Genomic DNA, 57,671 nt, shown 5'->3' with positions numbered 1-57,671 from the left:
ACCCCCTGGCGGCGGCCGGACAATCCCTGGCCTTCGGCCTGATTCTGCTGTCAATGGCCTTGATCGCCCTGCTGCGGGGCGAGTTGCTGGATACCTGGCAGAATCAGTTGCCCAAAAATGCCCCGAACTACTTTGCCCTGAATATCCTGCCGGCCGAAAAGCAGGCGTTCAGCGATCGCCTGGTACAACTCTCGGCACCGTCGGCACCGCTGTATCCGGTGGTTCCCGGACGCCTGGTGAGCATCAATGGCGAACCTGTTAGGGAGATTGTCAGCAAGGACTCCAGTGGTGACCGGGCCGTTCAGCGTGATCTGAGCCTGACCTGGGCCGCTGATCTGCCTGCCGGCAACAGCATCACCGAAGGCCAATGGTGGTCGAGCCAGACCAACGACCCGGTGCCTGGCGTGTCCGTGGAGGCCAAGGTGGCACAAAGCCTGAAGCTGAAACTGGGTGACCGCTTGATCTTCACCGTGGCGGGAGTCAATCGGGAGGCCCGGGTCACCAGCCTGCGCAGCATCAACTGGGACAACTTCCAACCGAACTTCTTCATGATCTTCCAGCCAGGCACCTTGAAGGACCTGCCCGCCACCTACCTCACCAGCTTCTATCTGAGTCCAGGGCACGACCAGCAGATCGTCGAACTGTCCAGGGCTTTTCCGGCGGTCACCATCCTTCAAGTGGAAGCCCTGCTGGAGCAGCTGCGCAGCATCCTGGCCCAGGTCACTCTGGCGGTGGAATATGTGCTGCTGTTTGTCTTGGCGGCGGGAATGGCCGTGCTGTTTTCCGGTCTGCAAGCCACTCTGGACGAGCGCATCCGCCAGGGCGCACTGCTACGCGCCCTCGGTGCCGAACGACGGTTACTGATCAAGGCCCGACGGATCGAGTTCGGCTTGCTTGGCGCGGTCAGCGGCCTGCTGGCGGCCCTGGGCAGCGAACTGATCAGCCTGGTGCTCTACCGGTTTGCCTTCGACTTGCCCTGGCACCCCCACCCCTGGTTATTGCTGCTGCCACTGATTGGCGCGCTGCTGATAGGCGGAGCCGGAATTTTCGGCACTCGCCGGGCGTTGAACGCCAGCCCCTTGAGTGTCCTGCGCGAAGGATGAAGACGCATGGCTCGCCAGCGCCGGCTGGCGAGCCTACTTCACGTACTCGATCTGGTTGATCCACCAGCAGGTTTCACCCGCCGGGGTATGAACAATGGCTTCGTCGCCCACTTCCTTTTTCAGCAGCGCCCTGGCCATTGGCGAGTCGATGGAAATGTAGTCCTTGCGCAGATAGATCTCGTCATAACCGACGATACGAAAGCGCTTGATCTCGGCAGCCTCGTTTTCCACCTCGACCCAAGCACCGAAAAACACCCGGCCCTCCTGCTCCGGTGCGTAGGACACCACTTTCATGTCTTCCAGACGCTTGCGGATGTAGCGCACCCGACGATCGATCTCCCGCAGCAGCTTCTTGTTGTACTGATAGTCGGCATTCTCACTGCGATCACCCAGGGACGCGGCCCAGGTGACCTTCTGGGTGATGTCCGGACGTTTCTCCCGCCACAGATAATCCAGTTCCTGCTTCAGTGCGTCGTAACCATCCTGTGTGATGAGCTTGGTACTCAATTGGCTTGTCACCTTCCAGCCTTGTAGCGGCTGTTCTGTTATTTGAATTAACCGTTGAACCCGGCCGATCTCGGGCAACTGCCCTACCCGCGCATCGTTAACGCAGCACTATCAGATTTGTCCGATTTAGATTTCAGAGAGGTCGGCCAATCATAGAGCCAAACCGCCGAGGCTTACGGCCTCAGACACATTTTAAGCAACAGAATTTGCACTCGGCACGCCTGACGACTTGCAACCTACCTCCCCAAAGAACCCGCGACCAACGACCAAGACCTCCAAAAAACAAAGGGAATGCACTAAATGGGCAACATCATTATCGTCGATGACCACCCACTGATCCGCCTGGCCATCAGGTCGGTGCTGGAACCCCATCACCACACCATCGTCGCTGAAGCCGACAACGGTGCGGATGCCGTGCAGCTGGTGCGCAAACACATGCCGGACCTGTTGATCCTCGACCTGGGGATTCCCAACCTGGACGGGTTCTCGGTCATCGCCCATATCAAGTCCGCGGACCTGCATGTGAAGACCCTGGTCCTGACGTCAAGCGACTCGAAGAACTTCGCCTTGCGCTGCCTGCAGGCCGGAGCCGCGGGCTTTCTGTGCAAGACCGAGAATCTTCATGAACTGGCCAATGCAGTGAAGGCCATTCTGTCCGGGTACAGCTACTTCCCGGAGGACACCATCAATATCCTGCAGCAGAACACCAATGCCGCCAGCCAGGAGAGCGTACTAATCTCCCGCCTGACCGATCGCGAGATCACCGTCCTGAAACTGCTGGCCACCGGTCTCAACAATCAGCAGATTGCCGACGCCCTGCTGATCAGCCACAAGACCGTCAGCACCTACAAAGTGCGTTTGCTCAAGCGCTTCAACATTTCCAACCTGGTCGCCCTGGCTGAACTGGCAAAGCGCAATGCCGTTGTTTGAATAGCGAGCCCCGATCACTGCATGAGCAAGGGGCATCCGCCATAGCTGGAAATACGCCAGCCACTGCCTGCTCAATGCAACCACTATCTGAATACGGCGCAGTCAGCAGCAAGCTGCACAGCGCCGTCGGAGCCGCCAGACCACTAGCGGCGAATGATCAGCCCTTGGCGAGCGACGCGGGTCAATTGCTTGATGACTTCAGCTGCGTGCTCGGCACTGGGTGCCGGAATGACTGCCAGATCAAAGCTGTCACTGGCAAAACGTGCCAGGGACTCGCCCTCTTCGACGAACTGGATCAGAAATGCCGCCGGGCCCGCGGAACGCCGCGGCCAGCCATCGAGATAACGCAACAGGGTGGGTTGGTGCTTGCCGCCAAGAAGGATTTTCGGGTTGCGCTGGGAAAGACTCGACGTGAGCGGCGCAAGACGTACAAGGGGGCGTGGTGCATTCATCGTATGTGTCTCTGCCTCTGGTTTCTGCCGGGCAGGTGAGAGGCAACACCAAACCAGCGCTTTAGCGGTATTTCGAAGCTTGCCTGCAGCTTCTAACGATGGTCTTTCGACTCACCTGGCGCCCCGCAAGTAGCTGTTTAAATCGGCGCATGAGCAGCATCCTAGAGAAGCCGGCCGGTCAGTGTCAAGATTTCGCAGCAACGAAAAAGGCCTGCATCGGCAGGCCTTGGAATTTTTCCTAAGGGTTGATCCAGAGCGTTCGAAGGCCACCAGCGATGGATGGATCAAGCCCAAGGATTACTTGGCGATCGTTGCATCCAGCGACAGTTTGCCGGCACCTTCAAACAGCACCGCAAGAGTCCCGCCCAGCAACGCCAGGGCGAATTCATAGCCGTTGTTGGCCATGAACAGACCGTTGCCGATATGCACCGAAAAGATTGCCACCAACAAGGTGAACGACAGGCCCAGGGCAGCAGGACGCGCCAACAAGCCAATGATCAGCGCCAGCCCCGCGAAGAACTCGGTACCACCGGCCAGCAACGCCATCAGATACCCCGGCGCCAGGCCGATGCTCTCCATCCACTGAGCCGTCCCCGCCAGGCCGCCACCACCGAACCAGCCAAAGAGTTTTTGCGCACCGTGTGCAGCAAAGATGATGCCGACGAAAATCCGCAAAACGGTCAAGCCATAACCGGCGCGAGTGCTCAGTACGTTTTTGATCAGTGTGCTCATGCTGTGTAGTCCTGTGTAAGACGGGGAAGTTGGTCGCCATACTAATCAGTTTTTATCATGTTAAAAGCGGAATAATTCCGAGATAACAATCAGTATTTTCGATTATTTTCGAGACACAACTTTTCGCTCCCGAGGCTCCAGCGAGTCCCGTTCACGATCGAAGGCCAGATAGTATTTGTTGACGCTATTAACATAGCTGACCGCGCCCATACCCACCTGCTCCATGGCGATCCGCTCCACCTGGAAAAACCACTGATTGGGATTGAGCCCTCGACGCCGGGCTTCGCTGCGCATGCCCTGCACCCGTTCCGGTCCCATGTTGTAAGCGGCCAGGACAAAAGCCATTCGCTCACGTTCGTTGAGCTTGGGACTGGCAAAGAACTTGCGACGAATCATCGCCAGGTACTTGGCTCCCGCCTGCACATTGCTATCGAGGGACTGGATATTGTTGACCCCGACCCGCTGCGCCGCCGAGGGCGTGATCTGCATCAGTCCGGTGGGGCCGCTACCGCTCCTGGCGCTGGGTTGCAGAGCCGACTCCTTGAAAGCCAGAGCCGCCAGATTCAGCCAGTCCATGCCTTGTTCCCCGGCATGCTTCTGCAACACCGGGCGCAGTTTCTCCAGGCGCTGGCGATCAGCTTGGGCCAGGGGGTAATGCACCTGATACTGACGCCGATAGATGCGCAGGAACGCCACATCCTGATCCGCCGGGGTCTTGTAGCTCTTGAGAAAACGATCGATGCTGGCCCGCAGCATCGACGCATCGCGCCGCACAAACCAGTGCTCCTCGCCCGGTTCGCTGATTTTCAATTGCCGATCGAAACGCAGCTTGGGCAGGATCTTGCTCCAGCGCTCGGCAATCGGCTGCTCGACGATGGTCAGGTGAAAGATTCCCCCCTGGACCATCTCCAGCACGTCCTCCACCGCCAGACTCGGGTCCACCCACTCGACCTTGATCGGCGCCAGCTTGCGCAACGCCAGTCGCTGATTGATCTGACTCACCGCCTCGCCGGCGGCACTGCCGGTGGTCAGGGTCAGCGTCTTGCCGGACAGCTGTTCGATCCGCGTGTAGCGACGCTCGCCCTTGATGCCCACCAACAGCAACGGAACATTGCTGACAATGGGATCGCTGGAACTGACCGCATGGCCCGGCAGAGCCTCCAGCAACTCCCCGGGCGCCACCAGATCACCCTCTCCACGCTGCAAAGCGCCCAGCAACTGATCCTTGGCCTTGGGAATGATCTTGAAGCTGATCTCCTGACCATCGCGGGCATGACCATTGAGGTATTGCTCGAATGCACGCAAGCGATGGTATTCGACACCAATGGCCTGCCCCTGGACCTCACCGGAACTGTTGCGGCTCTGATTGACCAGCACCCGCAGCACGCGACTGCTGCGGATCTCTGCCAGATCTCGGACCTTGCCGGACGCCAGAGTTTCCGGCGGTCCGGCCAGACGGGCCAGCGCCGGCAAGGGCAGCAGCAACGACAGACACAGCGCGAGCAAGATCGAGGGTCGGGTCATCCGTTCTCCGCAGGACATACTGTTCAACCCTTCGTCGTTTTTTGAAGGATTGATCGACAGAAACAGAGCGCCTTGAGCGCTGGCAAGGTGCGAAAGAGCAGCGAAACGGCAGCAAAACACCTGGCCGCAGCGTGCTTCTGGCAGCAAAAGACAGCGTTAACTCGTTGTAGTTCTTGGCTTTTCTTATAAATTTGCAGCTCTGATATGCTTTCGGGCCGCAGGCGGAGATAGCACCATGCAACTCATCGATATCGGCGTCAACCTGACCAATCCCTGTTTTGCCGAAAAACACCAAGCCGTTCTCAATCGCGCCTATGAGGCCGGGGTCTGTCAATTGATCCTCACCGGAACCAGCGTCGATGGCAGTGAACAGGCCCTGGAACTGTGCCAACAACTGGATGCCGACGGGCAAAGACTGTTCGCCACTGCGGGCCTGCACCCTCACTCTGCCAGCGACTGGAATGCCGACAGTCCACGGCGCTTGCGCGCCCTGCTCAGCGAGCCACGGATCCGGGCGGTGGGCGAATGCGGGCTGGACTTCAACCGCGACTTCTCCCCTCGCCCGCAGCAGGAAAAGGTCCTGGAAGAGCACCTGGCCCTGGCGGCCGAACTGCAACTGCCGGTATTCCTCCATGAGCGCGACGCCAACCAGCGTCTGCTGGACATTCTGCGAGACTTTCGTGACCGATTGCCGGCAGCCGTGGTGCATTGCTTTACCGGCGAGCAACGAGCGCTGTTCAGCTACCTCGATCTGGACCTGCATATCGGCATCACCGGCTGGATTTGTGACGAACGCCGGGGCACCCACCTGCACCCACTGGTGCGCAATATCCCCCGGGGACGCCTGATGCTGGAAAGCGACGCCCCTTACCTGCTTCCCCGCACCCTGCGGCCGAAACCGAAAAATGGCCGTAACGAACCGGCCTACCTGACAGAAGTCCTGCGGGAAGTGGCTCTGCACCGGAACGAAACACCGCAAGACCTGGCCAGCCACAGCACGGCCTGCTCCAGAGCCTTTTTCAACTTGCCAGAAATTGCTTGACCCATATCAAGATTTTTCCGAGATCATAGCGGCACAATACTGGCACCTTGCCAATACTGTTTCGCTCAATCAGAGAAGACCTTCTATGGGTGCCTGGCTTAGCAATATCTCGCTGAAATACAAATTCTGGGCGGTCAATGCAGTCGCCTTCGTCACCACCCTGTTATTGGTGCTGTACGCGGTGCAACTTGAGCAGCAGGCCCGTAGCCAGGCCGCCCAGGCCGCAGCCCGCAGCCAGGCCCATCTGCTCAATGCCTGGCCTGCGGGACAGCCCTTGCCCACGGACGAGAACCTGCTGTCCTTCGCCCAGGGCCAGACTCCCAGCCTCAACCAACAGGCCTTGCCCGAACTGAACGGCGCCAACGGCTGGGTCGAAATCAATCACATGCCGCTTTTCGGCGACAACCCGTTGCTGGGCGCCGAGGTCATCAGCCGCGCCAATGGCCAGCAGGTTGCCGTACTGGCTCACGCACCGAGCATGGCCCAGGTCTTCAGCGATCGCTTCACCCACTATGCCGTCGCCGTCTTCATCCTGATGTTCGCCATGCTTTGCGCCTCGCAGTTGCTGATCCGCTTTCTCCTCAGCCAGCTCAACACCCTCAAGGATGTGATGCTGCACGTGGAGAAAACCGGCGACCTGTCGGCCCGGGTGCCGCTGTCCTGCAAGGACGAAGTCGGCCAGATGGCCAGCGCCTTCAATGCCATGCAGGCCGGTTACCAGCGGGTGGTGAACACCGTGGCCAGCACCGCGCGCCAGCTGGATCAGGGCGCCGCGCGCCTGGCCTCGAGCATGAACGATGTACGTCACGGCATGCTCGGCCAGCAAAGTGAAACCGATCAGGCCGCCACTGCCATCAACGAAATGTCCGCCACCGTCTTCCACATCGCCCAGCACGCCGGCGCCACCCGCGACCTGTCCCAGACCGCCGACACTTTGGCCGGCACCGGCCATGAAGTGGTCGGCCGGGTGCAGAAGTCCATTGCCGGGCTCTCCAACGGCGTGCAGCAAACCGCCGAGATGATTCAAAAACTCGCGGAGGACAGCCAGAAGATCAACGGCGTGGTCAACGTGATCCACAGCATCGCCGAACAGACCAACCTGTTGGCACTCAACGCCGCCATCGAAGCCGCCAGAGCCGGCGAAATGGGCCGCGGCTTTGCCGTGGTGGCCGACGAGGTGCGCAATCTGGCCAAACGCGTGCAGTCTTCCACCGACGAGATCACCGGCATGGTCGCGGCCTTGCAGGCAGGAACCCGGGACGCCGTGGACTTCATGCAGGAGAGCTCGTTCAAGGCCGACGACTGCGTGCAGCAGGCCCAGGAAGCCGGGGCGGCTCTGGCGGAGATCACCGGCGCCGTGGCGCAGATGCGTGAAAGCAACACGCAGATCGCCGTAGCCGCAGAACAACAAAGCCAGGTGGCCGAAGAAATGAACCGGGCGGTGGTGAGCATCCGCGACGTCACCGAAAACACCGTGCAACAGACCGTGGCCTCCGCCACCACCAGCAGTGAACTGGCGACCCTGGCCGGCGAACTGAGCAAGGCCATCGGCCAACTGAAACTCTGATCCCCTGTACATTGCCTGCTGGCTATCGCCACGATAGCCAGCCTTGATTCGCCCTCTCCCTACCCTGCCCCTATTCTTGGTTCACGAGTTTTCAAGAACTGAGGATGATCACCATGGGCAAACGTCACCCCAACCTTCCGGCCTGGCAATGGCGCGTCTACCCGCAGAGCCATCAGCACCCGACCAATCTGGTGTTGCACCTGATTGCCGTACCGCTGTTCATCGTCGGTTTTCTGCTGATCGTCTCGGGTGTGTTTTCCCTGAGCTTCCTGAGCCTGGCCATCGGCCTGATCGGCGTGCTGGCCGCCCTGGGCCTGCAACGCCACGGCCATAGCCTGGAAGCCCACGCCGTCGAGCCGTTCACTGATCGCCAGGACGCCGTGCAACGCCTGCTGGTGGAACAATTCCTGACGTTCCCGCGCTTTGTCCTGAGCGGTGCCTGGTGGCGGGCCTGGTTGCAACGCCACCGGCACTGAGGCCTCAGGCGAAGATGGTTACCGTCTGCCGGCTCAGAGCGATCAGTTGTCCTTCGGCACTCCAGAGTGCCGCCGCAGCGTGGCCGTAACCGTCGCGGGCATGTTCGGTTTCCACCCGGTACTTGCACCAGTCCAGGGTGCTGACTGACAGCAGCGGCTGCACGAACTCGATGGTCCAGGTCAGGGTGCTGCCGGCGGCCGGCTTGCTCAGGTGCGGCAACAAGGCCGGCGGCCAGGCATCCACCAGCGCCAGGATGTGCGCCTCGGTCACGGGCTCTTCCTTGACCTCCCCGCGCAAACGCACCCAGCCGCCCATGTCCCGGGAATGGTTGCCGGTAAAGGGCAGGCCGCCAATGCTCCAGCGCATCGCCAGATGGCGCATGAACTCCGGCGTCACGCCCTTGATGTAGGGCAGCTCCTGGCAGTCATCCCAGTGTTTCATCTCGGGCGCCGGCTCGGCGTCTACCGTCACTGCAGACTCGCGTGAAGCGCCAAAGCTGCCCTGCACCAGGGTCACCACCTGGCCTTGCTGCATCACCCGTCCCAATACCTGGCTGACCGCCTTGCCTTCACGCAGGACATCCACTTCAAAACTGACCGGTACGTCCGGCGCCACAGGGCCGACAAAAGTCACCGCCAAAGAACGTACCGGGCGGTCCGCCGGAACCTTGGCGCGCATCGCTTCGTACTGCAGGGCGACCACCAGGCCACCGAAACTGGCGCGACCTTGAGCCCACTCTGCCGGAATGGTCAGCGCCTGGGGCTGGCTGCGAACGGCTTCGAGCAAATCATAGAAACGCATGAAAACCTCGGGGGCAAAAAAAGACTCAGGGATCTTAACCAGCGCTTTAGAGCCGCACAGCCACTATTCCGGCCAAAGCAGCGGACAGATAAGCCGCACCACCACAATCACTTTCGCCAGCAATCGTCGTACAACCGATCCAGCACCTGGTCAGCGGCGGTTTCGGCCTTGAGCATGGTTCGACGCCAGACGGCGACACAGGGCAACAGATCCGCTTGCTGCTCGGCCTGAGCCAGCCACTGCCAGCAGTCATGCCAATCCCCCAAGGCGCCTTGGGCAGCCTTGAGACGTTTCATCGCCAGCGCCGGCAGACGATCGAGCTCGGGATAGGCATCGGCCGCGTAGCGCACACGCTTGATCAACAGCCGCAAACGATGGCGATCGTGAGCGGGGTCCTGCAGCGCCTTGCCCAGGGCTTTCCACTGCTTGGCCAGGCGCTTCTCAATCCGCACGCGCAAACCTCGGAGCAACCCCTGGCGCTGGCAAGCCCGCAGGAATCGCGGAAACGCATCCAGTACCAGGAACAGCTGGGCCAGCTGTGGCCCACCGGCCACTGCCGCATACTCCCGGCGCAACTGGGCGGTGCGCCGCTCGGCGGCAACGTGCTGGCCATGCTGGTGCAGATAAGCCGCCAGTACTTCACGATCACGCATCGGCGTTGTCAGTTGCCCGACCGCGCCGGCAGCAGCCTCCAACTGCTCGACACCGGGCAAGCCGCGCAACGGGCGCAACAGGCTGCGCAAGCGGCGCACGGTGATGCGCAAGTCGTGCAGCGCCTCGGCATCCGTGGCAGCCGCCATGCGCGCCTGACAAGCCAGCAAGCTCACTTCCAGGCTCAGGATCTGAACCACCAATCGATCAACCAAGGCAGACATCACGGGTTCCCCAATACGACGTGCAAGCCTGAATTCGGCTTATTCAGCTCAAGAATTAAAACGAGGGCCCGTGACCGGCATTGCGCCCGGTCACGGGCCCACGCTATGAGGGTTGCAGCTTCAGCGTAGCGTCTGGTGCGGATCAGCGCCCGGCACGCGACTCACGAATGTAGAAGCGCGCCTTCTCGGCTTTCTTGGTGCAACCTTCAAAGGCTTCGAATTGCTGCTGGGTCTTGGCGCCGGTCAGCAGGGACAGGGCCTTGGAATAACTCACGGTGCCCGCGAACCCTTCGGCCTTGGCCAGGTCCAGCTCATGCCAGGCGGCGTCCAGCTGAGTGCCGCAACTGTCGCGGTAGGCGGTCTTGCCCGCGCAACCGGTCAGAACCAATGCAATCAGGGGCAAACAGATCCAGGCTTTCATCAATGACACCTCGGGAAATAAGAAACAGTCGTACAGGTTAAGACGATGGCAGCTGCAAAAAGTGCCTGGCTCGACCTTTGGAAAATATAGCCGCGGGAGCATAGCGCCACTGCCCCATAGCCCCTAGGAAAAATACTGATGCATGCCGCTGGCGCATCGGCAATTGAACCCTGGGGCGCTATGGGTGCATTGTTGCAGCCTGTTTGGCGAAGGGACGAATCATGAACAAACGTGTGGCATTGGTCCTCGGCTCAGGAGGCGCGCGCGGGTATGCCCATATCGGGGTCATCGAGGAGATCGAAAGACGCGGGTATGACATTGCCTGCATCGCCGGTTGCTCGATGGGCGCGGTGGTGGGCGGCATCTACGCGGCGGGCAAGCTCGCCGAATACCGGGAATGGATCGAAAGCCTGGACTACCTCGATGTGCTGCGCCTGGTGGACGTGAGCTTCCGCCTGGGGGCGATTCGCGGCGAAAAGGTCTTCGGCCAGATCCGCAAGATCGTCGGTGACATCAACATCGAAGACCTGCGCATTCCCTACACCGCCGTGGCCACCGACCTCACCAACCAACAGGAAATCTGGTTCCAGGAGGGCTGCCTGCATCAGGCCATGCGCGCCTCGGCAGCCATACCCAGCCTGTTCACTCCAGTGATGCAAGGCAACCGCATGCTGGTGGACGGCGGCCTGCTCAACCCGCTGCCGATCGTACCGGTGGTGTCCAGTCACTGCGACCTGATCATCGCGGTCAACCTCAACTCCACCAACCAGCGCCACTACCAGTTGCCGGTGATCCAGCGCCCGCCGGCGTTCAAGAGCCGCTTCGACAGCCTGATCAATTCCCTGGGCTCGCACTTGCCATTTCGCCGCAAGCAGGCCGAGCAACTGTTGCTGCTCGAACAGGAAGCCTTCAAGAGCGAAGCGGCCGAGATCAATCCCTGGGTCGAAGGCGCCGAGCCGGAGGCCCAGCAACCGGCTGCCGCCCCGGAAACCGAAGGCGCGCCCAAGTCCGCCAGTGGTTCATTCATCATCGACAACGTCGGCCCGGCATCGCTGCTGGACCTGGTGAACCAGAGCTTCGAGGTGATGCAGACCTCACTGGCGCAGTACAAGATTGCCGGCTACCCGCCGGACATCCTGATCAACGTGCCCAAGCGCGTGTGCCGCTTCTTCGAGTTCTACAAGGCGCCGGAACTGATCGCCCTGGGTCGGGAAATCGCCAGCGACACCCTGGACCGCTACGAACTTGAACAGCGCTGAGCCTGCAAGACCTGAGCCTGGCAGCTCAGCAATCACCGCCCAACAGCCGGTAGCCCACTCCCGCCTCGGTCACGATGAAACGAGGCCGGGTCGGGTCGTCCGCCAGTTTCTGCCGCAGATGCCCGACCACGATCCGCAGGTAGTGGCTGTCCTCGGTGTGGGTCGGTCCCCAGATGTCCTTGAGCAACTGCTGCTGGGTGATCACCCGCCCGGGATGCCGCGCCAACTGCGCCAGCACGGCGTACTCCTTGCGGGTCAGCGCCACTTCAAGACCGTCCAGAAGCACCCGGCGATAGGCCAGGTCCACCGTCAGCGGCCCCACCTGCAAGGCCGCTTCCTGCACCTCGCCGGCGGGCGCCTGGCGCAACAGCGCGCGGATGCGCGCCAGGAACTCCTGGATGCCGAAGGGTTTGGTCACATAGTCATTGGCGCCGCCATCCAGGGCTTCGACCTTCTGTACTTCGCTGGCGCGCACCGAAAGCACCAGCACCGGCACCGTCGACCACTCGCGAAACTCGCGCAGGACCTGCTGGCCATCCATGTCCGGCAGCCCCAGATCGAGCACCAACAGGTCCGGTTTGTTCAGCGCCGCGTGGGCCAGGCCTTCGGCACCGGTTCCGGCTTCAATCACTTTGTATCCTTGTGACGCCAGGCTGATGCGCAGGAACTTGCGGATCTGCGGCTCGTCGTCGATGACCAGGATGGTCGCGGTCTGGCTCATGGGTTCAATTCAAGGCAAATAAGAGGCAAAAGAGTAGCGCACGCCCCGCCACATCCAAATGGCATTCGCACGCGCTGGCAGCATTGCGGATCACGGCTCGTCACACATCGTTCTCCAGCTCCGGCTGGGCCTGCAGCGGCAGGTGCAAGGTGATGCAAGTCCCCTGGCCGTCGATGCCTTCGGCGACGCTGATATGCCCGCCATGGGCGCCGACCATGCCCTGGCAGATCGCCAGCCCCAGGCCCGTGCCCTGTCCGCCACGGTCGCCGCGGGCGGAGGTGTAGAACATGTCGAAGATCTTCGCCCGCTCCTCCTCGGGAATCCCCGGCCCCTCGTCGCTGACGGCAAAGCTCAACTCACCCTCAGCGACACTGACTTTCAGTTGCAAACGCCCTTGGGGCGGCGAGAAGCGTGTGGCGTTTTCCAGGACATTGACCAGTGCCTGCTCGATCAGGGCCGCATGGACATAGAGCAGCGGCAGGTCCGGCGGCAACTCGGTGCTCACCCGCAACGGCGCCAGCACCACCCGCAGACGGTTCAGGGCGCTGCCGACTATGTCCCCCGGCGCCACCCAGTCCCGGGCCAGCTTCAACGCACCATGTCCAAGCCGGGTCATGTCCAGCAGGTTCTGGATGTAGCGATCCAGGCGCTCGGCTTCATCGCGCGTGCCTTCGAGCAATTCGCGCCGATCTTCCAGTGGGATCGCCTCCCCCAGCGCCAGCAGACTGTCGATACTGCCGCGCATCGACGTCAGCGGTGTACGCAAGTCGTGGGACACCGAGGCCAGCAAAGCACTGCGCAACTGTTCGGTTTCGCCGTGCAGGCGCGCCGCCTCCAGGTCCTCGGCCAGACGCGCCCGGGCCAGGGCCTGGGCCAGGGGCTGGCTGAGGGCCGTGAGCAGGCGCCGGCGCTGACCGCTGAATTCCTCGCCTTCCCTGGGGCACACTCCCAACAGCCCCAGGGGACCGTCGTCCACCGAGAGCGGCCACCACCACCAGCGTCCGAATGGCAGAGTCCCGGTGCCCAGGCCCGCCGGTTGATCATGCTGCCAGGCCCAGTCCGCCGCGGCCCGCTCGGCCTCGGAAAACTGCAGCGAACCACCGGTCTCGACTTTCCAGCCGCCCTGCCCGTCGCGATTGAGCAGGCAGATGCGCAACTCATCGCGACCGTGCAGGTGCTGGGCTGCGGCGCTGATCACTGCCTGCCGATCGGTAGCGGCGGTGAGCTTGCGCGACAGATCGAGCAACTCCCCGGTTTCCTCCTGGGTTTCTCGCAACGCCTGCAACTGCCGCCGCTGGCGCGCCGCCAGGTTGCCGGTGAGCGCCGCCATCAGCAGGAAGAACAACAGGGTCAGCACATCCTCTTCACGCTGGATGGCGAACGAGAAACTGGGCGGGATAAACAGAAAGTCATAAGCCAGAAACGACAGCGCGGCGCAGGCCAGGGCCGGCCCCAGGCTGCTGCGCACCGCCACCAGCAGGACTGCGGCGAGAAACACCAGCGAGATGTTCGGCAACGGCAGGACACTGGCCACACCCCAGGCCAGGGCGCTGGCCAGAACAGTCGCCAACAGCGCCAGGCCATAGTCGAACCACTGCAGGGAATGCTGGTTGCGCAAACCCGGCTGATGCGGCAGGGGATCGCTGTCCAGGACATTGATCTCCAGGCCCTCGGCGTTACGCAACAGGCGCGCCGCCAGGCCGCCGCCAAACCAGCGCCGACGCCAGCGACGACTGGACTGCCCCACCAGCAGCAAGCTGGCACGCCGTTCGGCGGCGTGCTGGATCAAGGTCTTGGCCACCTCGCCGGCCCGCAGCAGCACCACCTCCCCGCCCAGGCGCTCAGCCAGTTGCTGCGCCGCCTGCAAACGCAGGCGCGATTGCTCGTCCTGCAGCCGGCCATTGTCCACATGCACCAGGCTCCAGGGCAGGTGCCGACGCTGGGCCACGCGACTGGCATGGCGCACCAGGCGCTCGGCCTGGGCATCGCCATCAATGCCCACCAGCAAACGCCCGCGCACCGCCGGCGCCGCCTGGCCGAGCTGGCGATAGCCCAGGGCCAGGTCGTTATCCACCTGGGCCGCAGCGGTCTGCATCGCTAACTCGCGCAGGGCGGTGAGATTGGTCTGGGTAAAAAACGCATCGATGGCCGCCCGCGCCTGCTCCGGCACATAGACCTTGCCGTCCCGCAGGCGCTCCAGCAGCTCGCGTGGCGGCAGGTCAACCAGCAGCAGTTCATAGGCTTCCTGCAGCACCCAGTCGGGCAGGGTTTCACGCACCTGGACCCCGGTGATGCCGCGGACCTGATCATTCAGGCTTTCCAGGTGCTGGACATTGACCGTGGTGAACACGTCGATGCCGGCCGCCAGCAGTTCCTGAATATCCTGCCAGCGCTTGGCGTGCCGACTGCCGGGGGCATTGCTGTGGGCCAGTTCATCCACCAGCACCAGCTTGGGCTTGGCTTTGAGCAGGCCGTCCAGGTCCATTTCCTCGAGCATCACCCCGCGGTATTCCGAACGCACCAGGGGCTGCTGCGGCAAGCCGGCCAGCAGCGCCTCGGTCTCGGCGCGGCCGTGGGTTTCCACCACCCCGGCGAGCACCTTGACCCCTTGGCGCAGTTGCGTGTGGGCAGCCTGGAGCATGGCGTAGGTCTTGCCGACGCCGGGAGCGGCACCGAGAAAGACCTTGAGCCGGCCACGACCGTCGCGGGGCAGTTCAGCGAGCAGCGCATCGGCGCGACCGGAATCACTCATGGGGTATCTCTCTGCAACGAAACATTCAATTCACCAGGCACTCTAGGCGCTGCCACGGGCGCCGGCGCTTACAACTGGTCCAGGGCTTGATTCAGGGTCAGCACGTTGACCACCGGCGGCCCCACCAGGGGCCGCTGGGTATGTGCCGCCACCAGTGCCCGCAGCTTGTCCGCCGGCAGATTGCGCGCCGCCGCGACCCGCGCCAGTTGATAGTCAATTGCCTCGGGTGGCAAGTGCGGATCAAGGCCGCTGCCCGAGGTGGTGAGCAGGGCCAGAGGCACTGGACCCTGACCCGGAACCTGGAGCTTGTGGGCATCGTCGATCACCCGCGTGGCCAGGGCCGGGTTGCTCGGCGCCAGGTTGCTGGCAGAGCTGGATACCGTGGCAAAGGCCCCCGCCGAAGGGCGCGGATGGAACCAGGCATCGCCGACAAAATCCTGGGCGATCAGGGCCGAGCCCCGCACCTTGCCCTCGGCATCACGCACCAGGCTGCCGTTGGCCTGGTCCGGGAAAGCCACCTGGGCCACTCCAGTGACCACCAGCGGATAAGCCACACCGGTGATCAGAGTCATCAACACCATCAGGCTCAAGGCCGGACGCAATACGCTAGTCATTTCTCATTCCTCGATTCATTCGGTCGCATGTAGGAGCCGGCTGGCCGGCGATCAGGCCGCAAACCTTGCTGCGTCCTGCGCCGGCCAGCGACGGCCTACACCAGGTGCAGCGCAGTCAGCAGCATGTCGATCAGCTTGATCCCGACAAAGGGCACCACTATCCCGCCCACGCCGTAGATCAGCAGGTTGCGTCGCAGCAGGTGGGCGGCGCTGGCCGCTTGGACCCGCACGCCACGCAGCGCCAGGGGGATCAACACCACGATGATCAGGGCGTTGAACACGATCGCCGAGAGGATCGCGCTCTGCGGGCTGGTCAGTTGCATGATGTTGAGCACGCCCAGCTGTGGATAAATCGCCGCGAACAACGCCGGCAGAATGGCAAAGTACTTGGCCACGTCGTTGGCAATCGAGAAGGTGGTCAAGGCGCCACGGGTCACCAGCAACTCCTTGCCGATCTGCACCACGTCCAGCAGCTTGGTCGGATCGCTGTCCAGGTCGACCATGTTGGCCGCCTCGCGGGCCGCCTGGGTGCCGTCGTTCATCGCCATGCCGACATCGGCCTGGGCCAGTGCCGGGGCATCGTTGGCGCCGTCGCCGCACATGGCCACCAGACGCCCGTCGTTCTGCTCATGACGGATGCGTGCCAGTTTCTTTTCCGGCGTGGCCTCGGCCAGCACATCATCGACTCCGGCCTCCGCCGCGATGGCGGCGGCGGTCAGCGGGTTGTCGCCGGTGACCATGACGGTGCGGATCCCCAGCTTGCGCAACTCGGCGAAACGCTCGCGGATGCCGGGCTTGACCACATCCTTGAGGTGGATGGCGCCGAGCATCCGCCCTTCGCCACAGACCAGCAGCGGCGTGCCGCCGCTCTGGGCGATCTTGTCGATCTCCCGGGACAGCGCCGGGGCCAGGTCGCGGCGCTCAAGGCCGACGAAGCTCAGTACCGAATCCACCGCGCCCTTGCGATAGATCCGCCCCTGGTAGTCGACGCCGGAGAGGCGGGTTTCCGCACTGAAGGGGACGGCGGTCAACGCATCACTGGCCGGCTCGGGCTGTGGATAAAGTTCACGCAGGTACTCGACGATGGATTTGCCTTCGGCGGTGTCGTCCGCCAGGGAGGCCAGCAAGGCCGCCTCCGCCAGTTCCCGGGCGTTGACCCCGGGAGCCGGGTGGATGGCGCTGCAACGACGGTTGCCGAAGGTGATGGTGCCGGTCTTGTCCAGCAACAGCACGTGCACGTCCCCTGCCGCTTCCACCGCGCGACCGGATTTGGCGATCACGTTCAGGCGCACCAGTCGGTCCATCCCGGCGATCCCGATCGCCGACAGCAGGCCGCCAATGGTGGTGGGGATCAGGGTCACCAGCAACGCCACCAGGAACACCAGCGGCAGGCTGCCATTGGCGAAGTGAGCGAAGGGCTGCAGGGTCACCACCACCAGCAGGAAAATCAGGGTCAGGCCGATCAGCAGGATGTCCAGCGCCACTTCATTGGGCGTCTTCTGCCGCTTGGCGCCCTCCACCAGGGCGATCATGCGATCCAGGGTCGACTCTCCGGGGTTGCTGGTGATGCGCACCAGCAGCCAGTCGGAAACCAACCGGGTATTGCCGGTCACCGCCGAACGATCACCTCCGGATTCGCGGATCACCGGCGCCGACTCACCGGTAATCGCCGCCTCGTTGACCGCGGCGATGCCCTCGATCACTTCACCGTCCCCCGGGATCATTTCCCCGGCTTCGACGCGAACCACATCGCCTTTGCGCAGCTGAGCCGCCGGCACCAGCTGATAACCGCCGTCGGCGCTCCGGCGCCGGGCGCTCAAGCCCTCGCTGCCGGCCTTGAGGCTGTCGGCGCGAGCCTTGCCCCGGCCTTCGGCCAGGGCTTCGGCGAAGTTGGCAAACAGCACCGTGAACCACAGCCAGAGGGCGATCTGGGCGGCAACGAAAGTCGGCACCGCAGTGTCCGGCACGAAACACAGCACGGTGGTCAGGATCGCCGTCAACTCCACCACCAGCATCACCGGCGAGCGCTGCAACTGGCGCGGATCGAGCTTGACGAAGGCCTGGATCAGCGCCGGACGCCATAGGGCCGAGATTGCGGTACTCGACGCCTCGGCCTTGGCCGGCTTGGTCTTGGCGAGCGCATCGGCCGCCTTGTTCGAGGCAGGAACATGCATATTCATCATCAGGTCCTCAGAAGCCCAGGCTCAGGTGTTCGGCGATCGGGCCCAGCGCCAGGGTCGGCAGGAAGGTCAGGCCCCCTACCAGCAAAATGGTCACGGTCAGCAAGGCCACGAACAACGGGCCATGGGTGGGGAAGCTGTTCAGGCCGATGGGCGCGGTTTTCTTCAAGCCCAGGCTGCCGGCCAGGGCCAGCACCGGCAGGATGTAGCCGAAACGACCGATCAGCATGCCCAGTCCCAGCATCAGATTGTGGAACGGGGTATTGGCGCTGAAGCCACCGAACGCCGAACCGTTGTTGGCGCTGGCCGAGGTGTAGGCGTACAGCAACTGGCTGAAGCCGTGGGGCCCCGGGTTGCTGATGGCAGCGGCCGGGCCCGGCAGGCTGGCGGCCAAGGCGCCCAGGACCAGCACGCCAATCGGCATCACCATCAGGGTCACCACCAGCAGTTGCACTTCCTTGGCCTGGAGCTTCTTGCCCAGGTACTCCGGAGTGCGGCCGATCATCAATCCCGCCAGGAACACCGCGATCAGCACGTTCAGCAGCATGCCGTAGAGACCAGCCCCCACGCCGCCGAAGATCACTTCGCCGACCATCATGTTGATCAGCGCCACCATGCCACTGAGCGGGTTGAGGCTGTCATGCATGCCGTTTACCGAGCCATTGGAGGCTGCGGTGGTGGTCACCGACCAGAGCACCGTGGCGGTGGTGCCGAAGCGTGCCTCCTTGCCTTCCAGAGGGGCGGTCTGTTCTACCGCTGCGTTCTGCAACGCCGGGTTGGGCTGGTACTCGGCCCACAGCGAGGTGGCGCCGCCGATCAGGAACAGGGCGAACATGCAGGCGATGATGGCGCGGCTCTGGCGCAGGTCCTTGACGTAATGGCCGAAGGTAAAGACCAGGGCCACCGGAATCAGGATGATCGACACCAGCTCCAGCAGGTTGCTCCAGGCGCTGGGGTTCTCGAACGGATGGGCCGAATTGACACCGAAGAAGCCGCCGCCGTTGGTGCCCAGCTGCTTGATGGCGATCTGGCTGGCTGCCGGGCCCAGGGGGATCACCTGATCGTTGCCTTGCAGGGTCAGGGCGTCCACGTAATGGGCAAAGGTCTGAGGCACGCCTTGCCAGACCAGGAACAGGGCCAGCAGCAGGCACAGGGGCAGCAGGCCATAAAGGGTCGCGCGGGTCATGTCGACCCAGAAATTGCCCAGGGTGCGAACCGAACGCCGGCCGATGCCGCGGCACAGGGCAACCAGCACCGCCAGCCCGGTGGCCGCACTGACGAAGTTCTGCACGGTCAGGCCCACCATCTGACTGAGGTAGCTCAGGGAAGCTTCACCGCTGTAGGACTGCCAGTTGGTGTTGGTCATGAAACTGACCGCCGTATTGAACGCCAGGGTCCATTCCTGCCCAGGAAGATTCTGCGGGTTGAGCGGCAAGTGATCCTGGAACAGCAGGATGGCGAACAGCAGGACAAAGCCTGCAAGGTTGAACGCCAGCAGGGCCAGGGCGTATTTCTGCCAGCTCTGCTCCACTTGCGGGTCGACCCCGGAAACCCTGTAACAGGCACGCTCCACCGGCCCCAGGAGCGGCGTCAGCCAGGTGCGCTGGCCTTCCATGACCCGGTAGTAGAAACGTCCCAGCCAGGGCGCCGGCAACAGCACCAGGGCGAAAAAGGCCAGGATCAGCCAATAGTCATAACTGTGCATAACCGCAGCTCCTAGTTCCGGTCCGCGCGCAACAGCGCAACCAGTAGATAAACGAACAGGCCCACTGCCAGCAGCAGCGACACCGCGTCCAGAATGTTCATGGAATGTCTCCGAGGTACGGCGATTGCCGCGAATGCCGTCATTGTCCGCAGGGTCCCTGTAAAGGAACGAGAGCGACGGGGTGGGCAGCCCATAAAGAAAGCGTAAAGACTGGGTTGGCGCGCACGGTGGCAGGACGGGCCTGAGAGGCCAACAGCGGCCGCGCCCCAAAAAGAAGCGCGAGGACCGCGCGGGAGGCAGGGCATCAGCGGCGAAAAACCGGGAAATATCCTCGATACGACAGCTTTCCCGGCTTTACGACGCGGGTTGCCGGACTGGCATGGCTGCTGCAGCGGCCTGTCCCGAGCACTTTCAACCGTTCAGGGAGCCACCGATGAACACACAACTCAAACCCACCTTGGGCACGCTGCATTTATGGGGAATCGCGGTTGGCCTGGTGATTTCCGGAGAATATTTCGGCTGGAGCTATGGCTGGGGGGTAGCCGGGACCCTGGGCTTTTTGCTGACCTCCTTATTGGTCGCCACCATGTATACCTGCTTTATATTCAGTTTCACCGAACTGACCACCGCCATTCCCCATGCGGGAGGCCCGTTTGCCTATAGCCGTCGTGCCTTCGGCGAGAAAGGCGGCTTGATAGCCGGATTGGCCACCCTGATCGAGTTCGTCTTCGCCCCGCCGGCCATTGCCCTGGCGATTGGTGCCTATCTGAATGTGCAGTTTCCGGCGCTGGACCCCAAGCACGCCGCGGTGGGCGCTTACATCGTGTTCATGGGCCTGAACATTCTCGGGGTGAAACTGGCGGCCACCTTCGAACTGGTGGTCTGCGTACTGGCGGTGGCGGAGCTCCTGGTGTTCATGGGGGTGGTGGCCCCGGCCTTCAGCTTCAGCAACTTTGCCCTCAATGGCTGGGCCGGTGCCGACACCTTCGGAGCTCCGGCGATCGCCGGGATGTTCGCGGCAATTCCCTTCGCCATCTGGTTCTTCCTGGCCATCGAGGGCGCCGCCATGGCCGCCGAGGAAGCCAAGGATCCCAAGCGCACCATTCCCAAGGCCTACATCAGCGGCATTCTGACCCTGGTGCTGCTGGCCATGGGCGTCATGTTCTTCGCCGGCGGCGTGGGCGACTGGCGCACCCTGTCGAACATCAACGACCCCCTGCCCCAGGCAATGAAGGCGGTGGTCGGCGACAGTTCCGGCTGGCTGCACATGCTGGTGTGGATCGGTCTGTTTGGCCTGGTTGCCAGTTTTCACGGGATCATCCTCGGCTATTCGCGGCAGTTCTTCGCCCTGGCCCGGGCCGGTTACCTGCCCGCTTCCCTGGCCAGGCTGTCGCGCTTTCAAACACCGCACCGAGCGATCATCGCCGGCGGCCTGATCGGCATCGCCGCGATCTACAGCGACGGCCTGATCAACCTGGGGGGCATGACCCTGACGGCGGCGATGATCACCATGGCTGTGTTCGGCGCCATCGTGATGTACATCATGAGCATGCTCAGCCTGTTCAAACTACGTCGGGCCGAGCCGAACCTGCCACGCAGCTTTCGCGCTCCTGGCTATCCGCTGGTGCCGGGCATCGCCCTGGTCCTGGCCCTGGTGTGCCTGGTCGCCATGGCCTGGTTCAACGCCCTGATCGGCCTGATCTTCCTTGCTTTCATGGTGCTGGGCTTTATCTACTTCCAACTCACCGCACAGCTGCGGGCCAATGCTCCGGCGGACGCCATGCTCACCGGGCTGTAGGCATCGGTCGCCTCTGGCCGGGGCAATAGGGCATACAATGGAACCCGTGCGACGTGCTTTAACTCAAAGCATTACAGGCTGTGCCGAGGACGAACCTTCGTCCTCGGGAACTGCCGTTCAAGGAGAGTCCTATGCCCTGGTATGCCTGGTTGATTCTGGTGGTTGCTATCGGTTCGATCGTCGGCGGCTTGATGCTGCTGCGCGACACCGCCAACAAGGTGGAGTTGACCGATGAGCAGCGTAAACGCGTGGCGCAGCGCAACGCGGAAATGGATGCCAAGGAAGCACGAGATCGTTAATCCCCAGCCCCTTCACCTACGGATGAAGGGGCTATTTCGTGCCCTACTGTTCCCATTCGGCCTTGGCGATATGCAAGCCGTGCAATCCTTTGTAGGCCGCGCGCTGCGGCTGGCTCCAGCCTTCGAGCAAGGCTTCGTCGAGGCGATATATCTCGACGCCCAGCGGCCGGCACACGCTCAAGGGATCCTGGGCGTCCGGGCCCCACATCGGTAGCGACAAATCACCGCCCGGGCAGGTCGACAACGCACACAGCAAGTCGATCTCGGCAAAGAACTCCAGATAATCGCCCTTCTGTGCCGGACAGGCCTTCATGAAGTACATGTCGTCATGATTCAGGCCGGTGCACTGAAAGATGTTCAAGACATCGTGCACGTCAAACTCGGTCAGCCCGTGGGGCAGAACCGCCCGGGTCAGGTTGGAGTGACAGTGGTGATGGAAGTCCTCGCCGGTGAGCATGCGGTTCACATAGGGATCACAACGGGTACCCAACAGGTCATGGAGGCGACCGCCGTGCTCATCAATGCCGTAATTCGCCAGGCTGTCATCGGTGATGGTGACCAGAGGCCGAAGAAAAGGCAGGTTCGACCAGAGTCGATCATGGGTACTGACGTGAGCCCCTTGCAACTGCCGGGTCCGGGCCGCCCATAGCCTTTCCCGCGGGTCGTTGGCATTCCAGACGTTGAAGTCTCCCACCTGCGGCCCTGCCGGAGTGGTGACGCGAAACACATGCCCGGCGGGAACCTTCCAGGCACGCCCGGTACGAATCGGCACTTCAAACTGCTCGACCAGCGTGCGCAGCTCACGGCTGTCGCGAATACGTTCATAGAACGCCGTGTCCACCTGCAGCGCCGAACCTTTACTGACCTGGTAAGCCGCCGGATAGTCTTTGTACATGGGTATCGCCCTCGCTCAGTAACGTCAGGATTGGCTGAACATGCTCAACAACAAACGCTCGGAGTCGTCCAGATACGTCTCCATGGCCTGGCCGGCGGAGGTTCTGTCCCCCTCTGCCAACCACTGGTAAATGATCCGGTCACGCATTAGCCAGGGTGCCTGAAACTGCGCTTCGTCCGGCGCGTTGCAAAACACCAGGCGCAACTGAGCGACTACATTGGTGAAGAACTCATCGAACAACGGTGAATCCAGCAGCCCCACCACATGCTGATGGAAGCGCAAACCATGGGTACCGACGGCGCGCCAGTCTTCACGTTCCCGTGCCAGATCGGCCGCTTCGATGGCATCGAGCATGCGGTCGGATTGCTGCCCACGCAGGGGGCGGGCGTTGGCGATTGCCTGCAACTCGAGAGTACGTCGTACCCGAAACAGGTCCCGTATATCGTCATGACCAAGACGGCGGACCACCACACCTTTATGCCGGACATATAGGGCCAGGCCCTCCTGCCCCAAACGATGCAGTGCTTCACGGATGGTGTTGCGAGAGGCGTTGTAACTGTTGACCAGCTCACTTTCCACCAGCGGCATGCCAGGCAGCAAGCGACCACCGATGATGTCTGCACGCAGTTCCACGGTGATCTGGTCCGCCAGGGATAAACCGTTGCTCATGGAAGCGCCTCTGGATTGTTCAACAACTTTTGATAAATCAACAAACAACTATCGTGCCAAATACTCCAGAGGTTCCGATCAGCAACACCTGTCAGAACGCTGTACATACAGATAATGCTTACAAGAAGGAGCGGCGTTGTCTGACCATCCTTGGTTAAAATGGCGCTCTAGATGTGGAGGTTTCTCAAATGCGTTATTCAGCAGACCATAAAGCCCAGACTCACCAACGCATTATCAAAGAAGCTTCGGAACGCTTTCGCCGTGATGGAATAGGTGCAACCGGGTTACAACCCCTGATGAAGGCCCTGGGTTTGACCCATGGCGGTTTCTACTCCCACTTCAAATCCAAGGACGAGTTGGTAGAGGAAGCACTCAGCTCAGCCGCCCGAGACCTGGATGCCCATTGCGCCACCTTGTTCGCACAAGCGCAGCCGCTGCAGGCGTTTATCGACAACTACCTGTCCGAATGGCACCGGACATCTCCCCATCTGGGCTGCCCGCTCCCGACCATGAGCGCGGAGCTCGGCCAACGTGGTCAACCCAACTCCATCACCGATGCAGTACTGAACACCAGGCTTGCGCAACTGGAAGGCACCCTTGAAGGCGATAACAAAGCGCAGCGCAGCCTGATGATCATGTCGACCCTGGTGGGTGCGCTGATGCTCTCGCGCAGCGTGGAAAACCCTGAATTGGCCGAGCAGATACTGGATGTTGTCGCTAATGGGCTGAAGGAGCAGGAGTGTAAGTAACACCGCCCGCTTCAGGTTCAACATGGCTTCGCCGCAGACTCACTTGCGAGCCAGAAGCCCTCAGACATGCCAGAGGCCGGCGAAAGTCCGGCCTCTGGTGATTACAGAATCAAATCAATTGACCTCGAGCTTGTCCCGATTGCGCTCCAGGATGGTCTTGCCAATCCCCTTGACCTCCAACAGCTCATCCACCGAAGCAAAAGGGCCGTTCTCTTCACGATAAGCAACAATCGCCTTGGCCTTGGCCTCGCCAATACCGAAGAGCTCGCGCTGGAGTACGGCCTGGTCAGCGGTATTGATATTGACCTTGCCACTTTGAGCAGTTGCCAACTCCACGATTTCGGCAGAGCTGGCCGGCGCTTTGACAAGAGGAGCCGCCTGAGTGGTAAGCGAAAGACTGGCCAGGAAGGCAAAGATCAGAGAGAGGAAATACGAGTTTTGCATAGTGACGCTCCATGACATCGAGTAAGGAAAGCAGCTTTTCCGAAGCTGCCTTCCAAACCTAGGTGATGCGGGAGGCAAGTCAAAGGTGGGAGAGTTACTGCGTATGTAGGCTCAAGGTTTGAGGCGGTGCTGCTGGTAAACCCAGTCGACAATATCGCCATCCGGTGTATAGCCACTCACCGTCTCACGGAGCAGCTGGCGAACCCTTGCATAATCATCCGCGTCCAGCGCAACAAGGAGCTCACTGAGCTTGGTCTTCAGCGACTCCCAAGGCAGATGGTCTTCATTGGCACTCATGATCATCGGATGCTGAGTAGCCACTACGTTGTCGCCAATCAGCAACTCTTCGTAAAGCTTTTCACCAGGACGCAGACCGGTAAACTCGATGGCGATATCCCCGTGGGGATTTTTTTCCGAGCGCACGCTCAGCCCGGAGAGATGAACCATCTTTTCTGCCAGCTCGACAATTTTTACTGGCTCGCCCATGTCCAACACAAAAACATCACCACCCTGCCCCATCGAACCCGCCTGAATAACCAACTGCGCAGCCTCAGGGATGGTCATAAAGTAGCGAGTAATTTTCGGATGGGTAACCGTCAATGGGCCACCAGCTTTGATTTGCTTGTGGAACAGCGGAATGACCGATCCCGAGGAACCCAATACGTTGCCGAAACGCACCATGGTGAAACGAGTTTTATTGACCCTTGAGATATTCGACGGGTCGTTGAATAACACCGGAGCCAGTTCTTTGCTTAAGGCCTGCAGAGTGAGCTCCGCCAAACGCTTGGTGCTGCCCATTACATTGGTTGGGCGAACAGCCTTGTCAGTGGAAATCAGTACAAAGTTGGCAACACCTGACTGCAAGGCGGCTTGTGCGGTATTGAGTGTGCCTATCACATTATTGAGCACGCCCTCCGCGATATTATGCTCCACCATGGGCACGTGTTTATAAGCCGCTGCGTGATAGACCGTCGCGACGTTCCAGGTCTTCATGACCGACAACAACTTCTCAAAGTTACGCACCGAACCTAGAATCGGAAGCAGTTTTACAGTGCGCGCCTCACGCGCTAGCCGCTGTTCAAGCTCGGACAAGATACTGTAAAGATTGAACTCGCTATGCTCGAATAATATTAACGTAGTAGGGTTCAGACTCAGAATCTGTCGACATAGTTCAGAGCCAATAGATCCGCCAGCACCTGTTACAAGGACGGCTTGTCCCTGGATGCAATGCGCCAGCAAATCCCCTTGAGCGGGAACAGAGTCTCGACCGAGCAAATCAGCAATGTCTACTTCTTGAATGTCATCTACTTTCACTCGACCACTGGCAAGATCCATGAAACCGGGAACACTACGGACATGAAGAGGAAAGCCTTCAAGAAAACCAAGAATTTCTCTACGACGACTGCGAGTTGATGAAGGAATGGCCAGAAGTATCTCTTCCGCTCCGGTATCGTCGATCATTTGCTGCAAATGCTTGGGTTTATATACCTGCAACCCGGCGATCATTCTATCGGCAATACTACTATCATCATCGACAAATGCGACTGGACGCATAAGACGTCCTAATCGTAACGCCGCAACTAACTGATTACCTGCGGCACCTGCGCCATAGATAGCCACTTTGGGCAAACCATCATCACGATTGGTAAACGGTACGTGCTGAGCAGCCGTGAACCAATCTCCGAGAAAGTACTGACGCATAACCAGTCTGAGCCCACCGATCATAACCATACTCAACCACCAATAGTTGAATACGATTGAGCGTGGCACTACGGTTTGATGATTACTGTACAGATAGACAACCAGTGCAAGAACCAATGCAGACAAAGTTACCGCTTTGACTATTGCAATGAGGGCATCGTTCCCAAAGTAACGCATGACCGCACGGTACATTCCAAATCTGATGAATAACGGAATAGCAACGACAGGGGCACTGGCAAAAAGCCAGAAATGCACAACAAAGGGGTTACTGAGTTCATCAAAACCCAGCCTCACAACGAACGCCATCCACAATGCCGCCCATACCAAAAAGATATCGGTGATCACTTGCAGGACTCGTTTTTGTCGGCGCGGGAGCCTCAAGAGACGTGTTCGTATTTTATCCATAATCGTTTCTATGAGCCCCAGCCCCTTCCCTCGATATAAGTTTTAGCGCCAATGGAAAGCTCTCTTTGGCAGGCCATGACATTGACCACTATCAGGCGATCTTCTCTGGTTTGCCAGCATTAAACCTAGCTGCAAGGAAAACCAACGGAGCATAAGCCAGCACCGTGCCTATAGTACCATCCATGTCGAAGAGCCCCACCAGAATGGCTATTGGCAACAACCAGAAAATATTGATTGTCATAACCGCCAAGGTCACAGGTAAATGCCTACCAAACTGACGCGATGCGAACTGATAAGCATGACTACGATGCGCTTCATAAACTTTATCTCCACGCAGTAATCTACGCATCAGTGTAAAGGTTGCATCAACAATAAATACGCCGAGGAGAATCAACCATACCCAAAGGAAACGCGGCGAGACCCAAGCAGCCTGTATTGACAAAACCCCTAGAACTAGACCAAGAAAACCACTACCCGCGTCTCCCATGAAGATACGTGCAGGAGGAAAATTCCAATACAAAAAGCCCAAAACGGCCATAACCAATAGTAACGGCGACCAGATCAAAGATGTATTGCCAGCCAACCAATAGATAAGACATGCACCAAGGCATGCCGTCACTGCCTGAACACTGGCTATACCGTCAATACCATCCATAAAATTATATAAATTAAGCATCCAGACAAGGTAGAACACTGCTAAAAGATGGCCAACCCAGGAAAGATCGAAATCCGCCCCTAATAACTGGACTGGTGGCAAACCACGCAACCAGAACATTGCCCAAATAGCGGCAGAAAAGTGCGCTAATAGCCTCCAACGAGCAGCTATATGCCCATGATCATCCAAAAAGCCAACCACAGCGATAAGCCCACCTGCTCCCCATAGAGCCCATATACATGACAAAGGCAGATCAGCAAAAAGTGTTAGGAGCGGGGCTGCTGCAAGAAAACTCAAGACTATTGCTACCCCCCCCCCTCTTGGAGTAGGAACTGAATGGGAGCTACGATGATTGGGAATATCCATCAAGCTGCGAGTTAGTGCATAACGCCGCAAGCCCCATGTCAAAAAAAGCGAAACACCAAGTACCGCCGACATCAGCCACCAAATCACCATTTATATTTAAACCCCAAAAACCGAATGAGAACGCGACAACTGAAAAAACACTCCATTTGAACAAGAAGTTAGGTACCGCATACATTATGCAAAATTGTAATTCAACTCCCTTCTCACCGACGCCACTTAGCAGCAAGGAAAAAATTCAAACCAGAAGCTACAGAAACTTCTAAAAATTAATTATTTTAAGAAACTCAAAGCAAGAAAAACCGCACCCAACAAAACAGAAAAAACGATACTGCACCCACTACAAAAAAACCATCACTCAACATATTTTTATATTGACGCCGTCGTTGATGGGCAATTCCCGTCAACGAATAGAAAACTTGATTCAGAACACCAAGAACACCAAAGCAAGACAAGACAAAATCAAGTACAACCCACCCTCCAAACTACGCCAGCCATACAAACTTAAACACTCCACTTCATCAAAAATCATTATGCTCAACAGATAACTCGAAACCTATATAAACATGAGACCCCATGTATAACAGCAGCACAATGCGACAGAGCCTAGACCTAAACCGTAGTAAAACTTACCTTATCAGTCGGAGCTGTACAGCCTACCAACAGCAACCCACATATAATAGCCGCGAACCAATATACCTAGACACCAGCCAAGCGTTTAGCAACAGCATCTTCTAAAAAATCGGTTAACACCGCAAAATCATTGATTATCAAAGGCACCTTACTCAAATCAACACATGACAATGGCATAATCCAAAAAAGCTCATTGCGCATCAAATAAAAATAAAAATAGATACGCAGAACAAACAAATAGAGCAGAACAAAAAAACACTCAAATCAATAAAACACAAAAAATACAACCTTTAAATTAAGCAAGCACTCAAAATAGAAGCCCCATAAAAAGCAAAACACGAAAAACTCGCAAATATAAACTACGCATCTGTTAAATCAACCTTCATCCTCCTCATTCACACGGTCTCGAAGCTCCTTACCGGGTTTGAAATGTGGAACGAATTTTCCGTCCAAACTAACTGATTGACCCGTTTTTGGATTACGACCTACCCGAGGAGCCCGATAGTGAAGCGAAAAACTACCAAACCCCCTAATTTCAATCCGATCACCGGTAGCCAAACACTGCGACATTTGCTCAAGCATCGTCTTGATGGCTAACTCGACATCCTTGGATGATAGCAGCCCTTGATGGGTGACAATTCGTTCGATCAACTCCGACTTCGTCATATTTTTCCCTTCTTTTTCAAGCAGCTAGGTCAGTGCTCAAAAGGTTTTAGCACGCCCTGAAGGTTTTGAACAGTCCACGCGCAATGCAGCTACAAACTCAGCACCCTGCAAAAGAAGCAGCAACCAAAAATACCAATTATCCCTATCGACACACGATCGTAACCCGCCGCCCCCTAACCAAAAGGGTAATCCTCCCTGGCGTCGCTGGACTTGGTGATGACCTTGCATCCATCAACCCTATACCCAAGCTGAGCAAGCTCGTAACACGTGCCTCAACCCAACCCCTGAGCAGTCGATCTCCATACCCCCCCCACAAACTGCAAGGCTCTTCACATTGGTCACAAGCCCAGCCAGGAGAAGAAATAAAACAACAACACTCAGCCTGGTCATGCTCTTCCTTATGACAGCCTGTGCTGTCCGGGCAACACACCATCAGACCAAAAGCCCTATACCCAAAGCCTCCATCCGCTAAAAGAGAGACAATCCATTGCCAACATGGATTTCCCCACTATTTTCACCTCAAATCTCACGCACAAAAAAGGGCGACCGAAGTCGCCCTTTTTATGGTCTGACAGAACTTAGTTCTGTTTTTCCATTTGTGCACGCAGCAGGTCGCCCAGAGTGGTAGGACCAGCAGCGATATCCGAAGCTGCTGGCTTGTCGCGCAGGCTCTGGATAGCTTCTTTCTCGTCTTCAACGTCTTTCGACTTGATCGAGAGCTGGATTACACGACTCTTACGGTCAACGCTGATGATCTTGGCTTCAACTTCTTCGCCTTCTTTCAGAACGTTACGCGCATCTTCGATGCGATCACGGCTGATTTCAGAGGCCTTCAGAGTAGCTTCGATGTCGTTGGCCAGGGTGATGATGGCGCCTTTGGCGTCAACTTCTTTTACAACACCCTTAACGATTGCACCTTTGTCGTTCTCTTGTACGTACTCGGAGAACGGATCGCTTTCCAGCTGCTTGATGCCCAGGGAGATACGCTCACGCTCTGGGTCAACAGACAGGATGACGGTATCCAGCTCGTCGCCCTTCTTGAAGCGGCGTACAGCTTCTTCGCCAACTTCGTTCCAGGAGATGTCGGACAGGTGAACCAGACCGTCGATACCGCCGTCCAGACCAATGAAGATACCAAAATCGGTGATCGACTTGATGGTGCCGGAGATCTTATCGCCCTTGTTGAACTGGCCAGAGAAGTCTTCCCATGGGTTGGACTTGCACTGCTTGATACCGAGGGAGATGCGACGACGCTCTTCGTCGATGTCCAGAACCATAACTTCCACTTCGTCGCCGACTTGTACGACTTTCGAAGGGTGGATGTTCTTGTTGGTCCAGTCCATTTCCGAAACGTGTACCAGACCTTCAACACCCTCTTCCAGCTCAGCAAAGCAGCCGTAGTCGGTCAGGTTGGTTACACGAGCGGTAACGCGGGTGCTTTCTGGGTAACGAGCCTTGATGGCGACCCATGGATCTTCGCCCAGTTGCTTCAGGCCCAGGGAAACACGATTGCGCTCGCGATCGTACTTCAGAACCTTGACATCGATCTCGTCGCCAACGTTGACGATCTCGGAAGGATGCTTGATACGCTTCCAAGCCATGTCGGTGATGTGCAGCAGGCCATCGACGCCACCCAGATCAACGAATGCGCCGTAGTCGGTGAGGTTCTTGACGATACCTTTGACTTGTTGACCTTCCTGCAGGGATTCCAGCAGAGCTTCACGCTCAGCGGAGTTCTCGGCTTCGAGGACGCTACGACGGGAAACGACAACGTTGTTGCGCTTCTGATCGAGTTTGATGACCTTAAACTCGAGCTCTTTGCCTTCCAGGTGCGTGGTGTCGCGCACTGGACGGACATCAACCAGAGAACCTGGCAGGAACGCACGGATGCCGTTAACGTCGACAGTGAAGCCGCCTTTAACCTTACCGTTGATAACGCCCTTGACCACTTCTTCGGCTGCGAAGGCTGCTTCCAGAACGATCCAGCATTCAGCGCGCTTGGCTTTTTCACGGGAGAGCTTGGTTTCACCGAAACCGTCTTCAACCGAATCCAGAGCAACGTGAACTTCATCACCAACATTGATGGACAGTTCGCCAGCATCGTTGTAGAACTGCTCAAGCGGGATCAGTGCTTCAGACTTCAGACCAGCGTGAACGGTTACCCAACGCGCTTGGTAGTCGATGTCGACGATAACACCGGTGATGATGGAGCCTGCCTGAAGGTTCAGGGTTTTTAGGCTTTCTTCAAAGAGTTCCGCAAAGCTTTCGCTCATTTTAATTCCTGTTGATAAGGGCGAAGAATACGCCCATCTGCCACATCCCAGACAATGTGGGTTACGTTCATATAAAAGAAAGATCGCAGGACTATGACTGGTCCCCCGCGATCTTCCTTGTTCACCCGGCGATATCGCGAATGGCGATCTCGCTCAGAATGCGTTGCAACACCTGCTCGATGGACAACTCCGTAGAATCCAGCTGTATGGCGTCGGCCGCCGGCTTGAGCGGGGCCACCGCTCGCTGGGTATCGCGCTCATCGCGCGCACGAATCTCATCTAGCAGACTCGACAGACTAACACCATCGACTTTCCCCTTCAACTGCAAGTAACGCCGACGAGCACGCTCCTCGGCGCTGGCAGTGAGGAAAATTTTTAATGGTGCATCCGGAAACACCACAGTCCCCATGTCGCGACCATCCGCTACCAGCCCCGGCGGCTCCTGGAAAGCTCGCTGACGCTGCAACAAAGCATCACGCACGGCCGGCAGCGCCGCGACCTGAGAAGCCCAGGCACCAACCTGCTCATTACGCAGATCATCAGTTACATCATCCCCCTCGAGAATGATCCTCTGCGGATGATGTTCAGTGGCTCCAAGAAACTGCACATCAAGATGCGCCGCCAGCAACTTAAGCGACTCTTCATTGGTCAAGTCGACCCCATGATTGCGTGCCGCGAACGCCAGCAACCGGTACAAAGCGCCGGAATCCAGCAAGCACCAGCCCAAATGCTTGGCCAACTTGCCAGCAATGGTGCCCTTGCCAGAACCACTAGGCCCGTCGATGGTGATTACAGGCGCCTTGATATTCACGACTGAGCCTCTTGTGCAACCCGAATCCCCACCTGCGCGCACAGCGCGAGAAAATTCGGGAACGAAGTCGCAACGTTCGCGCAGTCATGAATACGAATCGGCGCATTGGCCCGCAACGAGGCAACACTGAATGCCATGGCAATACGGTGATCGCCGTGACCATGCACTTCACCCCCGCCGATCTGCCCACCATCAATGATGATGCCGTCCGGAGTCGGCTCGCACTTGACCCCCAAGGTCAGCAAGCCATCAGCCATGACCTGGATGCGGTCGGACTCCTTGACCCGCAGCTCTTCCGCGCCGCGCAACACAGTGCGACCTTCAGCGCAGGCCGCCGCGACGAACAGCACCGGGAACTCATCGATTGCCAGCGGCACCAATTCCTCGGGAATCTCGATGCCCTTGAGTTTGGCAGCTCGCACATGCAGATCCGCAACAGGCTCACCGCCGACTTCGCGCTGGTTCTCCAGACGAATATCAGCCCCCATCAACCGCAGGATATCGATTACACCAGTACGGGTCGGGTTGATCCCTACGTGCTCAAGTACCAGCTCCGAACCTTCGGCGATCGACGCGGCGACCAGGAAGAACGCTGCGGAGGAGATATCTGCCGGCACCTCAATATGAGTCGCCTTGAGCTTGCCGCCGGATTCAACCGAAGCGGTTGCACCGTCGACATTCACCGAGTAGCCGAAGCCGCGCAGCATGCGCTCGGTGTGATCACGAGTCGGCGCAGGCTCAGTAACGGTGGTCTTCCCATCAGCGTACAAACCGGCCAACAGCAGGCACGACTTAACCTGGGCACTGGCCATCGGCAAGGTATAGGTCAGCCCCTTGAGCTTGTGACCGCCGCGAATCACCATCGGTGGACGCCCCTCGGCCGCAGTCTCGATCACCGCCCCCATTTCCCGCAGCGGATTGGCCACACGGTTCATTGGGCGCTTGGACAGAGAAGGATCCCCCGTCAGAGTGCTGTCGAAGCTCTGTGCAGCCAGCAAACCGGAAAGCAGACGCATCGAAGTACCGGAGTTGCCCAGGTAGATCGGGCCCGGTGCCGGCTTCAAGCCATGCAACCCCACCCCATGGATGGTCACACGCCCATGGTGCGGCCCCTCGATGACCACTCCCATGTCGCGAAATGCCTGCAACGTGGCCAAGGCATCTTCACCCTCGAGGAAACCCTCGACTTCAGTGGTGCCTTCAGCCAAGGAGCCGAGCATGATCGAACGGTGGGAAATCGACTTGTCGCCCGGTACACGAATCCGCCCAGACAGGCGGCCACCAGGATTTGCCAGGAAAATCAGATCGTTGGAGTTCATAGCGTCCACATAGGCCCGGCGGGCCAGGATTTTACCGAAATGCTCGCGGGCAACCCGGGCGCGAGTGAATACGCCCAACAACTGATGCCCGTCCCCTGCATCGACCGCATCGCGCAGGGCGTCGAGGTCGTTGCGAAATGTATCGAGTGTGCGCAGAACCGCTTCGCGATTGGCGAGGAAGATGTCGTGCCACATGACCGGGTCGCTGCCGGCGATTCTCGTGAAATCGCGGAAACCGCCCGCAGCGTAACGGAAGATGTCGAGATTTTCACTGCGCTTGGCCAGCGAATCCACTAGGCCGAATGCCAACAAGTGCGGCAAGTGACTGGTGGCCGCCAGAACCTCGTCATGGCGCTCGACCTGCATGTGCTCAACATCCGCTCCCAGCTCACGCCAAAGCCTGTCGACCAGCTCCAGCGCATCCGGATCGGTTTGCTCCAGAGGCGTCAGGATCACTTTGTGGCGACGGAACAACTGGGCATTGGAGGCTTCGACACCGCTCTGCTCGGAGCCGGCAATCGGATGCCCGGGGACAAAGCGCGCCGGCATGCCGGCAAACGCCTCTTGTGCCGCGCGCACCACATTGCCCTTGGCACTGCCGACATCAGTCAGCACCGCCTGCCCCAGATCCATCCTGGCCAGCAACGCCAGAAGCTTTTCCATGGCCAGGATCGGCACGGCCAGTTGAATCACATCGGCTCCCTGGCAAGCCAGAGCCAGATCCTCTTCACAGCGATCCACGACCCCCAGCTCAACCGCCAACTGGCGGGACTGCGGATCCAGATCGACACCGACCACTTCGCGGCACACGCCACTTTCGCGCAACCCCTTAGCGAAGGAGCCACCAATCAATCCCAGGCCGATCACCACCAGGCGACCGATCATAGGCTCAGCAGATTGCGTTGGAATGACATCAACCACGAGCCAGAACCTTGGCCAAAGCCTCAAGGAAACGCGTGTTTTCCGCCGGCAAGCCGATGGTCACGCGTAAATGGTTAGGCATCCCGTAGTTGGCCACCGGACGCACAATCACCCCTTCGCGCAACAAGCCCTGAAACACGGGGGCAGCCTCGCGCCCCACATCCACGGCAATGAAATTGCCCTTGGACGCAATCCAGCTCAAGCCCAGATCACGGAAACCCGCCTCCAGTTGCTGCATGCCCGCCTCATTCAGACGGCGACTCTCAGCCAGGTAGTCAGCATCCTGCAGCGCGGCACAAGCCGCCGCCAGGGCCAGGCTGTTGACGTTGAACGGCTGGCGGACTCGGTTCAGTACATCCGCCACCACCGGGGTCGAGAGCCCATAACCGACCCGCAGGGCCGCCAGGCCGTAGGCCTTGGAGAAGGTCCGCGATACCAGCAGGTTCGGGTAGGCCGCCAGGAAGTCCAGGCCGTCCGGCAGGTCGCTGCCTTCGGCGTACTCGATATAGGCTTCGTCCAGTACCACCAGCACATGAGCCGGGACATCCTGAAGAAACTCATCCAGCTCCTCAGCACTGAACCAGGTACCGGTAGGGTTGTTCGGGTTGGCAATGAACACCACACGGGTCTGCTCATCGATGGCCTTGAGCATGGCCGGCAAGTCATGCCCCCAATGCCTGGCCGGAACCACGCGCGCGGCAGCTCCCACCGCCTGGGTCACGATGGGATAGACGGCAAAGGCGTGCTCACTGAACACCGCATTCAGTCCGGGCGCCAGATAGGCCCGCGCCACCAGCTCAAGGATGTCGTTGGAACCGTTGCCCAGAGTGACCTGCTGGATGTCCACGCCGCAGCGTTCGGCCAGCAGGGATTTGAGGGCAAAACCGTTGCCATCGGGATAACGGGTCAATTCCGCCAGCTCGTCACGAATCGCCGCCAGCGCCTTGGGGCTGGCGCCCAGCGGGTTTTCATTACTCGCCAGCTTGACGATGGTGGCCGGATCGATGTCCAGCTCACGGGCCAGTTCGTCCACGGGCTTGCCCGGAACGTAAGGCGAAAGTTGTTGCACGCCTGGTTGCGCCAGTGCGAGGAAGTCGCCACTCATTGTTAAAGCCTCAGAGAACCGCTTTCGGGTAGGAACCCAGCACCTTGAGTGCCACTGCTTCCTGACTGATCTTTTCCAGCACGTCCTTGATCAACGGATCACGGTGGTGGCCAACGAAGTCGATGAAGAACACATAGGTCCATTTGCCGCTGCGCGAGGGTCGGGTCTCGATACGCGTCAGGTCGATTCCGTTGTCGTGGAACGGCACCAGCAATTCGTGCAAGGCACCGGGCTTGTTGCTCATGGAGACAATGATCGAGGTCTTGTCGTCGCCGGTCGGCGGCACTTCCTGATTACCGATCATCAAGAAGCGCGTGGAATTGTCCGGGCGATCCTCGATCTTCTCTGCCAGGCGCGTCAGGCCATACAGCCCCGCCGCCATGTCGCCGGCGATGGCCGCCGAGTTCCATTCACCCTTGACCCGCTTGGCCGCCTCAGCGTTGCTGGAGACCGCCACACGCTCGACATTCGGATAATGGGCGTCCAGCCACTTGCGGCACTGAGCCAGCGACTGGGCGTGGGAGTAAATGCGGCTGATGCTGTCAGTCTTGGTGTTCTCGCCCACCAGCAAGTGATGGTGGATACGCAGCTCGACTTCGCCGCAGATCACCATGTCGTGCTCAAGGAAACTGTCGAGGGTGTGGTTGACCGCACCCTCGGTGGAGTTTTCCACCGGCACCACACCGAAGTTAACCGCACCGGCCGCCACTTCGCGGAACACCTCGTCGATCGCCGCCATTGGCTTGCTGATCACCGCATGACCGAAGTGCTTCATGGCCGCAGCCTGGGTGAAAGTGCCTTCAGGGCCCAGATAAGCCACCTTCAGCGGCTGCTCCAGAGCCAGGCACGAAGACATGATTTCGCGGAACAAACGCGCCATCTCTTCATTGCCCAGTGGCCCCTGGTTGCGCTCCATCACCCGCTTGAGCACCTGAGCTTCACGCTCGGGACGATAGAACACCGGCACTTCGCCTTCTGCCAGGGAAGCCATCTTCACCCGGGCAACTTCCTGGGCACACCGCGCACGCTCGCTGATCAACTCCAGGACCTTCTCGTCCAGAGCATCGATGCGCAGGCGCAGAGCCTTGAGTTCTTGCTCAGACATCAGCCATGTTCCTTCTCGAACTCTGCCATGTAAGCCACCAGCGCATTGACGGCGTTGATGTCCACGGCGTTGTAGATGGAAGCGCGCATGCCACCCACCGAGCGATGACCCTTGAGGTTGAGCAGGCCGCGGGCCTCGGCGCCAGCCAGGAACGGCTTGTCCAAGCGGTCGTCGGCCAGACGGAACGGCACGTTCATCCACGAGCGGTCGGGCTTGTTGATCGGGTTGCTGTACAGGCCGCTGGCATCGATGAAGTCATACAGGGTGCGCTGCTTGACTTCGTTGAGCTTGGCGATGGCTTCCACCCCGCCCTGCTCCTTGAGCCACTCAAATACCAGGCCGGACAGGTACCAGGCCAGGGTCGGCGGCGTGTTGTACATCGAGCCATTGTCTGCTGCGACCTTGTAGTCGAGCATGGTCGGGCACAGCGAACGGGCACGACCCAGCAGATCTTCGCGAATGATGTTCACCAGGATACCGCTGGGGCCGATGTTCTTCTGCGCACCAGCGTAGATCATGCCGAAACGGGAGATATCCACAGGGCGCGAGAGGATGTCGGAAGACATGTCGGCCACCAGGGGAATATCACCGGTTTGCGGGATCCAGCTGAATTCCAGGCCGCCGATGGTTTCGTTCGGCGCGTAATGCACGTAGGCGGCGTCTTTCGACAGCTGCCATTCGTTCTGACCTGGAATCGCAAAGTAGTCGTAAGGCTTGGCAGTGGCCGCGACATTGACCTGACCGTAGCGGGAAGCCTCTTCAATGGCTTTCTGCGACCAGATACCGGTGTCGATGTAGTCGGCCTTGCCACCTTCAGGCAGCAGGTTCAGTGGAATCTGGGCAAATTGCTGGCTGGCGCCGCCTTGCAGAAACAGCACTTTATAGTTCGAGGGGATATTCAGCAGATCACGCAGATCCTGCTCGGCCTTGGTGGCAATGGAGACGAATTCATCGCTGCGATGACTCATCTCCATGACCGAGAGGCCCTTGCCATGCCAATCCAGCAATTCGGCCTGGGCACGCAACAGGACAGCTTCAGGTAGCGCAGCGGGACCTGCGCAGAAGTTATAGGCTCGTTTGCTCACATCCACTCTCGCTATGCATTCACGGTAGCGGACAGAGCAAACACTCTGCCCTGCTACGATTTATTTAGTCTTGCGACTCTTCTTCGCCTGCGGCGTCTGCCTGTTGGCTATCGGTTGCATCATCCGGCTCGGCTACCGCATCCAGCACGGTGCCCTCGATTTCAGCGCCCTCTTCACCTTCGTACTCTTCGCCCTCGATCTCCGATGGCTCCTGCACCCGCTCCAGGCCCACCAGGGTTTCATCGTTGGCTAGCTTGATCAGGGTCACGCCCTGAGTGTTACGGCCCAGGCTCGACACTTCGTCGACACGAGTACGAACCAGGGTGCCCTGATCGGAAATCAGCATGATTTCCTCACCGTCCAGCACCTGCACCGCACCCACCAGACGACCGTTACGCTCGTTGCTGACCATGGCGATAACGCCCTGACCGCCACGCTTGTACTCAGGGAATTCACTGATGGCCGTGCGCTTGCCAAAACCACGTTCGGAAGCGGTGAGAATCTGGCTGCCTTCTTCCGGGATCAGCATGGAGATCAGCTTCTGGCCTTCGGCCAGACGCATGCCGCGCACACCACGGGCGGTACGGCCCATGGCACGCACGTCGGACTCCTTGAAGCGAGTCACCTTGCCACCGTCGGAGAACAGCATGACTTCACGCTCGCCATCAGTGATCGCGGCGCTGATCAGCACATCACCTTCGTCCAGCTCCAGGGCGATCAGACCGACGCTGCGCTGACGGCTGAAGGATTCCAGCGGAGTCTTCTTCACGGTGCCATTAGCGGTGGCCATGAAGATGTAGTGACCTTCGGTGTATTCCTCGACCGGCAGCATGGTGGTGATGTACTCGCCATCGTCCAGCGGCAGCAGGTTCACCAATGGACGGCCGCGAGCGGCGCGGGAAGCTTCGGGAATCTCGTAAGTCTTGAGCCAGTACACCTTGCCCTTGCTGGAGAACAGCAGCAACGTGGTGTGGCTGTTGGCTACCAGCAGGTGAGCGATGTAGTCCTCATCCTTGACGCCGGTAGCCGACTTGCCCTTGCCGCCACGACGCTGGGCCTGGTAGGCAGCCAGCGGCTGGGTCTTGGCATAGCCGCCGTGGGAAATGGTCACCACGCGCTCTTCTTCCGGAATCATGTCGCCTAGGGTCAGATCGAGGCGGGCATCAAGAATCTCGGTGCGACGGGCATCACCGTATTCGGCACGGATCACTTCCAGCTCTTCGCGGATCACTTCCATCAGGCGCGTGGCGCTGTTGAGGATGCGGATCAGCTCGCCGATCTGGTTGAGGATCTCCTGGTACTCGGCCAGCAGTTTTTCGTGCTCGAGGCCGGTCAGGCGGTGCAGACGCAGTTCCAGGATGGCTTGCGCCTGCTCCGGGGACAGGAAGTACTTGCCATCGCGCAGGCCGTACTGCGGATCAAGGTTTTCCGGACGACAGGAGTCGGCACCGGCGCGCTCGACCATGGTCATCACCGCGCTGGATTCCCAAGGCGTGCTGATCAGCGCTTCCTTGGCTTCCGACGGTGTTGGCGAGGCCTTGATCAGGGCAATGACCGGATCGATGTTGGACAGGGCAACGGCCTGGCCTTCAAGGATATGGCCACGCTCACGGGCCTTGCGCAGCTCGAACACGGTGCGGCGGGTCACGACTTCGCGACGGTGACGAACGAAGGCTTCCAGCAGGTCCTTGAGATTGAGGATCCGCGGACGACCGTCGATCAGCGCCACGATGTTGATGCCGAACACCGCCTGCAGCTGGGTCTGGGCGTAGAGGTTGTTGAGGATCACCTCCGGCACTTCGCCGCGACGCAGCTCGATCACGACGCGCATACCGTCCTTGTCGGACTCATCGCGCAGCTCGGTGATGCCTTCGAGTTTCTTCTCCTTCACCAGCTCGGCGATCTTCTCGATCAGGCGGGCCTTGTTCAGCTGGTAAGGCAGCTCGGTGATGACGATCTGCTGGCGGCCACCGACCTTGTCGATATCTTCGATGATCGAGCGAGCACGCATGTAGATGCGGCCACGCCCGGTGCGATAAGCCTCGATGATGCCTTCACGACCGTTGATGATCGCCGCGGTCGGGAAGTCCGGACCGGGGATGTATTGCATCAGATCGTCAACGCTCAGCTCGGGGTTGTCGATCAGCGCCAGGCAACCGTCGATGACTTCACCGAGGTTGTGCGGCGGAATATTGGTCGCCATGCCCACGGCGATACCGCTGGAACCGTTGACCAGCAGGTTGGGGATCTTGGTCGGCATGACCGCAGGGATCATCTCGGTGCCGTCGTAGTTCGGCACCCAGTCCACGGTTTCCTTGTGCAGGTCGGCCAACAGCTCGTGCGCCAGCTTGGTCATGCGCACTTCGGTGTATCGCATGGCCGCCGCGTTGTCGCCGTCGACCGAACCGAAGTTACCCTGGCCGTCTACCAAGAGGTAGCGCAGGGAGAATGGCTGGGCCATACGAACGATGGTGTCGTACACCGCGGTATCACCATGCGGGTGATACTTACCGATCACGTCACCGACAACACGGGCAGATTTCTTGTACGGCTTGTTCCAGTCGTTACCGAGCTCGCTCATCGCGTACAGCACACGCCGGTGCACGGGCTTCAAGCCATCGCGCGCATCAGGCAGTGCCCGCCCGACGATTACGCTCATCGCGTAGTCGAGGTAGGACTGTTTCAGCTCGTCTTCGATATTGACCGGGAGGATTTCTTTGGCCAGTTCGCCCATGAGAAGCCTGATTCCTTTTTCTGGTGAAACTTCGTCACATCCATATAGGACGAACGAAGCTCGCCGCTGCAGGCCTAGTGCCATGCACCGACTTACGACAAATCAACAAGTTATGCCATGGATTTGCGCAGTGAAGGCAGTCGCATCGGACCACCTTGGAAACCGCCGGATGTTATCACAATCGCCGCCACGCACCTATCCCCCAGACGCGCATGGAGCATAGTTAGTTGACCGGTGACAGCCTGATAAGAGACGAGAGAGCCTCAGAGGACAAATTCGTACGCATTTGACTGGTTTTTACTGACTGGACAGCCGCCCCGGGAAGTCGACACCGACCATTTACGCACACCACAGTCAATGCAAGCGCTTGCGACACATCAATTGCGCCATCTTGGCGGCGTCCGGACGCTCGACAACGCCCTTCTCGGTAACGATGGCATCGATCAGGTCCGCCGGGGTCACATCGAATACCGGATTGAAGACTTCCACCAAGGCGCCCAGCGGTTGCCCACCCACATCCAGCAGCTCACCGCCTTCGCGCTCCTCCAGAGGAACATCCTCGCCACTGAGCAGGGTCATATCAATGCTCGAACTGGAGGCCACCACCATGAAGCGCACGCCGTGGTGCATGGCATTGACCGCCAGTTGATAAGTGCCGATCTTGCTCGCCACATCACCATTGGCGCAGATCCGGTCAGCCCCCACGACCACCCAGGTCACCCCCTTGGTCTTCATGATGTGCGCGGCTGCAGAGTCGGTATTGACGATGCACGCCATCCCCTCCTGGGCCAGCTCCCAGGCGGTCAAGCGCGAGCCTTGCAGCCAGGGCCGCGTTTCATCGACATAGACCCGCTCCACCATGCCTTCCAGCCAGGCAGCACGGATCACCCCCAACGCAGTACCGAAACCGCCGGAGCCCAAGGCGCCGGTATTGCAGTGCGTCAACAGGACCTGGGGATTGCCCTGATGCCGGCGAATCAGCTCCACGCCCAATTGGGCCATGGTCAGATTGGCCTCCCGATCGCTTTCGTGGATTGCCAGCGCCTCGGCTTCCAGGGCCGCCAGTGGACTGGCCTGATCCTTGACCCGCCCCAGACGCTCGCGCATGCGATTCAAGGCCCAGTGCAAATGACCGCCGGTAGGGCGCGAGTCAGCCAGCAGGTTGAAGTCCTCTTCCAGGGCTGCCAACCAGTCACCGCCCGCGGCAAGGCGCGCGCCCACGGCAAGGACCACGCCATAGGCCGCGCAGATGCCAATGGCCGGGGCTCCGCGCACCACCATCGAGCGAATCGCCTCAGCCACCCCGGCCACACTGTCGTAAGCAACCCAGGCTTGCTCACGGGGCAGCTTGCGCTGATCGAGCAGATACAGGGTGCTATCTCGCCATTCAATGGCCTTGACCTTCTCCGCAGCCAACAGACGATCGCGCATCCCTCACCCCGTACTCATGAACAAAAGCGGCCGATTATAGCGATCACCCCGCCAGGACGCTCGGGTATACTTCGCCATCCTTAATATGAAGCCCCGGACCGATATTCGATGCCAAACCCTGCCGTTGCGCTCGACCTGCTGCTGTTGCCGACCTGGCTGGTACCGGTGGAGCCGGCCGGGGTCGTGCTCAAGGACCACGGACTGGGCATCCGCGACGGCCGCATCCACTTCATCGGCCCCCGCAGCGAAGCCTTGAAATGCCGCGCCAGCGAAGTCCGCGAGCTGCCCGGCATGCTGCTCAGCCCCGGCCTGATCAACGCCCATGGGCATGCGGCCATGACCCTGTTCCGCGGCCTGGCCGACGACCTGCCACTGATGACCTGGCTGGAAAAGCACATCTGGCCTGCCGAAGCCAAATGGGTGGACGAAGCCTTCGTCCGTGACGGTACCGACCTGGCCATCGCCGAACAGATCAAAGGCGGCATCACCTGTTTCTCTGACATGTACTTCTTTCCAAAGGTTGCCAGTGAGCGGGTGCACAACAGCGGCATTCGCGCACAGATCGCCATGCCGATCCTGGACTTCCCCATCCCCGGCGCCCACGACGCCGACGAAGCCATTCGTCAGGGGGTGGAACTGTTTGGCGACCTCAAGCATCACCCGCGAATCAAGATCACCTTCGGCCCCCACGCCCCGTACACCGTGGGCGACGAGAACCTGGAAAAGATTCGGGTGATCGCCGAAGAGCTCGACGCCTCGATCCACATGCACGTGCATGAAACCGCATTCGAGGTACAGCAATCCCTGGAGCAGCGCGGTGAACGGCCGCTGGCGCGCCTGGCTCGCCTCGGCCTGCTGGGACCGCGCTTCCAGGCCGTTCACATGACCCAAATCAGCGATGACGACCTGGCTTTACTGGTAGAAACCAACACCAGCGTCATTCATTGCCCGGAGTCCAACCTGAAACTGGCCAGCGGCTTCTGCCCGGTGGAGCGCCTGTGGCAGGCCGGAGTCAACGTTGCACTGGGCACCGATGGCGCGGCCAGCAACAACGATCTTGATCTGCTGGGGGAAACTCGTACTGCGGCCCTGCTGGCCAAGGCCGTGGCTGGATCGGCAACCGCCCTGGATGCCCATCGTGCCTTGCGCATGGCCACCCTCAATGGTGCCAGGGCCATGGGCCTGGAAAGCGAAGCAGGCTCCCTGGAAATCGGCAAGGCCGCAGACCTGGTGGCCTTCGACCTGTCCGGACTGGCTCAACAACCGATTTACGACCCGGTGTCGCAACTGATCTACGCCACCGGCCGAGACTGCGTGAAACACCTGTGGGTCGCGGGCAAGCAACTGCTGGACGACCGGCGCCTGACCCGCCTGGACGAACAACAACTTGGCACCGTCGCCCGCAGCTGGGGCCAGCGTATCGGCGGCCACACCCAATAACCCGGGTCTTGAGCGGACGCTCAAGACTCCACACAGCATTCATTAGCTTTGGAGCACCACCCATGAGCAACGTCGACCACGCTGAAATCGCCAAATTCGAAGCCCTGGCCCATCGCTGGTGGGACCGCGAAAGCGAATTCAAGCCCCTGCACGACATCAACCCGCTGCGGGTCAACTGGATCGATGAACGGGTAAGCCTGGCGGGCAAGAAAGTCCTCGACGTCGGCTGCGGCGGCGGCATCCTCAGCGAAGCCATGGCCCAACGTGGCGCCACCGTGACCGGCATCGACATGGGCGAGGCCCCCCTTGCCGTCGCGCAACTGCATCAGCTGGAATCCGGCGTCAACGTCGAGTACCGGCAGATCACCGCCGAAGCCCTGGCCGAGGAAATGCCCGAGCAATTCGACGTGGTCACCTGCCTGGAGATGCTCGAACACGTTCCCGATCCTTCATCGGTAATCCGTGCCTGCTTCCGCATGGTCAAGCCCGGCGGCCAGGTGTTCTTCTCTACCATCAACCGCAACCCCAAGGCTTACCTGTTCGCCATCATCGGTGCGGAATACATCATGAAGCTGCTGCCCCGCGGCACCCATGACTTCAAGAAATTCATCCGCCCCTCGGAGCTTGGCGCCTGGAGCCGCTCCGCCGGCCTGACCGTCAAGGACATCATTGGCCTGACCTACAACCCGCTGACCAAGCACTACAAGCTGGCGGCGGACGTTGACGTCAACTACATGATCCAGACCCTGCGAGAGGAGTGAGACATGGCTATCAGAGCCGTTCTTTTCGATATGGATGGCACCCTGCTCGATACTGCGCCGGACTTCATCGCAGTCTGCCAGGACATGCGCCGTGATCGCGGCTTGCCACCGATCACCGACCAGCACATTCGCGACGAAGTCTCCGGCGGCGCCAAGGCCATGGTGGCCGTGACCTTCTCCATGGATCCGGAATCCCCGGGCTTCGAAGAGCTGCGCCTGGAGTTCCTCGAGCGCTACCTCGCGCATTGCGCCGTGCACAGCCGGCTCTTCGACGGCATGGCCGAGCTGCTGGCCGATATCGAAAAAGCCAATCTGATCTGGGGCGTGGTCACCAACAAGCCGCTGCGCTTCGCCGAACCGATCATGCAGCAACTGGGGCTGGCCGAGCGCTCGGCGCTACTGATCTGCCCTGACCACGTCAAGAACAGCAAGCCCGATCCGGAGCCGCTGATCCTGGCATGCAAGATGCTCGACCTGGCCCCTTCCAGCGTCCTCTTCGTCGGCGACGACCTGCGAGACATCGAGTCCGGCCGCGACGCCGGCACCAAGACTGCCGCGGTGACCTATGGCTACATCCATCCGGACGATAACCCCCGGCACTGGGGTGCCGATGTGGTGATCAATCACCCGCTGGAACTGCGCCAGGTTCTGGATAACGCATTGTGCAGCTGCTGAGCTGCGGCATTCCCGGCTAAGCGCCGGGAGCGCACCAATTTCTGTTGAGGCCCTTTATGTTTGATTACTCCGCTCGCCCCGAACTGCTCAAGGATCGGGTCATCCTGGTCACCGGCGCCGGCCGCGGCATCGGCGCCGCCGCCGCCAAGACCTTCGCCGCTCACGGTGCCACGGTACTGCTGCTGGGCAAGACCGAAGCCAACCTGACCGAGGTCTACGACGCCATCGAAGCTGCGGGCCATCCTCAGCCCGCGGTGATCCCGTTCAACCTGGAAACCGCCCTGCCACACCAATACGACGAATTGGCGGCGATGATCGAGAGCGAGTTCGGCCATCTCGACGGCCTGTTGCACAACGCCTCGATCATTGGCCCGCGCACACCGCTGGAGCAGTTGTCGGGGGAAAACTTCATGCGGGTGATGCAAGTCAACGTCAACGCGATGTTCATGCTCACCAGCACCCTGCTGCCCTTGCTCAAGCTGTCCCAGGATGCCTCGGTGGTCTTCACCTCCAGCAGTGTTGGACGCAAGGGGCGGGCCTATTGGGGGGCTTACGGCGTGTCCAAGTTTGCCACTGAGGGCCTGATGCAAACCCTGGCCGATGAGCTGGATACCGTGGCCCCGGTTCGCGCCAACAGCATCAACCCAGGTGCCACCCGCACCAGCATGCGGGCCCAGGCCTATCCTGGGGAAAACCCGAGCAACAACCCGACACCGGAAGAGATCATGCCGGTCTACCTGTACCTGATGGGCCCTGACAGTGCCGGGATCAACGGCCAAGCTTTCGACGCGCAGTAACCCCCCTCCGTTCGTCGCGCCAGAATACTGGCGCGATGCCTACCCCCCCTCCCGGTTCTCGGGGAATCTGAAGCCAAACAAGTGTCACTTGAGGCGACATACCGCCTCAACGAATCACCAACCATTTGAATTGAAACGGTTTTTATTCAGATGAACCGAATGGCACGAGTTTCGCTCTAAGAACACTCAACGCACAGTGCATCAACACTGTGACAACCGGCTTGCGCCAAGGTCTTTATAGCCAATGGCGAGCGGCATAAAATGCGCGCAATTGTCCTACGGGACTGAAGGAACAGTATGACGCGCAGCTCCGAGCCGCTCTCACCCAGGCAGTAACAGCGTACACAGTGCTCAGGGGGCTCAAGCTCAAATGAAAACACCTTCCCAGACCAACGCAATTGACTTCGACAGCGCCAAATTGCAACGCCTGGGTTTTGGCCAACAGACGCCTCCGGTCAAGCACCCCATCAGCCTCGGACAATTGCGCCAGCAACTGAGCCTGCAACTGCAGACCAGCCTTGAGCCGCAACGCATCCTTGGCCTGTTCTTTCGCGAAGCGCAGCGCCTGGTCCCCCTTGATGCCCTTCGCTATGAGCACGCCCCCAGCGATCTGCGCCTGGAGTTCGGCCAGCGCGGGCACCACTCCATCAGCTACAGCCTGAGTCATGAAGGCGAACCCATGGGCGAGCTGGTGTTCCGGCGCAACCAGCGCTTCAGCGATAGCGAACAGGGCAGCCTGGAGTCGTTGCTGTCCACCCTGCTATACCCCATGCGCAACGCACTGCTGTATCGCGCCGCAACCCGCAGTGCACTGCGCGATCCGCTGACCGACACCGGCAACCGCATCGCCATGGACCAGACCCTGCAACGGGAAATCGAAATGGCTCGTCGTCACCAGCTTCCATTGTCATTACTGATGCTGGATATCGATCACTTCAAGCGGATCAACGACAGCTACGGCCACAGTACCGGCGACGAAGTACTCAAGGCCGTGGCGGCCTCGATCAAGGCACAGCTGCGCAATGTGGACATGGTATTTCGCTTTGGTGGGGAGGAGTTCCTGATCCTACTTTCCAACACCGGGCGCGAGGCCGCGGCAATGGTGGGGGAACGGCTACGAAATGCCGCGCAAGCACAGGAGTATCGAGCCGATGGCCATTCAATCGAGCTGACGGTGAGCCTGGGCTGCTCGACCCTGCTGCCGGGAGAATCCGCCGAGAGCCTGTTGCGTCGCGCCGACAGCGCGCTGTACGTGGCCAAGCGCGAAGGTCGCAATCGCCTGGCGATGGCCGGCTAGACGCCAGACCAGACTTTACAAGCAGTGGCGGGCAACGCCATCGTCACAAGCGTATCGCGCCTGCGACCATTGGCCTGCCCGCGTCCCCCTGCCTTATCCTTCAACCAGTGCGAGACGCTCGCGGGTTACCGCGGTCTTTTCCTGCTGCATGCAACGTTCCAGAAACAGGAACATGTAGTCATAGCTTTTGCAGATCGCCTGCCGCAGCTCGGCTTGCAGAGCCTTGCTCGGATTCAGGCCCGCCAGGGTGACAATGATCTCCAACGCTTCCCAGGGATGAGCGTCATCGTACTGGGCATGCATTTTCAGCCACTTCATGGCGCGCTTGCGCTCCTCTTCCGGGAACGCGGCGGCGTAGACACCGCTGGAGCAAACCAGGGCCGACCATTCACCAGTCGCTCCTTCGATGGCGTAGTTGGTGGCCGCAATAGCCACGATCAGCGAATCCGCCGAACTGGTGTGCCAGCACCAGTGACTCAAGGCGTGCAGCTCCGGTGGCACGTGCTGGGCCTGCAAGTCTTCCAGGGTCACGCCGTGGGCCCGACTCCAGTGCACCCAGTAATCGGCGTGATTGAGTTCGACACGAATGTTGCGCATCAGCCAGCGGCGCGCCATATCCTCGCCGGGATGGCGGGCAAAACGAGTCTTGGTCAGGTTCTGCGCCATGTACAGGGCAAACTGCTCAACCACCGGCCAGCCACCGATCAGGTACTGGCGCATGATTTTGGCGCTGAGCTTGTTGTCGCGCATGCGCTGGTACAGCTCATGCTCCACCACGCGGCGCTTGCTCTCGCTGCAGTCCTGGATCAATTGCTGGGTCCAGGCGGGGTAGCTGGCAGCTTCCATGAGCGGGCCGGTTCGGTTGAATGTGTCGATCACTGTCGGACTCCTTTTGATTGTGATGTACGGACCCAAAAGAGGTTTCAACGGAAAGTGCCGGGCGCCTTGAACAACAAGGGCCGTGGTCGCACGGGTCGACACTGCAGGCTGTCACAGGTAAACAATTGCGGGCGTTCAACAATGTAGCCTTGAGCATAATCCACGCCGATCTCGAGCAAGGCCTGCTCGATCTGCGGTGTTTCAACAAACTCGGCAATCGTGCGCTTACCCATGACATGCCCGATGTGGTTGATCACTTCGACCATGGCGCGGTTAATCGGGTCGTCCAGCATATCCTTTACGAAACTTCCATCGATCTTGAGGAAGTCTACAGGCAAATGTTTGAGATAAGCGAACGACGACATTCCCGCACAAAAGTCGTCCAGGGAAAAATGACAGCCCAAGCCCTTGAGTTCATTTATAAAACGGATCGCACTGCCCAGATTGGCAATCGCACTGGTTTCAGTAATTTCAAAGCAGATCATCTTCGGCGGTACGCCATAGACAATGAACTGCTCCCTCAGGAAGTCGAGAAACTCGTCGTCGCCAATGGTGATCCCCGACAAATTGATCGCGCACATGGCCATGGGCCCTTCACGCCCCTCGGCGATGCACTGGGCAATGACCTTGAACACGTTCTGCACCACCCAACGATCCAGAGAGGTCATCAGGCCATAGCGCTCTGCAGCCGGAATAAAGCTGTCCGGCAGGATCATCCTGCCGGCCTCGTCGTGCAGGCGCAGGAGAATCTCGACATGCCCACCTTCACGCTCGGTGTGACCCAAGGCCGTGATCTCCTGGGAATAGAGGCAGAAGCGGTTTTCCTCGAGGGCCATGTGCAGGCGCTGGACCCAGGCCATCTCGCCGAATCGCAGGGAAAGCTCCGAATCGTCGGCATGGTAGACCTGGACCCGATTGCGCCCTTTTTCCTTGGCCATGTAGCAGGCCATGTCCGCCGCCCGCAATGACGCCTCAAGGGTGGTGGGGGTCTGGACGATGTGCACCAGACCGATACTCACCGTGGTGACGAACGGCCGGCCCTTCCAGACAAAGTGCAGATTCTGCACCGTCTGACGCAGCCCTTCGGCAATCTTTTCCGCCGCCTCCGGAGAGCAGTTTTCCAGGAGAATCCCGAACTCGTCGCCCCCCAGCCGCGCCAGGGTGTCACCTTCCCGTAACCCCGACTGCAACAGCGCACAAATATGCCGTAGCAACTCGTCTCCGGCGGCATGACCACAGGTGTCGTTGACCAGCTTGAACTGGTCCAGGTCCAGGAACATCAACGCATGCCGGGCCGGCTGACGGATCAGGCTGTGCAAGGCCTGCTCCAGACGGAACTCGAACTCGCGGCGATTGGCCAGCCCGGTCAGGGCGTCGTGGGTCGCCTGCCAGGACAGATTGGCGATGTATTGCCGCTCCTGGGTCATGTCGTGCAGCACCAGCACCGCACCGCTGACCTTGCCGACATTACGGATCGGCGCACCCACCAGGGTCACCGAGACCGTGCTGCCATCCAGACGCTGGATCAGCTTGGAATGTTCGCTGCCACCACCGAGCTGACCACTGAGGATGTGCTCGATCAGGGTGAACCCTTCCGTCTGGGCATTCTCATCCAGCAGATTGAACAGGGCGGCCAGGGGCAACCCCACCGCCTGCTCGGCCTTCCAGCGGGTCAACTCTTCCGCGGCCGGGTTCATATAGGCAATGGCCCCCTCGACATCCGTGGTGATCACCCCATCGCCAATGGACTGCAGGGTAATCTGCGCGCGCTCCTTCTCCAGTTGCAAGGCGTCGGCAAAGGCATGGCGCTGGGCCAACAGCTTGTGGGTGCGCAGCAAAGCCAGGGCAATCAGGATCAACGCCGTGGCCAGGTTGGTCACCAGCAACAGGCGCAAGATTACCCGCGAGCCCTCTCCCAGAGCGTCGCTGAAGGCCTTGGCCGCCGGCGTGACCCCATCGTTGATGGCAAAGATCTGACTTTTCCAACGTTGCACGTCGGCTTCAGTGGCGCTGTTGCTGCCGATCCCCCGATGCATCTCTCGGGCCACCGTATCAAGCTGCAGCAGGTAGCCGTCGCCCACGGTCCACAAATCGATGGCCTTTTCCAGATAGCTGAAATGGCGGAAGTTGAGATACAGCCAGATCAGACTGGGGACGTCATCCGGATGGTTGCCACCCTTGAGAATTCCCAGCCGCGCCGCCTCCAGATCCGGTGGCTGGCGATCCAGGGCCACCCGCAGCTCATGCCCGCCCTGAGGTACGGCTATGGCGTTCTGGTATTTGAGAAAGGTGCCTTCGTCACGGCTGTCGGCGTACAGATTGAGGTAGTAGATGGCGTCCTTCTGACCTTTGGACCACAGGCTTTCGCCGGCCACGTAACCACGCACTGCCGACAGGACATAGAGGCTCAGGCCGCCCAACAAGGCTTGGAACAACACCACGGCGATAAAGGGCCAGACGATGCCCAACAACCGCGGCGTTGCGAAAGTCCGCTTTTGCTTCATGAGGGTCCTTACTCGCGCACTGCCAAATGAACACCCAGTGGTCCCGCCCCAGCCAGCACAGATTAGGCTAATTTCCTCAGATCCGACGCAGGGCGAGCAGCAAGGGAATCTGACCGGCAGGAGGAAATGGCCGCTGCCTCACGCTGAAACGGTTATTCCACCAGGAAATTCAAGCACTAAGCACAGAAAGCCGGATAAAACTCAAGACTATCGAACCTGCTGCAGATGCCCGTAAAGCTTGGCATAAAGACCGCCATCGGCAATAAGCTGCTGATGGTCGCCATCTTCGGCAATCTGCCCGCCATCGAACACTAAAACCCGGTCCGCCTGTTTTACCGCCGACAGGCGATGAGCAATGATCAGCGTAGTCCGCCCACGCAGAAAGCGCGTCAAGGCCTGATGCAGGTTGTACTCGGTGGCGGCATCCAGGGCCGAGGTGGCCTCATCCAGGATCACCACCTTGGGCTCGGCCAGGACCATCCGTGCAATGGCCAGGCGCTGACGCTGGCCACCGGACAAACGCACCCCGGAACGCCCGACCACGCTGTCCAGACCCTGCGGCAGGGCCCTGACGGTGGTGTCCAACTGGGCAATTTCCAGAGCCTGCCAGCAGGCGCTGTCACTGCGCTCGCGGCCCATGGTCAGGTTGGCGCGGATGGTGTCGTTGAACAGCGCAGGATGCTGCAACACCACGGCAACGTTATCGCGCACGGTTTCCAGGCCGATTTCCTGCTGGGTCGCACCACCAAAACGGATGACTCCGGTCTGCGGCGTGTACAACCCCAGCAGCAGTTGCACCAGGGTACTCTTGCCACCACCACTGGCGCCGACGATCGCCACCTTTTCACCCGGCGCAATGGACAGGTTCAGGTTGTCCAGCACCCGTTCATCGCCGTAGCCGAAGCTCAGGCCGCGAACCTCGATACCCACGGTTTCGCAGCCCAGGAACGGATCCGCACCGCCGCTGTACTGCGGCTCGTCGGCCCGCGCCAACAACTCGTTGATCCGGCTCAGGGCCCCACCGGCGGCGTAATAGGCGTATTGCAGGTTCAGCAGTTGCTCCACCGGGCCGATCATGAACCACAGGTAGCTGAACACCGCCAGCATCTGGCCGATGGACAGGTCGGAGAACAGCACCGTGAGCATCGCGGCGGCACGGAAGATATCGATGCCGAACTGAAACAGCAGGCCGCTGGCCCGGCCCGAGGCATCGCTCTTCCACTGCGAGGCCACGGCATAATCGCGCACCTCTTCGGCCCGCCGCCCCAGGCGACCGAGAAAGTAGCCCTGACGGTTGCCGGCTCGAACTTCCTGAATCGCCTCCAGCGTCTCGGTCAGAGCCTGGGTGAACCGCGAGGTGCTGTCGTTTTCCAGTTTTTTTAGGTGCTTGACCCGCTTGCCCAGTTGCACCGTGGCAAAGATCACCAGCGGGTTGAACAGCAGGATCAGCAGCGCCAGCTTCCAGTGCATCCACATCAGGATGCCGGCCGTGCCCACCAGGGTCAGCATGGCCACCAGGAACCGGCTCAGGGTTTCCCCGACGAACTTGTCAACGGTGTCCAGGTCGGTGACCAGGTGGGTAGTCACCGTGCCGCCCCCCAGGCTTTCGTACTCCCCCAGGGAAATACGCTTGAGCCGCTCGATCAGGCGCACCCGGATGCAGTAGACGATGTCCTTGGCCAAACCGGCAAACAACCGCGCCTGGACCACGTTGAACACCAGGGCGGAGCAACGCAGGATCAGGGTCGCCAGCAGCATCAGGCCGATATAGCCCGCCGCGCTCTGCCACCCCTGAGGCAGGAACCGGTTCATTACCTGCAGCGCCGCATCGCCATGACCCAGCAGCACTTCGTCCACCAGCAATGGCAGCAACAGCGGGATCGGCACACTGCACAGCGTGGCCAGCACGGCCACGCCATTGGCGATCCACAGCGACTTCCGATGGTGCAGCGCCAGACGGCGGATTTCACCCCAGCTCAAACGATCAACGATTTTGCCGGGGACGCTGGATTCGACCGGCTCAGGCACAGGCGGCGCGCTCCAGCCAACGGCCGAGCAACGGCGACAACTCGCTCAGTGGCTGATAGCCATTGGTCAGCAGCGCCAACTGGCCATTGCGCTCCGCCAGCAAGGTAGGAAATCCGGCGATCCCCAGGTCCTGGACCCAAGTGAAGTCCGCCGCCGTGGCCGCGTGCTGCTCGGCCCGGTCGAAGGCTTCGGCGAACTCGATCCGCGGAACCCCGGCCTGCTCCGCCAGCTCGACCAGCACACTGGCCAGGGTTACATCACGGCCTTCGACATAGAACGCCCGCTGGATCAGCCCCAGTAGTTTCCAGGCACAGTCCGGGGCCAGGCTCCGGGCGGTGACGATCGCCCGACAAGCCGGCTCGGTGTCATAGACAAAGCCATCGGGCAAGGCGCCATCGAAGGTGAACGGCTGGCCTGTAGCCTGCTGCACCGCCTGCCAGTGCTCAAGAATGTAGCGCCGGGTATTGGGCTCCAGCGCCGAGCCGCTACCGGTGCGCAAGCCGCCCACCACCAGATGCAGCTCGACACCGGCGGCCTGGGCCTGCTCTGCCAGGGCCTGGGCCACGGGCGCAAAACCCCAGCACCATGAACACATCGGGTCCATCACATAGAGCAGGCGGGCAGACATGGCTCAAGCCTCGGAGGAAGATTGCTTGTAGTTGTAACCGATCGGGTGCGGCATGTTGCGTGCCTTGGCCAATTCGATCTGCTTCTGCCGGTCGATGGCGCTGCGGCGGGTCTTCTCGCTCAGCTTGTCCCAGCAATGCGGGCAGCTGATACCGGGCACATAGTGCTCGGAAGCCCGATCCTCGACGCTCACCGGAGTGCGACAGGCATGACATTGATCGTAGTCGCCTTCGCTCAGGTCGTGGCGAACGGTGACCCGGTTATCGAACACGAAGCAGTCGCCCTGCCACTTGCTCTCCTGCTGCGGCACCTCTTCGAGGTACTTGAGGATCCCGCCCTTGAGGTGGAACACCTCGTCGAAGCCCTCGCTGAGCATGTAGCTCGAAGCCTTCTCGCAGCGAATGCCGCCGGTGCAGAACATTGCCACCTTCTTGTGCTTGCTCGGGTCGAAGTTGGCTTTGATGTAGTCCGGAAACTCGCGGAAGCTGGTGGTCTTGGGGTCGATGGCGCCTTCGAAGGTGCCGATGGACACTTCGTAGTCGTTACGGGTATCGATCAGCAGCACTTCCGGATCGCTGATCAGGGCGTTCCAGTCCTGGGGCTCGACATAGGTCCCGACTTTCTTGTTGGGGTCGACGCCGGGCACGCCCAGGGTGACGATCTCTTTCTTGAGCTTGACCTTGGTACGGTAGAACGGCTGCTCGTCGCAATACGACTCTTTGTGATCGATATCGACCATGCGCGGATCGTTCTTCAGCCAGGCCAGCAGCCCGTCGATGCCTTCGCGGCTGCCGGAAACCGTGCCGTTGATGCCTTCCTCGGCGATCAGCAGGGTGCCCTTGATGCCGTTATCGAGCATGGCCTGCAGCAGGGGCTCGCGCAGGCTGACGTAATCTTCGAGGGTGACGAACTTGTACAGTGCCGCCACGACAATGGGTTGTGTCATGGGAAATCTCTCCAGGTGGCTACCCTCGTAAAGGGTGAACCGGATGCAAAAAAAAACGCGCCGGCTTGAGCGGCGCGTTGCGAATTCTATCAGAAAGACAGCCTCAAGCTCCAAGCGGCAAGCCGCACCTGAGTGACCTCAGACCTGCGGCGAGACGCACCGGCTCCTATCGACCACCGGCACAGGTCGGCGAGGCGGGAGCCACGCCGATCTTCGACCACTCCTCGGGGGTGTAGGTGTGCAGCGCCAACGCATGGAACTGGCCCATCAGCTCACCGAGGGTGGCGTAGACCTTCTGGTGACGCTTGACGCTGTTGAGGCCGGCGAACTGCTCGCTGACCAGTACCGCCTTGAAGTGGGTTTCCAGGCCACGGCTGTGCATGTGGCTTTCATCCAGCACTTGCAGGTGCTCGGGCTGCAGGGCCGCGAGCGCCGCTTCGATACGTTGTTGCATGGTCATTGCGGGCTCCGCTTACTTCTTCTTCGCCGGGGCCGCCTTGGGCTCGAGCTCGGCGGTCATGTCGGCCAGCAGTTTGTTCACCACCGGCACCGCGCTTTCCAGCTTGGCCTGGGTCATCTGCGCCGATTGCTGGGTCAGCTGGGGCATTTTTTCCAGGACTTTCTTGCCCAGTGGCGACTGGTAGAACGCTACCAGATCCTTGAGCTCGGATTCGCTGAAGTTGCTGGTGTAGAGCTTGACCATGTCCGGTTTCAGCTTGTTCCAGCCGATGGCCTGATCCAGCGCGGCGTTGGCCTTGGCCTGGTAGGTTTCCAGCAGGGCGCGTTTGGATTCCGGTGCTTTGGTCTGTTCAAAACGCTGGGCGAACATTTGCTGGACTTGCATGTACACCGGCGTACCGAGCTTGTCCGCATGGGCCAGGGTCAGGAAGGCCTCGGCACTGGCGTTGTGGCTGGCGGTATCGGCAAGAACCTGGCCGCTGGCACACACCAGAACAACCGCGGTACAGATGGCACGAAGACGGGTCATCGAGTTTCCTTTATCTAGCAGGCGAGGTAGAACCCCAAGGGCGCCCATTCTGCGCCTATTGATCCGCGTCCCTCAACCCCAGGCCTCGGCGCCCCCGGTTTTGCCCGGGCAACGGACACAAAACCTCCTCGCACGGAACCCGGGCCACGGATCAGGGCCTAAACTGGCCAGTCAGACTTGGAGGAATGTCACGATGAATCGAATCGAAACCGACAGCCTGGGCCAGGTTGAAGTCCCGGAACAAGCCTATTGGGGCGCGCAGACCCAGCGCTCGCTGATCAACTTCGCCATCGGTAACGAGCGCATGCCCCTGGCCGTGCTGCATGCCCTGGCCCTGATCAAGAAAGCCGCCGCCCGGGTCAATGATCGCAATGGCGATATCCCCGCCGACATCGCCCGGCTGATCGAGCAGGCCGCCGACGAAGTGCTGGCCGGCGAGCATGACGACCAGTTCCCCCTGGTGGTGTGGCAGACCGGCAGCGGCACCCAGAGCAACATGAACGTCAACGAGGTCCTGGCCGGCCGGGCCAACGAACTGGCGGGCAATCCCCGGGGCGGCAAGTCTCCGGTGCACCCCAACGATCATGTCAACCGCTCGCAAAGCTCCAACGACTGCTTCCCCACCGCCATGCACATCGCGGCGGCCCAAGCCGTGCAGTTCCAACTGCTGCCGGCGATCATCGAGCTGTCCGGCGGCCTGGCCGAACTGTCGGCCCGGCACATGAAGCTGGTGAAGACCGGACGCACCCACATGATGGATGCCACACCCATTACCTTCGGTCAGGAAATCTCCGCCTTCATCGCCCAACTGAGCTACGCCGAGCGCGCTATCCGCAACGCCTTGCCTGCGGTATGCGAGCTGGCCCAGGGCGGCACCGCCGTGGGCACCGGTCTGAACTCGCCCCACGGCTTCGGTGAAGCCATCGCGGCCGAACTGGCCGCGCTCTCGGGCCTGCCGTTCGTCACCGCGCCGAACAAGTTCGCCGCCCTGGCAGGCCACGAGCCGCTGACCACCCTGTCCGGCGCGCTGAAAACCCTCGCGGTGAGCCTGATGAAAATCGCCAACGACCTGCGCCTGCTGGGCTCTGGCCCGCGGGCGGGATTGGCCGAAGTCAAGCTGCCGGCCAACGAACCAGGCAGTTCGATCATGCCCGGCAAGGTCAACCCGACCCAATGCGAAGCCCTGTCGATGCTCGCCTGCCAGGTCATGGGCAACGACGTGGCGATCGGCTTTGCCGCCAGCCAGGGTCACCTGCAGTTGAACGTGTTCAAGCCGGTGATCATCCACAACCTGCTGCAATCGATCCGCTTGCTGGCCGACGGCTGCAGCAACTTCCAGCAGCACTGCATCGCCGGGCTGGAGCCTGATCCCCAGCAGATGGCCGCGCACCTGGAACGCGGCCTGATGCTGGTGACCGCGCTGAACACCCATATCGGCTACGACAAGGCCGCCGAGATCGCCAAGAAGGCCTATGCCGAAAACCTGACCCTGCGCGAAGCGGCGCTGGCGCTGGGCTACCTGACCGATGAGCAATTTGATGCCTGGGTCCGCCCGGAAAACATGCTGGAGGCCGGAAAACAGGGTTAGCGCGCGTCTTTTTCGCTGGCAAGCCAGTTCCTACCGCCACACTTCTGTAGGAGCTGGCTGGCCAGCGAAGCTCACCCCGCCGCAATCCGCTGCCGCCGAGCGCGCAAACCCGCCATCAATGACGGCCCCAACGCCGTCAGCGCCGACCCCAGTACCACCAGCAACGCCCCGCCATAACCCAGGCCATTGATCTGTTCGGCGTGCACATAGTCCGGCCAGACCCAGGCCGCCCAGGCCACCGCGGCAAAGGTCACCAGGGGCGTGATCGCCAGGGTCGCACTGACCCGTGACGCCTCCCAATGGGCCAAGGCTTCGGCAAAGGCGCCATAGGCAATCAGGGTATTCAGGCAACAGGCCAGCAACAGCCAGACCTGCAACGGACTCAGCACCAGGGCTTCCTGCGGATACACCCACGGAGTGAGCAACAGGGCACAGAACAGGTAGATCACCATCATCACCTGCAAGGAATTCCACACGTTCAACAACTGCTTCTGGCCCAAGGCATAAAGGGTCCAGGCCGCCGACGCCGCGAGAATGGTCAAGACTCCAGCGGTGTAGTCACTCAGGGAGGTCAGCAGCTCGCTCAGGCGCTGATTGAAGAACAGTCCGAAACCGAGCAACAGCACCAGCAGCCCCAGACCTTGCCCCAGACTGAAGCGCTCCTTGAACACAAACACGCTGGCGATCAGCAGCAGGATCGGCCCCATCTGCACCACCAGTTGCGCGGTGCCCGGGCTCAGCAGGTTCAGGCCCATCAGGTACAGCACGTAATTGCCCACCAGCCCCAGAACCGAGATCGGCACCAGCCATACCCCTTTCGGGCCGAGCGCGCGCCAGCGCGGCAAACGCCCCACCGCCGCCAGGTAGAAAAACAGACAGCCGCCGGACACCAGCAGGCGAAACCAGGTCACGGTCACCGGATCCATCACCAGCAGCACTTGCTTGAGCTTGATGGGCAGGATGCCCCACAACAGCGCGGTCAATAAGGCGAGGAACAAGCCATAGACCCAACGACCGGACGAGACGTGCATGCGAACCCCACAAAGCCTGACAAGCAAGGTCCGCATTCTAGGCCCGGGCCGGGGGCCGACACAGAGACAGTTGGCAGCAAAGCGCAAACAAGATTGTGCAGGTCGTAAAAAGCACAAGCCGCCCCCCGCAGGAGCCGGCTTGCCGACGAAGCGAAACCTAGCGCACGGCTTCGAACAATCCCGTTGCCCCCATGCCCCCGCCCACGCACATGGTGACAATGCCGTACCTCAGGTTGCGCCGCTGCAACTCGCGCACCAGATGCCCGACCTGACGCGAACCGGTCATGCCGAACGGGTGGCCGATGGAGATCGAACCGCCGTTGACGTTGTACCTGGCGTTGTCGATCTCCAGGCGGTCGCGGGCATACAGGCACTGCGAGGCGAACG

The 57,671-nt window shown here is 60.2% G+C and carries 51 protein-coding genes (2 of these 51 cut by a window edge); 15 read left to right on the top strand and 36 right to left on the bottom strand.

The features are described 5' to 3' along the window. On the top strand, positions 1–1,103 hold the 3' portion of the coding sequence (locus DNK59_RS26780) for an ABC transporter permease (protein ID WP_110725166.1). The gene continues 1,402 nt to the left of window position 1, outside the view; the window shows 1,103 of its 2,505 coding nt (coding positions 1,403–2,505); its start codon lies beyond the left edge, outside the window; its stop codon occupies positions 1,101–1,103. Between the two features lie 33 nt (positions 1,104–1,136). On the opposite strand, the gene greB is transcribed toward DNK59_RS26780, so the two are convergent. Then, on the bottom strand, positions 1,137–1,610 hold the full coding sequence (greB, locus tag DNK59_RS26775; protein WP_092312120.1) for a transcription elongation factor GreB: 474 nt from the start codon (positions 1,608–1,610) through the stop codon (positions 1,137–1,139). Positions 1,611–1,910: 300 nt separating this feature from the next. On the opposite strand from greB, the gene DNK59_RS26770 reads away from it, so the two are divergent. Further along, entirely contained in the window at positions 1,911–2,540 is a 630-nt protein-coding gene (locus tag DNK59_RS26770) for a response regulator transcription factor (RefSeq protein WP_016967435.1), read from the top strand. 143 nt (positions 2,541–2,683) lie between these two features. Here DNK59_RS26770 and DNK59_RS26765 read toward each other — a convergent pair whose 3' ends face one another. From DNK59_RS26765 to DNK59_RS26755, 3 genes are all read right to left on the bottom strand, one after another. Then, positions 2,684–2,992, bottom strand: a complete 309-nt coding sequence (locus DNK59_RS26765; protein ID WP_092312117.1) for a hypothetical protein — start codon at positions 2,990–2,992, stop codon at positions 2,684–2,686. A gap of 297 nt (positions 2,993–3,289) precedes the next feature. Further along, positions 3,290–3,724, bottom strand: a complete 435-nt coding sequence (locus tag DNK59_RS26760; RefSeq protein ID WP_092312114.1) for a DoxX family protein — start codon at positions 3,722–3,724, stop codon at positions 3,290–3,292. 102 nt (positions 3,725–3,826) lie between these two features. Continuing rightward, a complete protein-coding gene (locus tag DNK59_RS26755; protein WP_110725165.1) occupies positions 3,827–5,248 on the bottom strand; it encodes a transglycosylase SLT domain-containing protein in 1,422 nt (473 codons plus the stop codon). Between the two features lie 235 nt (positions 5,249–5,483). Here DNK59_RS26755 and DNK59_RS26750 point away from each other — a divergent pair, with 235 nt between their 5' ends. The 3 genes from DNK59_RS26750 to DNK59_RS26740 all read left to right on the top strand — a co-directional run bounded on the left by DNK59_RS26750 (position 5,484) and on the right by DNK59_RS26740 (position 8,333). After that, complete coding sequence (locus DNK59_RS26750) at positions 5,484–6,290, top strand: TatD family hydrolase (RefSeq protein WP_110725164.1); 807 nt, start codon at positions 5,484–5,486, stop codon at positions 6,288–6,290. 85 nt (positions 6,291–6,375) lie between these two features. Further along, complete coding sequence (locus DNK59_RS26745) at positions 6,376–7,857, top strand: methyl-accepting chemotaxis protein (RefSeq protein ID WP_092312108.1); 1,482 nt, start codon at positions 6,376–6,378, stop codon at positions 7,855–7,857. A 113-nt stretch (positions 7,858–7,970) separates the two neighbouring features. Beyond that, on the top strand, positions 7,971–8,333 hold the full coding sequence (locus DNK59_RS26740; RefSeq protein ID WP_092317113.1) for a terminase: 363 nt from the start codon (positions 7,971–7,973) through the stop codon (positions 8,331–8,333). Positions 8,334–8,337: 4 nt separating this feature from the next. Here DNK59_RS26740 and DNK59_RS26735 read toward each other — a convergent pair whose 3' ends face one another. The 3 genes from DNK59_RS26735 to DNK59_RS26725 all read right to left on the bottom strand — a co-directional run bounded on the left by DNK59_RS26735 (position 8,338) and on the right by DNK59_RS26725 (position 10,431). Then, positions 8,338–9,135, bottom strand: coding sequence for an acyl-CoA thioesterase II (locus tag DNK59_RS26735; RefSeq protein WP_110725163.1), 798 nt, complete (start codon positions 9,133–9,135; stop codon positions 8,338–8,340). Positions 9,136–9,242: 107 nt separating this feature from the next. After that, positions 9,243–10,010 carry a CHAD domain-containing protein gene (locus DNK59_RS26730; RefSeq protein ID WP_092312102.1) on the bottom strand — a complete coding sequence of 256 codons (768 nt, stop codon included), beginning with the start codon at positions 10,008–10,010 and terminating at the stop codon, positions 9,243–9,245. Between the two features lie 142 nt (positions 10,011–10,152). Continuing rightward, positions 10,153–10,431, bottom strand: coding sequence for a hypothetical protein (locus tag DNK59_RS26725; RefSeq protein ID WP_016964073.1), 279 nt, complete (start codon positions 10,429–10,431; stop codon positions 10,153–10,155). Between the two features lie 221 nt (positions 10,432–10,652). On the opposite strand from DNK59_RS26725, the gene DNK59_RS26720 reads away from it, so the two are divergent. After that, positions 10,653–11,690, top strand: coding sequence for a patatin-like phospholipase family protein (locus DNK59_RS26720; protein ID WP_092312099.1), 1,038 nt, complete (start codon positions 10,653–10,655; stop codon positions 11,688–11,690). A gap of 25 nt (positions 11,691–11,715) precedes the next feature. Here the strand turns inward: DNK59_RS26720 and DNK59_RS26715 are convergent, their stop codons facing one another. From DNK59_RS26715 to kdpF, 6 genes are all read right to left on the bottom strand, one after another. Then, complete coding sequence (locus DNK59_RS26715) at positions 11,716–12,411, bottom strand: response regulator (RefSeq protein ID WP_092312096.1); 696 nt, start codon at positions 12,409–12,411, stop codon at positions 11,716–11,718. Between the two features lie 100 nt (positions 12,412–12,511). Further along, positions 12,512–15,163 carry a sensor histidine kinase KdpD gene (locus tag DNK59_RS26710; protein ID WP_110725162.1) on the bottom strand — a complete coding sequence of 884 codons (2,652 nt, stop codon included), beginning with the start codon at positions 15,161–15,163 and terminating at the stop codon, positions 12,512–12,514. Between the two features lie 68 nt (positions 15,164–15,231). Continuing rightward, the gene (kdpC, locus tag DNK59_RS26705; protein WP_016964077.1) at positions 15,232–15,777 is read right to left on the bottom strand and encodes a potassium-transporting ATPase subunit KdpC; all 546 of its coding nucleotides are present in this window, start codon (positions 15,775–15,777) and stop codon (positions 15,232–15,234) included. Between the two features lie 95 nt (positions 15,778–15,872). Next, a complete protein-coding gene (gene kdpB, locus DNK59_RS26700; RefSeq protein ID WP_110725161.1) occupies positions 15,873–17,957 on the bottom strand; it encodes a potassium-transporting ATPase subunit KdpB in 2,085 nt (694 codons plus the stop codon). 10 nt (positions 17,958–17,967) lie between these two features. Then, positions 17,968–19,662 (bottom strand): potassium-transporting ATPase subunit KdpA, encoded by a 1,695-nt coding sequence (gene kdpA, locus DNK59_RS26695; protein WP_110725160.1) that lies wholly within the window; start codon positions 19,660–19,662, stop codon positions 17,968–17,970. Positions 19,663–19,673: 11 nt separating this feature from the next. Next, on the bottom strand, positions 19,674–19,763 hold the full coding sequence (kdpF, locus tag DNK59_RS26690; protein ID WP_016964080.1) for a K(+)-transporting ATPase subunit F: 90 nt from the start codon (positions 19,761–19,763) through the stop codon (positions 19,674–19,676). 332 nt (positions 19,764–20,095) lie between these two features. On the opposite strand from kdpF, the gene eat reads away from it, so the two are divergent. After that, positions 20,096–21,460: an ethanolamine permease gene (gene eat / locus DNK59_RS26685; RefSeq protein ID WP_092312084.1), complete on the top strand. Its 1,365-nt coding sequence runs from the start codon at positions 20,096–20,098 to the stop codon at positions 21,458–21,460. A 131-nt stretch (positions 21,461–21,591) separates the two neighbouring features. Continuing rightward, complete coding sequence (locus DNK59_RS26680) at positions 21,592–21,759, top strand: DUF2897 family protein (protein WP_082729282.1); 168 nt, start codon at positions 21,592–21,594, stop codon at positions 21,757–21,759. Positions 21,760–21,802: 43 nt separating this feature from the next. Here the strand turns inward: DNK59_RS26680 and DNK59_RS26675 are convergent, their stop codons facing one another. Beyond that, entirely contained in the window at positions 21,803–22,654 is an 852-nt protein-coding gene (locus DNK59_RS26675) for a DUF1989 domain-containing protein (protein WP_110725159.1), read from the bottom strand. 24 nt (positions 22,655–22,678) lie between these two features. Then, positions 22,679–23,323 (bottom strand): GntR family transcriptional regulator, encoded by a 645-nt coding sequence (locus DNK59_RS26670; RefSeq protein WP_110725158.1) that lies wholly within the window; start codon positions 23,321–23,323, stop codon positions 22,679–22,681. A 188-nt stretch (positions 23,324–23,511) separates the two neighbouring features. Between DNK59_RS26670 and DNK59_RS26665 the strand changes: the two genes are divergently transcribed. Beyond that, on the top strand, positions 23,512–24,072 hold the full coding sequence (locus DNK59_RS26665) for a TetR/AcrR family transcriptional regulator (RefSeq protein ID WP_110725157.1): 561 nt from the start codon (positions 23,512–23,514) through the stop codon (positions 24,070–24,072). Between the two features lie 114 nt (positions 24,073–24,186). Here the strand turns inward: DNK59_RS26665 and DNK59_RS26660 are convergent, their stop codons facing one another. The 12 genes from DNK59_RS26660 to mtnA form a co-directional block, all read right to left on the bottom strand. Then, positions 24,187–24,516, bottom strand: coding sequence for a helix-hairpin-helix domain-containing protein (locus DNK59_RS26660; protein WP_110725156.1), 330 nt, complete (start codon positions 24,514–24,516; stop codon positions 24,187–24,189). 111 nt (positions 24,517–24,627) lie between these two features. Continuing rightward, a complete protein-coding gene (locus DNK59_RS26655) occupies positions 24,628–26,622 on the bottom strand; it encodes a nucleoside-diphosphate sugar epimerase/dehydratase (RefSeq protein WP_110725155.1) in 1,995 nt (664 codons plus the stop codon). A gap of 91 nt (positions 26,623–26,713) precedes the next feature. Further along, complete coding sequence (locus tag DNK59_RS26650; RefSeq protein ID WP_110725154.1) at positions 26,714–27,733, bottom strand: glycosyltransferase family 4 protein; 1,020 nt, start codon at positions 27,731–27,733, stop codon at positions 26,714–26,716. Positions 27,734–28,648: 915 nt separating this feature from the next. Next, positions 28,649–28,939, bottom strand: coding sequence for an integration host factor subunit beta (ihfB, locus tag DNK59_RS26645; protein ID WP_016964088.1), 291 nt, complete (start codon positions 28,937–28,939; stop codon positions 28,649–28,651). 578 nt (positions 28,940–29,517) lie between these two features. Continuing rightward, complete coding sequence (gene rpsA, locus DNK59_RS26635; RefSeq protein WP_007931318.1) at positions 29,518–31,212, bottom strand: 30S ribosomal protein S1; 1,695 nt, start codon at positions 31,210–31,212, stop codon at positions 29,518–29,520. A gap of 121 nt (positions 31,213–31,333) precedes the next feature. After that, positions 31,334–32,023 (bottom strand): (d)CMP kinase, encoded by a 690-nt coding sequence (gene cmk / locus DNK59_RS26630; protein WP_092312038.1) that lies wholly within the window; start codon positions 32,021–32,023, stop codon positions 31,334–31,336. After that, the gene (locus DNK59_RS26625; protein ID WP_256596704.1) at positions 32,020–34,227 is read right to left on the bottom strand and encodes a bifunctional prephenate dehydrogenase/3-phosphoshikimate 1-carboxyvinyltransferase; all 2,208 of its coding nucleotides are present in this window, start codon (positions 34,225–34,227) and stop codon (positions 32,020–32,022) included. The genes cmk and DNK59_RS26625 overlap by 4 nt, the downstream gene beginning before the upstream one ends. 28 nt (positions 34,228–34,255) lie before the next feature. Beyond that, entirely contained in the window at positions 34,256–35,368 is a 1,113-nt protein-coding gene (gene hisC, locus DNK59_RS26620) for a histidinol-phosphate transaminase (protein ID WP_092312032.1), read from the bottom strand. Positions 35,369–35,378: 10 nt separating this feature from the next. Continuing rightward, the gene (gene pheA, locus DNK59_RS26615; protein ID WP_016964092.1) at positions 35,379–36,473 is read right to left on the bottom strand and encodes a prephenate dehydratase; all 1,095 of its coding nucleotides are present in this window, start codon (positions 36,471–36,473) and stop codon (positions 35,379–35,381) included. Further along, on the bottom strand, positions 36,473–37,558 hold the full coding sequence (serC, locus tag DNK59_RS26610; protein WP_110725186.1) for a 3-phosphoserine/phosphohydroxythreonine transaminase: 1,086 nt from the start codon (positions 37,556–37,558) through the stop codon (positions 36,473–36,475). Before serC ends, pheA begins: the two co-directional genes overlap by 1 nt. Positions 37,559–37,622: 64 nt before the next feature. Then, complete coding sequence (gene gyrA / locus DNK59_RS26605) at positions 37,623–40,292, bottom strand: DNA gyrase subunit A (protein WP_016964094.1); 2,670 nt, start codon at positions 40,290–40,292, stop codon at positions 37,623–37,625. Positions 40,293–40,646: 354 nt separating this feature from the next. Continuing rightward, the gene (gene mtnA, locus DNK59_RS26600; protein ID WP_110725152.1) at positions 40,647–41,723 is read right to left on the bottom strand and encodes an S-methyl-5-thioribose-1-phosphate isomerase; all 1,077 of its coding nucleotides are present in this window, start codon (positions 41,721–41,723) and stop codon (positions 40,647–40,649) included. Positions 41,724–41,831: 108 nt separating this feature from the next. Between mtnA and DNK59_RS26595 the strand changes: the two genes are divergently transcribed. The 5 genes from DNK59_RS26595 (at position 41,832) to DNK59_RS26575 (ending at position 46,693) form a co-directional block, all read left to right on the top strand. Then, positions 41,832–43,163, top strand: a complete 1,332-nt coding sequence (locus DNK59_RS26595; protein ID WP_110725151.1) for a TRZ/ATZ family hydrolase — start codon at positions 41,832–41,834, stop codon at positions 43,161–43,163. Between the two features lie 62 nt (positions 43,164–43,225). After that, complete coding sequence (gene ubiG, locus DNK59_RS26590; RefSeq protein WP_092312023.1) at positions 43,226–43,924, top strand: bifunctional 2-polyprenyl-6-hydroxyphenol methylase/3-demethylubiquinol 3-O-methyltransferase UbiG; 699 nt, start codon at positions 43,226–43,228, stop codon at positions 43,922–43,924. A gap of 3 nt (positions 43,925–43,927) precedes the next feature. Further along, positions 43,928–44,599: an N-acetylmuramic acid 6-phosphate phosphatase MupP gene (gene mupP / locus DNK59_RS26585; protein WP_110725150.1), complete on the top strand. Its 672-nt coding sequence runs from the start codon at positions 43,928–43,930 to the stop codon at positions 44,597–44,599. 56 nt (positions 44,600–44,655) lie between these two features. Next, positions 44,656–45,396, top strand: coding sequence for a YciK family oxidoreductase (locus tag DNK59_RS26580; RefSeq protein WP_092312017.1), 741 nt, complete (start codon positions 44,656–44,658; stop codon positions 45,394–45,396). Between the two features lie 370 nt (positions 45,397–45,766). Beyond that, on the top strand, positions 45,767–46,693 hold the full coding sequence (locus DNK59_RS26575; protein WP_092312014.1) for a GGDEF domain-containing protein: 927 nt from the start codon (positions 45,767–45,769) through the stop codon (positions 46,691–46,693). 93 nt (positions 46,694–46,786) lie between these two features. On the opposite strand, the gene DNK59_RS26570 is transcribed toward DNK59_RS26575, so the two are convergent. The 7 genes from DNK59_RS26570 to DNK59_RS26540 all read right to left on the bottom strand — a co-directional run bounded on the left by DNK59_RS26570 (position 46,787) and on the right by DNK59_RS26540 (position 54,665). Then, complete coding sequence (locus DNK59_RS26570; RefSeq protein ID WP_371920324.1) at positions 46,787–47,539, bottom strand: TenA family transcriptional regulator; 753 nt, start codon at positions 47,537–47,539, stop codon at positions 46,787–46,789. 77 nt (positions 47,540–47,616) lie between these two features. Further along, on the bottom strand, positions 47,617–50,076 hold the full coding sequence (locus DNK59_RS26565) for an EAL domain-containing protein (RefSeq protein ID WP_092312011.1): 2,460 nt from the start codon (positions 50,074–50,076) through the stop codon (positions 47,617–47,619). Positions 50,077–50,283: 207 nt separating this feature from the next. After that, entirely contained in the window at positions 50,284–52,068 is a 1,785-nt protein-coding gene (locus DNK59_RS26560; protein ID WP_177431309.1) for an ABC transporter ATP-binding protein, read from the bottom strand. Between the two features lie 28 nt (positions 52,069–52,096). Then, entirely contained in the window at positions 52,097–52,699 is a 603-nt protein-coding gene (locus DNK59_RS26555; RefSeq protein WP_177431310.1) for a DsbA family protein, read from the bottom strand. 36 nt (positions 52,700–52,735) lie between these two features. Then, positions 52,736–53,677, bottom strand: coding sequence for a rhodanese-related sulfurtransferase (locus DNK59_RS26550; RefSeq protein WP_110725147.1), 942 nt, complete (start codon positions 53,675–53,677; stop codon positions 52,736–52,738). Between the two features lie 166 nt (positions 53,678–53,843). Further along, positions 53,844–54,137, bottom strand: coding sequence for a BolA family transcriptional regulator (locus DNK59_RS26545; RefSeq protein WP_060840462.1), 294 nt, complete (start codon positions 54,135–54,137; stop codon positions 53,844–53,846). Positions 54,138–54,149: 12 nt separating this feature from the next. Beyond that, positions 54,150–54,665: a DUF2059 domain-containing protein gene (locus DNK59_RS26540; protein ID WP_092311999.1), complete on the bottom strand. Its 516-nt coding sequence runs from the start codon at positions 54,663–54,665 to the stop codon at positions 54,150–54,152. A 193-nt stretch (positions 54,666–54,858) separates the two neighbouring features. Between DNK59_RS26540 and DNK59_RS26535 the strand changes: the two genes are divergently transcribed. Next, positions 54,859–56,253: a class II fumarate hydratase gene (locus DNK59_RS26535; RefSeq protein WP_110725146.1), complete on the top strand. Its 1,395-nt coding sequence runs from the start codon at positions 54,859–54,861 to the stop codon at positions 56,251–56,253. A 71-nt stretch (positions 56,254–56,324) separates the two neighbouring features. On the opposite strand, the gene DNK59_RS26530 is transcribed toward DNK59_RS26535, so the two are convergent. Together DNK59_RS26530 and DNK59_RS26525 are read right to left on the bottom strand one after the other, a co-directional pair. Further along, a complete protein-coding gene (locus DNK59_RS26530; RefSeq protein WP_110725145.1) occupies positions 56,325–57,284 on the bottom strand; it encodes a DMT family transporter in 960 nt (319 codons plus the stop codon). A 157-nt stretch (positions 57,285–57,441) separates the two neighbouring features. Continuing rightward, a protein-coding gene (locus DNK59_RS26525) for a thiolase family protein (protein ID WP_092311990.1) crosses the window boundary here: on the bottom strand, positions 57,442–57,671 show its final stretch. Its footprint extends 955 nt past the window's final position; 230 of the gene's 1,185 nt are visible here — the last part of the coding sequence; its start codon lies beyond the right edge, outside the window; the stop codon is at positions 57,442–57,444.

Origin of the sequence: Pseudomonas sp. TKO26, assembly GCF_003225665.1 — a bacterium.
Classification (GTDB): domain Bacteria; phylum Pseudomonadota; class Gammaproteobacteria; order Pseudomonadales; family Pseudomonadaceae; genus Aquipseudomonas; species Aquipseudomonas saponiphila.
This window is presented reverse-complemented; position numbering and strand designations above follow the sequence as displayed.

What these genes read in the sequence shown, in the direction of transcription:
- DNK59_RS26770 (WP_016967435.1), top strand. Translation starts at nt 1,911, where the DNA reads ATGGGCAACATCATTATCGTCGATGACCACCCACTGATCCGCCTGGCC.
- DNK59_RS26765 (WP_092312117.1), bottom strand. Translation starts at nt 2,992, where the DNA reads ATGAATGCACCACGCCCCCTTGTACGTCTTGCGCCGCTCACGTCGAGT.
- DNK59_RS26760 (WP_092312114.1), bottom strand. Translation starts at nt 3,724, where the DNA reads ATGAGCACACTGATCAAAAACGTACTGAGCACTCGCGCCGGTTATGGC.
- DNK59_RS26755 (WP_110725165.1), bottom strand. Translation starts at nt 5,248, where the DNA reads ATGACCCGACCCTCGATCTTGCTCGCGCTGTGTCTGTCGTTGCTGCTG.
- DNK59_RS26750 (WP_110725164.1), top strand. Translation starts at nt 5,484, where the DNA reads ATGCAACTCATCGATATCGGCGTCAACCTGACCAATCCCTGTTTTGCC.
- DNK59_RS26745 (WP_092312108.1), top strand. Translation starts at nt 6,376, where the DNA reads ATGGGTGCCTGGCTTAGCAATATCTCGCTGAAATACAAATTCTGGGCG.
- DNK59_RS26740 (WP_092317113.1), top strand. Translation starts at nt 7,971, where the DNA reads ATGGGCAAACGTCACCCCAACCTTCCGGCCTGGCAATGGCGCGTCTAC.
- DNK59_RS26735 (WP_110725163.1), bottom strand. Translation starts at nt 9,135, where the DNA reads ATGCGTTTCTATGATTTGCTCGAAGCCGTTCGCAGCCAGCCCCAGGCG.
- DNK59_RS26730 (WP_092312102.1), bottom strand. Translation starts at nt 10,010, where the DNA reads ATGTCTGCCTTGGTTGATCGATTGGTGGTTCAGATCCTGAGCCTGGAA.
- DNK59_RS26725 (WP_016964073.1), bottom strand. Translation starts at nt 10,431, where the DNA reads ATGAAAGCCTGGATCTGTTTGCCCCTGATTGCATTGGTTCTGACCGGT.
- DNK59_RS26720 (WP_092312099.1), top strand. Translation starts at nt 10,653, where the DNA reads ATGAACAAACGTGTGGCATTGGTCCTCGGCTCAGGAGGCGCGCGCGGG.
- DNK59_RS26715 (WP_092312096.1), bottom strand. Translation starts at nt 12,411, where the DNA reads ATGAGCCAGACCGCGACCATCCTGGTCATCGACGACGAGCCGCAGATC.
- DNK59_RS26710 (WP_110725162.1), bottom strand. Translation starts at nt 15,163, where the DNA reads ATGAGTGATTCCGGTCGCGCCGATGCGCTGCTCGCTGAACTGCCCCGC.
- kdpC (WP_016964077.1), bottom strand. Translation starts at nt 15,777, where the DNA reads ATGACTAGCGTATTGCGTCCGGCCTTGAGCCTGATGGTGTTGATGACT.
- kdpB (WP_110725161.1), bottom strand. Translation starts at nt 17,957, where the DNA reads ATGAATATGCATGTTCCTGCCTCGAACAAGGCGGCCGATGCGCTCGCC.
- kdpA (WP_110725160.1), bottom strand. Translation starts at nt 19,662, where the DNA reads ATGCACAGTTATGACTATTGGCTGATCCTGGCCTTTTTCGCCCTGGTG.
- kdpF (WP_016964080.1), bottom strand. Translation starts at nt 19,763, where the DNA reads ATGAACATTCTGGACGCGGTGTCGCTGCTGCTGGCAGTGGGCCTGTTC.
- eat (WP_092312084.1), top strand. Translation starts at nt 20,096, where the DNA reads ATGAACACACAACTCAAACCCACCTTGGGCACGCTGCATTTATGGGGA.
- DNK59_RS26680 (WP_082729282.1), top strand. Translation starts at nt 21,592, where the DNA reads ATGCCCTGGTATGCCTGGTTGATTCTGGTGGTTGCTATCGGTTCGATC.
- DNK59_RS26675 (WP_110725159.1), bottom strand. Translation starts at nt 22,654, where the DNA reads ATGTACAAAGACTATCCGGCGGCTTACCAGGTCAGTAAAGGTTCGGCG.
- DNK59_RS26670 (WP_110725158.1), bottom strand. Translation starts at nt 23,323, where the DNA reads ATGAGCAACGGTTTATCCCTGGCGGACCAGATCACCGTGGAACTGCGT.
- DNK59_RS26665 (WP_110725157.1), top strand. Translation starts at nt 23,512, where the DNA reads ATGCGTTATTCAGCAGACCATAAAGCCCAGACTCACCAACGCATTATC.
- DNK59_RS26660 (WP_110725156.1), bottom strand. Translation starts at nt 24,516, where the DNA reads ATGCAAAACTCGTATTTCCTCTCTCTGATCTTTGCCTTCCTGGCCAGT.
- DNK59_RS26655 (WP_110725155.1), bottom strand. Translation starts at nt 26,622, where the DNA reads ATGGATAAAATACGAACACGTCTCTTGAGGCTCCCGCGCCGACAAAAA.
- DNK59_RS26650 (WP_110725154.1), bottom strand. Translation starts at nt 27,733, where the DNA reads ATGGTGATTTGGTGGCTGATGTCGGCGGTACTTGGTGTTTCGCTTTTT.
- ihfB (WP_016964088.1), bottom strand. Translation starts at nt 28,939, where the DNA reads ATGACGAAGTCGGAGTTGATCGAACGAATTGTCACCCATCAAGGGCTG.
- rpsA (WP_007931318.1), bottom strand. Translation starts at nt 31,212, where the DNA reads ATGAGCGAAAGCTTTGCGGAACTCTTTGAAGAAAGCCTAAAAACCCTG.
- DNK59_RS26625 (WP_256596704.1), bottom strand. Translation starts at nt 34,227, where the DNA reads ATGATCGGTCGCCTGGTGGTGATCGGCCTGGGATTGATTGGTGGCTCC.
- hisC (WP_092312032.1), bottom strand. Translation starts at nt 35,368, where the DNA reads ATGAGTGGCGACTTCCTCGCACTGGCGCAACCAGGCGTGCAACAACTT.
- pheA (WP_016964092.1), bottom strand. Translation starts at nt 36,473, where the DNA reads ATGTCTGAGCAAGAACTCAAGGCTCTGCGCCTGCGCATCGATGCTCTG.
- gyrA (WP_016964094.1), bottom strand. Translation starts at nt 40,292, where the DNA reads ATGGGCGAACTGGCCAAAGAAATCCTCCCGGTCAATATCGAAGACGAG.
- mtnA (WP_110725152.1), bottom strand. Translation starts at nt 41,723, where the DNA reads ATGCGCGATCGTCTGTTGGCTGCGGAGAAGGTCAAGGCCATTGAATGG.
- DNK59_RS26595 (WP_110725151.1), top strand. Translation starts at nt 41,832, where the DNA reads ATGCCAAACCCTGCCGTTGCGCTCGACCTGCTGCTGTTGCCGACCTGG.
- ubiG (WP_092312023.1), top strand. Translation starts at nt 43,226, where the DNA reads ATGAGCAACGTCGACCACGCTGAAATCGCCAAATTCGAAGCCCTGGCC.
- mupP (WP_110725150.1), top strand. Translation starts at nt 43,928, where the DNA reads ATGGCTATCAGAGCCGTTCTTTTCGATATGGATGGCACCCTGCTCGAT.
- DNK59_RS26580 (WP_092312017.1), top strand. Translation starts at nt 44,656, where the DNA reads ATGTTTGATTACTCCGCTCGCCCCGAACTGCTCAAGGATCGGGTCATC.
- DNK59_RS26575 (WP_092312014.1), top strand. Translation starts at nt 45,767, where the DNA reads ATGAAAACACCTTCCCAGACCAACGCAATTGACTTCGACAGCGCCAAA.
- DNK59_RS26570 (WP_371920324.1), bottom strand. Translation starts at nt 47,539, where the DNA reads ATGGAAGCTGCCAGCTACCCCGCCTGGACCCAGCAATTGATCCAGGAC.
- DNK59_RS26565 (WP_092312011.1), bottom strand. Translation starts at nt 50,076, where the DNA reads ATGAAGCAAAAGCGGACTTTCGCAACGCCGCGGTTGTTGGGCATCGTC.
- DNK59_RS26555 (WP_177431310.1), bottom strand. Translation starts at nt 52,699, where the DNA reads ATGTGTTCATGGTGCTGGGGTTTTGCGCCCGTGGCCCAGGCCCTGGCA.
- DNK59_RS26550 (WP_110725147.1), bottom strand. Translation starts at nt 53,677, where the DNA reads ATGACACAACCCATTGTCGTGGCGGCACTGTACAAGTTCGTCACCCTC.
- DNK59_RS26545 (WP_060840462.1), bottom strand. Translation starts at nt 54,137, where the DNA reads ATGACCATGCAACAACGTATCGAAGCGGCGCTCGCGGCCCTGCAGCCC.
- DNK59_RS26540 (WP_092311999.1), bottom strand. Translation starts at nt 54,665, where the DNA reads ATGACCCGTCTTCGTGCCATCTGTACCGCGGTTGTTCTGGTGTGTGCC.
- DNK59_RS26535 (WP_110725146.1), top strand. Translation starts at nt 54,859, where the DNA reads ATGAATCGAATCGAAACCGACAGCCTGGGCCAGGTTGAAGTCCCGGAA.
- DNK59_RS26530 (WP_110725145.1), bottom strand. Translation starts at nt 57,284, where the DNA reads ATGCACGTCTCGTCCGGTCGTTGGGTCTATGGCTTGTTCCTCGCCTTA.